General features: G+C 69.0%; 52 protein-coding genes, 5 pseudogenes and 1 riboswitch. Of the genes and pseudogenes, 31 read left to right on the forward strand and 26 right to left on the reverse strand.

The genetic code is table 11. From position 1 onward, the window contains the following. Together DEU38_RS29915 and DEU38_RS26025 are read right to left on the reverse strand one after the other, a co-directional pair. Window positions 1-121: pseudogene (locus tag DEU38_RS29915) on the reverse strand (hypothetical protein); the annotation flags it as partial. Beyond that, complete coding sequence (locus DEU38_RS26025) at window positions 118-711, reverse strand: TetR/AcrR family transcriptional regulator (protein WP_114724270.1); 594 nt, start codon at window positions 709-711, stop codon at window positions 118-120. The gene DEU38_RS26025 and the pseudogene DEU38_RS29915, both read right to left, overlap by 4 nt. 372 nt (window positions 712-1,083) lie before the next feature. On the opposite strand from DEU38_RS26025, the gene DEU38_RS26030 reads away from it, so the two are divergent. The 5 genes from DEU38_RS26030 to DEU38_RS26050 all read left to right on the forward strand — a co-directional run bounded on the left by DEU38_RS26030 (window position 1,084) and on the right by DEU38_RS26050 (window position 7,716). Beyond that, window positions 1,084-2,307, forward strand: coding sequence for a DegT/DnrJ/EryC1/StrS aminotransferase family protein (locus tag DEU38_RS26030; protein WP_114724271.1), 1,224 nt, complete (start codon window positions 1,084-1,086; stop codon window positions 2,305-2,307). Window positions 2,308-2,546: 239 nt separating this feature from the next. After that, the gene (locus tag DEU38_RS26035; RefSeq protein WP_114724312.1) at window positions 2,547-3,782 is read left to right on the forward strand and encodes an amidohydrolase family protein; all 1,236 of its coding nucleotides are present in this window, start codon (window positions 2,547-2,549) and stop codon (window positions 3,780-3,782) included. Then, a complete protein-coding gene (locus tag DEU38_RS26040; protein ID WP_114724272.1) occupies window positions 3,779-4,645 on the forward strand; it encodes an SDR family NAD(P)-dependent oxidoreductase in 867 nt (288 codons plus the stop codon). The genes DEU38_RS26035 and DEU38_RS26040 overlap by 4 nt, the downstream gene beginning before the upstream one ends. Next, window positions 4,642-5,508 (forward strand): amidohydrolase family protein, encoded by an 867-nt coding sequence (locus DEU38_RS26045; RefSeq protein WP_114724273.1) that lies wholly within the window; start codon window positions 4,642-4,644, stop codon window positions 5,506-5,508. The genes DEU38_RS26040 and DEU38_RS26045 overlap by 4 nt, the downstream gene beginning before the upstream one ends. A gap of 6 nt (window positions 5,509-5,514) precedes the next feature. Then, window positions 5,515-7,716, forward strand: a complete 2,202-nt coding sequence (locus DEU38_RS26050; RefSeq protein ID WP_114724274.1) for an acyl-CoA dehydrogenase — start codon at window positions 5,515-5,517, stop codon at window positions 7,714-7,716. 554 nt (window positions 7,717-8,270) lie between these two features. Here the strand turns inward: DEU38_RS26050 and DEU38_RS26060 are convergent. Further along, window positions 8,271-8,636 carry an excalibur calcium-binding domain-containing protein gene (locus DEU38_RS26060; RefSeq protein WP_114724313.1) on the reverse strand — a complete coding sequence of 122 codons (366 nt, stop codon included), beginning with the start codon at window positions 8,634-8,636 and terminating at the stop codon, window positions 8,271-8,273. 494 nt (window positions 8,637-9,130) lie between these two features. Between DEU38_RS26060 and DEU38_RS29540 the strand changes: the two genes are divergently transcribed. Continuing rightward, complete coding sequence (locus DEU38_RS29540) at window positions 9,131-9,487, forward strand: hypothetical protein (protein WP_258558170.1); 357 nt, start codon at window positions 9,131-9,133, stop codon at window positions 9,485-9,487. Between the two features lie 25 nt (window positions 9,488-9,512). On the opposite strand, the gene DEU38_RS26070 is transcribed toward DEU38_RS29540, so the two are convergent. Next, the gene (locus DEU38_RS26070) at window positions 9,513-10,637 is read right to left on the reverse strand and encodes a T3SS (YopN, CesT) and YbjN peptide-binding chaperone 1 (protein WP_114724275.1); all 1,125 of its coding nucleotides are present in this window, start codon (window positions 10,635-10,637) and stop codon (window positions 9,513-9,515) included. 200 nt (window positions 10,638-10,837) lie between these two features. Between DEU38_RS26070 and DEU38_RS26075 the strand changes: the two genes are divergently transcribed. After that, window positions 10,838-12,010: an alpha/beta hydrolase family protein gene (locus DEU38_RS26075; protein WP_114724276.1), complete on the forward strand. Its 1,173-nt coding sequence runs from the start codon at window positions 10,838-10,840 to the stop codon at window positions 12,008-12,010. On the opposite strand, the gene DEU38_RS26080 is transcribed toward DEU38_RS26075, so the two are convergent. Next, complete coding sequence (locus DEU38_RS26080; protein ID WP_114724277.1) at window positions 11,992-12,633, reverse strand: DUF4232 domain-containing protein; 642 nt, start codon at window positions 12,631-12,633, stop codon at window positions 11,992-11,994. The genes DEU38_RS26075 and DEU38_RS26080 overlap by 19 nt on opposite strands. Before the next feature lie 225 nt (window positions 12,634-12,858). On the opposite strand from DEU38_RS26080, the gene atzF reads away from it, so the two are divergent. Together atzF and DEU38_RS26090 are read left to right on the forward strand one after the other, a co-directional pair. Then, on the forward strand, window positions 12,859-14,589 hold the full coding sequence (gene atzF / locus DEU38_RS26085; protein ID WP_114724278.1) for an allophanate hydrolase: 1,731 nt from the start codon (window positions 12,859-12,861) through the stop codon (window positions 14,587-14,589). A gap of 254 nt (window positions 14,590-14,843) precedes the next feature. Further along, on the forward strand, window positions 14,844-15,542 hold the full coding sequence (locus tag DEU38_RS26090) for a GntR family transcriptional regulator (protein ID WP_114724279.1): 699 nt from the start codon (window positions 14,844-14,846) through the stop codon (window positions 15,540-15,542). Between the two features lie 98 nt (window positions 15,543-15,640). Here the strand turns inward: DEU38_RS26090 and DEU38_RS26095 are convergent, their stop codons facing one another. Then, window positions 15,641-15,910, reverse strand: a complete 270-nt coding sequence (locus DEU38_RS26095; RefSeq protein ID WP_114724280.1) for a chorismate mutase — start codon at window positions 15,908-15,910, stop codon at window positions 15,641-15,643. A 131-nt stretch (window positions 15,911-16,041) separates the two neighbouring features. Between DEU38_RS26095 and DEU38_RS26100 the strand changes: the two genes are divergently transcribed. Both DEU38_RS26100 and DEU38_RS26105 read left to right on the forward strand, forming a co-directional pair. Next, window positions 16,042-16,587, forward strand: coding sequence for a MarR family winged helix-turn-helix transcriptional regulator (locus tag DEU38_RS26100; RefSeq protein ID WP_114724281.1), 546 nt, complete (start codon window positions 16,042-16,044; stop codon window positions 16,585-16,587). Continuing rightward, window positions 16,580-18,373 carry a long-chain fatty acid--CoA ligase gene (locus DEU38_RS26105; RefSeq protein WP_114724315.1) on the forward strand — a complete coding sequence of 598 codons (1,794 nt, stop codon included), beginning with the start codon at window positions 16,580-16,582 and terminating at the stop codon, window positions 18,371-18,373. The genes DEU38_RS26100 and DEU38_RS26105 overlap by 8 nt, the downstream gene beginning before the upstream one ends. Window positions 18,374-18,378: 5 nt before the next feature. Here DEU38_RS26105 and DEU38_RS26110 read toward each other — a convergent pair whose 3' ends face one another. Continuing rightward, window positions 18,379-19,152, reverse strand: a complete 774-nt coding sequence (locus tag DEU38_RS26110; RefSeq protein WP_114724282.1) for an NAD-dependent deacylase — start codon at window positions 19,150-19,152, stop codon at window positions 18,379-18,381. 98 nt (window positions 19,153-19,250) lie between these two features. Here DEU38_RS26110 and DEU38_RS26115 point away from each other — a divergent pair, with 98 nt between their 5' ends. From DEU38_RS26115 to DEU38_RS26125, 3 genes are all read left to right on the forward strand, one after another. Then, the gene (locus DEU38_RS26115; RefSeq protein WP_114724316.1) at window positions 19,251-20,123 is read left to right on the forward strand and encodes a uracil-DNA glycosylase; all 873 of its coding nucleotides are present in this window, start codon (window positions 19,251-19,253) and stop codon (window positions 20,121-20,123) included. Between the two features lie 109 nt (window positions 20,124-20,232). Then, complete coding sequence (locus DEU38_RS26120) at window positions 20,233-20,751, forward strand: VOC family protein (protein WP_258558171.1); 519 nt, start codon at window positions 20,233-20,235, stop codon at window positions 20,749-20,751. A 61-nt stretch (window positions 20,752-20,812) separates the two neighbouring features. Further along, a complete protein-coding gene (locus DEU38_RS26125) occupies window positions 20,813-22,351 on the forward strand; it encodes an FAD-binding protein (RefSeq protein ID WP_114724284.1) in 1,539 nt (512 codons plus the stop codon). A 71-nt stretch (window positions 22,352-22,422) separates the two neighbouring features. Here DEU38_RS26125 and DEU38_RS26130 read toward each other — a convergent pair whose 3' ends face one another. The 5 genes from DEU38_RS26130 to DEU38_RS26150 all read right to left on the reverse strand — a co-directional run bounded on the left by DEU38_RS26130 (window position 22,423) and on the right by DEU38_RS26150 (window position 26,778). Beyond that, window positions 22,423-23,118 carry a hypothetical protein gene (locus DEU38_RS26130; RefSeq protein ID WP_114724317.1) on the reverse strand — a complete coding sequence of 232 codons (696 nt, stop codon included), beginning with the start codon at window positions 23,116-23,118 and terminating at the stop codon, window positions 22,423-22,425. A gap of 320 nt (window positions 23,119-23,438) precedes the next feature. After that, entirely contained in the window at window positions 23,439-24,200 is a 762-nt protein-coding gene (locus DEU38_RS26135; protein WP_114724285.1) for an ABC transporter ATP-binding protein, read from the reverse strand. Further along, a complete protein-coding gene (locus tag DEU38_RS26140) occupies window positions 24,193-24,975 on the reverse strand; it encodes an ABC transporter permease (RefSeq protein WP_114724286.1) in 783 nt (260 codons plus the stop codon). Before DEU38_RS26140 ends, DEU38_RS26135 begins: the two co-directional genes overlap by 8 nt. Before the next feature lie 40 nt (window positions 24,976-25,015). Continuing rightward, a complete protein-coding gene (locus tag DEU38_RS26145) occupies window positions 25,016-26,041 on the reverse strand; it encodes an ABC transporter substrate-binding protein (RefSeq protein ID WP_114724287.1) in 1,026 nt (341 codons plus the stop codon). Further along, on the reverse strand, window positions 26,038-26,778 hold the full coding sequence (locus DEU38_RS26150) for a TenA family protein (RefSeq protein WP_114724318.1): 741 nt from the start codon (window positions 26,776-26,778) through the stop codon (window positions 26,038-26,040). The genes DEU38_RS26145 and DEU38_RS26150 overlap by 4 nt, the downstream gene beginning before the upstream one ends. After that, window positions 26,772-26,868: riboswitch (TPP riboswitch) on the reverse strand. It overlaps the preceding gene by 7 nt. Before the next feature lie 90 nt (window positions 26,869-26,958). On the opposite strand from DEU38_RS26150, the gene DEU38_RS26155 reads away from it, so the two are divergent. Next, entirely contained in the window at window positions 26,959-28,527 is a 1,569-nt protein-coding gene (locus DEU38_RS26155) for a carboxylesterase/lipase family protein (RefSeq protein WP_114724288.1), read from the forward strand. Window positions 28,528-28,537: 10 nt separating this feature from the next. On the opposite strand, the gene DEU38_RS26160 is transcribed toward DEU38_RS26155, so the two are convergent. The 5 genes from DEU38_RS26160 to DEU38_RS26180 all read right to left on the reverse strand — a co-directional run bounded on the left by DEU38_RS26160 (window position 28,538) and on the right by DEU38_RS26180 (window position 34,250). Continuing rightward, the gene (locus tag DEU38_RS26160) at window positions 28,538-28,888 is read right to left on the reverse strand and encodes a zinc ribbon domain-containing protein YjdM (protein ID WP_114724289.1); all 351 of its coding nucleotides are present in this window, start codon (window positions 28,886-28,888) and stop codon (window positions 28,538-28,540) included. A 412-nt stretch (window positions 28,889-29,300) separates the two neighbouring features. Next, window positions 29,301-29,597: a DUF2470 domain-containing protein gene (locus tag DEU38_RS26165; protein WP_114724290.1), complete on the reverse strand. Its 297-nt coding sequence runs from the start codon at window positions 29,595-29,597 to the stop codon at window positions 29,301-29,303. Then, window positions 29,594-30,859: an MFS transporter gene (locus DEU38_RS26170; RefSeq protein ID WP_114724291.1), complete on the reverse strand. Its 1,266-nt coding sequence runs from the start codon at window positions 30,857-30,859 to the stop codon at window positions 29,594-29,596. Before DEU38_RS26170 ends, DEU38_RS26165 begins: the two co-directional genes overlap by 4 nt. 107 nt (window positions 30,860-30,966) lie before the next feature. Next, window positions 30,967-33,477, reverse strand: a complete 2,511-nt coding sequence (locus DEU38_RS26175) for an ABC transporter permease (protein WP_114724319.1) — start codon at window positions 33,475-33,477, stop codon at window positions 30,967-30,969. A gap of 2 nt (window positions 33,478-33,479) precedes the next feature. Continuing rightward, on the reverse strand, window positions 33,480-34,250 hold the full coding sequence (locus tag DEU38_RS26180) for an ABC transporter ATP-binding protein (protein WP_114724292.1): 771 nt from the start codon (window positions 34,248-34,250) through the stop codon (window positions 33,480-33,482). A 109-nt stretch (window positions 34,251-34,359) separates the two neighbouring features. Here DEU38_RS26180 and DEU38_RS26185 point away from each other — a divergent pair, with 109 nt between their 5' ends. Continuing rightward, the gene (locus DEU38_RS26185) at window positions 34,360-35,610 is read left to right on the forward strand and encodes a sensor histidine kinase (protein ID WP_114724293.1); all 1,251 of its coding nucleotides are present in this window, start codon (window positions 34,360-34,362) and stop codon (window positions 35,608-35,610) included. Further along, window positions 35,598-36,242, forward strand: a complete 645-nt coding sequence (locus DEU38_RS26190) for a response regulator transcription factor (protein ID WP_114724294.1) — start codon at window positions 35,598-35,600, stop codon at window positions 36,240-36,242. Before DEU38_RS26185 ends, DEU38_RS26190 begins: the two co-directional genes overlap by 13 nt. Here DEU38_RS26190 and DEU38_RS26195 read toward each other — a convergent pair whose 3' ends face one another. Continuing rightward, window positions 36,243-36,527 carry a hypothetical protein gene (locus DEU38_RS26195; RefSeq protein ID WP_114724295.1) on the reverse strand — a complete coding sequence of 95 codons (285 nt, stop codon included), beginning with the start codon at window positions 36,525-36,527 and terminating at the stop codon, window positions 36,243-36,245. Between the two features lie 63 nt (window positions 36,528-36,590). Between DEU38_RS26195 and DEU38_RS29920 the strand changes: the two genes are divergently transcribed. Then, complete coding sequence (locus DEU38_RS29920) at window positions 36,591-36,746, forward strand: Rv1535 domain-containing protein (RefSeq protein WP_368077048.1); 156 nt, start codon at window positions 36,591-36,593, stop codon at window positions 36,744-36,746. Between the two features lie 65 nt (window positions 36,747-36,811). On the opposite strand, the pseudogene DEU38_RS26200 reads toward DEU38_RS29920, so the two are convergent. Further along, window positions 36,812-39,622: pseudogene (locus tag DEU38_RS26200) on the reverse strand (cation-translocating P-type ATPase); the annotation flags it as partial. A 1,148-nt stretch (window positions 39,623-40,770) separates the two neighbouring features. Further along, window positions 40,771-41,274: a hypothetical protein gene (locus DEU38_RS26205; protein WP_397484760.1), complete on the reverse strand. Its 504-nt coding sequence runs from the start codon at window positions 41,272-41,274 to the stop codon at window positions 40,771-40,773. Between the two features lie 285 nt (window positions 41,275-41,559). On the opposite strand from DEU38_RS26205, the gene DEU38_RS26210 reads away from it, so the two are divergent. The 6 genes and pseudogenes from DEU38_RS26210 (at window position 41,560) to DEU38_RS26240 (ending at window position 45,866) form a co-directional block, all read left to right on the forward strand. Then, window positions 41,560-42,594, forward strand: a complete 1,035-nt coding sequence (locus DEU38_RS26210) for an NrtA/SsuA/CpmA family ABC transporter substrate-binding protein (protein WP_114724297.1) — start codon at window positions 41,560-41,562, stop codon at window positions 42,592-42,594. A gap of 121 nt (window positions 42,595-42,715) precedes the next feature. Then, window positions 42,716-43,189 (forward strand): annotated as a pseudogene (locus DEU38_RS26220) (class II aldolase/adducin family protein); the annotation flags it as partial. Window positions 43,190-43,255: 66 nt separating this feature from the next. Beyond that, window positions 43,256-44,164: an ABC transporter substrate-binding protein gene (locus tag DEU38_RS26225; RefSeq protein ID WP_258558173.1), complete on the forward strand. Its 909-nt coding sequence runs from the start codon at window positions 43,256-43,258 to the stop codon at window positions 44,162-44,164. 80 nt (window positions 44,165-44,244) lie between these two features. After that, window positions 44,245-45,117: a spermidine synthase gene (locus tag DEU38_RS26230; RefSeq protein ID WP_181818955.1), complete on the forward strand. Its 873-nt coding sequence runs from the start codon at window positions 44,245-44,247 to the stop codon at window positions 45,115-45,117. 45 nt (window positions 45,118-45,162) lie between these two features. Then, entirely contained in the window at window positions 45,163-45,378 is a 216-nt protein-coding gene (locus DEU38_RS26235; protein ID WP_114724299.1) for a helix-turn-helix transcriptional regulator, read from the forward strand. 2 nt (window positions 45,379-45,380) lie between these two features. Then, window positions 45,381-45,866, forward strand: coding sequence for a hypothetical protein (locus tag DEU38_RS26240; protein WP_114724300.1), 486 nt, complete (start codon window positions 45,381-45,383; stop codon window positions 45,864-45,866). Window positions 45,867-46,122: 256 nt separating this feature from the next. Here DEU38_RS26240 and DEU38_RS26250 read toward each other — a convergent pair whose 3' ends face one another. Further along, window positions 46,123-46,866: a hypothetical protein gene (locus tag DEU38_RS26250; RefSeq protein ID WP_114724302.1), complete on the reverse strand. Its 744-nt coding sequence runs from the start codon at window positions 46,864-46,866 to the stop codon at window positions 46,123-46,125. A gap of 324 nt (window positions 46,867-47,190) precedes the next feature. Between DEU38_RS26250 and DEU38_RS26255 the strand changes: the two genes are divergently transcribed. The 4 genes and pseudogenes from DEU38_RS26255 (at window position 47,191) to DEU38_RS29550 (ending at window position 49,488) form a co-directional block, all read left to right on the forward strand. Beyond that, window positions 47,191-48,606, forward strand: a complete 1,416-nt coding sequence (locus DEU38_RS26255; RefSeq protein ID WP_114724303.1) for an MFS transporter — start codon at window positions 47,191-47,193, stop codon at window positions 48,604-48,606. A gap of 37 nt (window positions 48,607-48,643) precedes the next feature. Then, the gene (locus DEU38_RS26260) at window positions 48,644-48,856 is read left to right on the forward strand and encodes a heavy-metal-associated domain-containing protein (RefSeq protein WP_114724304.1); all 213 of its coding nucleotides are present in this window, start codon (window positions 48,644-48,646) and stop codon (window positions 48,854-48,856) included. A gap of 268 nt (window positions 48,857-49,124) precedes the next feature. After that, a pseudogene (locus DEU38_RS29925) lies at window positions 49,125-49,214 on the forward strand (alkylhydroperoxidase); the annotation flags it as partial. A 139-nt stretch (window positions 49,215-49,353) separates the two neighbouring features. Continuing rightward, window positions 49,354-49,488, forward strand: a complete 135-nt coding sequence (locus DEU38_RS29550; protein ID WP_258558174.1) for a hypothetical protein — start codon at window positions 49,354-49,356, stop codon at window positions 49,486-49,488. On the opposite strand, the gene DEU38_RS26270 is transcribed toward DEU38_RS29550, so the two are convergent. Both DEU38_RS26270 and DEU38_RS26275 read right to left on the reverse strand, forming a co-directional pair. Next, a complete protein-coding gene (locus DEU38_RS26270) occupies window positions 49,485-49,862 on the reverse strand; it encodes an SdpI family protein (RefSeq protein ID WP_114724305.1) in 378 nt (125 codons plus the stop codon). The genes DEU38_RS29550 and DEU38_RS26270 overlap by 4 nt on opposite strands. A gap of 34 nt (window positions 49,863-49,896) precedes the next feature. Then, window positions 49,897-50,682, reverse strand: coding sequence for an enoyl-CoA hydratase/isomerase family protein (locus DEU38_RS26275; protein ID WP_114724306.1), 786 nt, complete (start codon window positions 50,680-50,682; stop codon window positions 49,897-49,899). A 158-nt stretch (window positions 50,683-50,840) separates the two neighbouring features. Here DEU38_RS26275 and DEU38_RS26280 point away from each other — a divergent pair, with 158 nt between their 5' ends. Together DEU38_RS26280 and DEU38_RS26285 are read left to right on the forward strand one after the other, a co-directional pair. Next, window positions 50,841-51,767, forward strand: a complete 927-nt coding sequence (locus tag DEU38_RS26280) for an SPFH domain-containing protein (RefSeq protein WP_114724321.1) — start codon at window positions 50,841-50,843, stop codon at window positions 51,765-51,767. Between the two features lie 11 nt (window positions 51,768-51,778). Continuing rightward, complete coding sequence (locus DEU38_RS26285) at window positions 51,779-51,979, forward strand: hypothetical protein (protein WP_114724307.1); 201 nt, start codon at window positions 51,779-51,781, stop codon at window positions 51,977-51,979. A 48-nt stretch (window positions 51,980-52,027) separates the two neighbouring features. On the opposite strand, the gene DEU38_RS26290 is transcribed toward DEU38_RS26285, so the two are convergent. The 3 genes from DEU38_RS26290 to DEU38_RS26305 form a co-directional block, all read right to left on the reverse strand. Then, a complete protein-coding gene (locus DEU38_RS26290) occupies window positions 52,028-53,026 on the reverse strand; it encodes an MBL fold metallo-hydrolase (protein ID WP_114724308.1) in 999 nt (332 codons plus the stop codon). Between the two features lie 108 nt (window positions 53,027-53,134). Next, window positions 53,135-53,413, reverse strand: coding sequence for a GNAT family N-acetyltransferase (locus DEU38_RS26295; RefSeq protein WP_114724309.1), 279 nt, complete (start codon window positions 53,411-53,413; stop codon window positions 53,135-53,137). 225 nt (window positions 53,414-53,638) lie between these two features. After that, window positions 53,639-54,109, reverse strand: a complete 471-nt coding sequence (locus tag DEU38_RS26305; protein ID WP_114724322.1) for a hypothetical protein — start codon at window positions 54,107-54,109, stop codon at window positions 53,639-53,641. A gap of 185 nt (window positions 54,110-54,294) precedes the next feature. Here DEU38_RS26305 and DEU38_RS29560 point away from each other — a divergent pair. Next, window positions 54,295-55,189 (forward strand): annotated as a pseudogene (locus tag DEU38_RS29560) (IS3 family transposase); the annotation flags it as partial.

Below are 55,189 nucleotides of genomic sequence, written 5' to 3' on the forward strand. Positions count from 1 at the left end.
CGGCGGGCACACGCTCGAGCGCCATGACCGCGACAGCGCCGGCGTCCTCGGCGATCTTGGCCTGCTCGGCGGTGACCACGTCCATGATGACGCCGATTGGTGGAGTGGGAAAAACGTTCAGCGCTCGGGGCGCGCAGCCATGCCGTCGAGGAATACGGACATGCAGTCGCCGGAGAGCTCGCCGAGAGTGTAGGGGTCGTCCGGCCGGCGCCAGTAGACGGTGAACCACACCGAATCTCGAAGGAACCGGTGGAACACCCTGGAGGGGACGTCCTTTCGGAGAACGCCTGCGTCCTTGCCTGCCTCGATGGCGTCGAGCCAGATCGTCTGGATCTCGTCGGCGAGCGCGTTGGCTTCGGTGAAGTCGCGCAGCTTGCGCAGGTTGGGGAACTCGGCGTGATAGACCTTCGTCGCGTCGGGGCGGGCGGCGCCCATCGTCAGGGAGACGTCGACGATCGCCTTCAGTCGGGCGCGCGGCTCGAGCTGCTCGAGGCCGGTCGCCCGATAGTTCGCGAGGAGGTCCGAGAGGAACACTGTGACCAGTTCGTTGACGATGGCGCCCTTCGACCGGAAGTAGTGGTAGAGCGCGCCCGCATTGATGCCGACCTCGTCACCGATCTCGCGCATCGAGGTTCCGGGGATCCCGCGCGCGGCGAAGAGGACGGCGGCGGCGTCGAGTATTTCGGACCTCCTGTCGGGGGCTTCGGGCACGCGTGTTCCTTTCGTATTGAACAATCATTCAAACCATAGTGCTGCCCGGTGCGGCCGGTCAAAAGGAGGGGGCCGCGAGTGCCGTTACCGGCGCCTCCGCTCCTCCTCGGCTCAATTGCGTTCGTTCTTGACTGGTTCGGGCAGCCGTTCTATATTCGGCCTGAATGAACGTTCAATGAGCGCCATTCGGATATCAAGGTGGTCTTCGTGAGCCCGGGTCTGCTGCCGGAGCCGTCACCTCAGCCTGTGCGAATGCTGGAGGTGCGCAGGGTCTTCCGCGGCATCGCGCGCTGCGATCGCCACACGAGGGGTGCGAGGTGCCGAAACCTGACACCGCCGGACACCTTTCGAGAAATCAAACGAGGAGATCCCATGACCAGGGTTGTCTACGCCCGAAGTGTTCACGATGACGCCGAGATCAATGCGTGTCTCGAGGTTCTGCGGGGAGGCCCGTTCGCTCTCAAGATCGGCAAGAACGTTGCCGAGATGGAGCGCAGGGTCGCCGACCTCTACGGCAAGAAGCTCGGCCTGATGTGCAACTCGGGTTCGTCCGCGCTGTACCTGGCGCTCGAACTGCTCGACCTGCCCAAGGGCTCCGAGGTGATCACCTCGCCGCTGACGTTCTCCACCGACGTCTCGCCGATCGTCCGCGGTGGGTGGATTCCGGTGTTCGTCGACGTCGAGCCGGACACCTACAACGTCGATGCGTCCAAGATCGAGGCGTTGATCACCGACAAGACCAAGGCGATCCTGGTCCCGAACCTGGCGGGCAATGCCCCCGACTGGGACGCCATCCGCGAGGTCGCCGACCGTCACGACCTCAGGGTCATCGAGGATTCGTGCGACTGCATCGGAACGACCCTCAACGGCACCAAGACCGGTTCGCGGTCCGACATCACCGTCACCAGCTTCGCGATGTCGCACATCATCACGTGTGCCGGCAACGGTGGCATGGTGTGCCTCGACGACGAGAAGCTGCGCGACAAGGGCCTCATGCTGCGGCGCTGGGGTCGCCGATCCGAGCCACACCTGTTCGGGTCCGAGCAGGCGCGGACCGGACGCGTGTTCCGCGAGAGTCTCGACGGCGTCGCGTACGACAACGACTTCATCTTCGACGTCCTGCCCTGGAACTTCGAGCCGTCCGAGCTGGGCTCCGCGTTCGGCCTGGTCCAGCTGAGCAAGCTCGACGTGAACTACAAGCGCCGCCACGAGATCTTCGACGCGTTCACCGCGGCCTTCGGCGCCTACCCGTCGCTGTTCCGTCTCCCCAAGCCGCTCCAGGGCTTCTATACCGCGTGGCTGTGCTACCCCGTCACGATCCGCGAGGACGCCGGGTTCGAGCGCTCGGACCTGCAGGAGTCGCTCGAGGGTGCGGGTATCGACACCCGAACGGTGTGGAGTGGCAATGTCACTCGCCACCCGATGATGCGCAATGTCGAGTACCGCATTCCCGAGGACGGCCTGCCGTTCGCGGACGAGGTGTTCGAGCGCGGTATGTCCCTCGGGATGAGCCACGGCACGACGGACGAGGAACTCGATCACGTGGTGGCGAGCATCCACGCGTTCGCGGCCAAGTTCGTCGCGCCGCAGACGTAGCGCATATGTAGGCGCCATTGCCGCCTGCGCAGAGTCCGCTCGTACCCGAGCCCCCGACTTCCGAGTCGGGGGCTCGTCGCGTTCTCCGGGGCCCGCGATCCCGGAGATTCCCCGATGTGTAACTGTGTTCTAGATAACCGTGAGACTTCCGCTTGACATTTGCATCTACCTCGCTAATCTCGAAGGCAATCGTATAGAACACGGTTTCACATCGAGTAGTTTCATCAGGAGTGTCCATCGTGACGAATGAAACGCCCTACATCCTCATCTCGGCTGACAGTCATGCCGGTGCCGACCATGCCACCTACCGCTCGTACCTCGAATCGACGTGGCGCGAGGAGTTCGACGCGTGGCGCGGAAAGTACAAGAACCCCTACCGTGACCTCGTCGACGACGGCCGAACCCGTAACTGGGACAACGAGCGTCGACTGCGCGAGACGCAGGGTGACGGCACGGTCGGTGAGGTGCTGTTCCCCAACACGGTGCCCCCGTTCTTCCCGAGTGCCGCCGTGCTGGCGGGTCCGCCGCGGGCCGAGGACTTCGGCAAGCGTCTCGCGGGCGTGCGCGCCCACAACCGCTGGCTGAAGGACTTCTGCAACGACGCTCCCGCCCAGCGTGCCGGCGTTGCGCAGGTGTTCCTCAACGACGTCGACGAGGCGATCAAGGACGTCGAGTGGGTCAAGGAGAACGGACTGCGCGGCGGCATCCTGCTGCCGAACCTGGCGCCCGACATCAAGTGGGTCAAGCCGCTGTACGACCCCGAGTACGACCGGTTGTGGAAGGTCTGCGAGGACCTCGGCGTCCCGGTGAACAGCCATGCCGGCACCGGTCTGCCGGACTACGGCCGCTACAAGACGTCGTCACTGCTCTACATCAACGAGGTCGGCTTCTACTCGATGCGTCCGCTGGTGCAGATGATCCTCTCGGGTGTCTTCGAGCGGTTCCCGAAGCTCAAGTTCGCGGTGTCCGAGCAGGGTTGTGCGTGGGCGCCGGATCTGATGCGTCAGCTCGACACGGTGGACCTGCGGGTCAAGCGCACCGGCCGGATCGGCGAGCTGTTCTACAGCGAGGACGAGCAGCTTCCGTTGCGTCCGAGCGAGTACTTCCGGCGCAATGTGTGGGTCGGTGCGACGATGCCGTCGGCGCAGGACATGGCGTCGCGCGACACGCTCGGCGAGGGCAAGTTCATGTGGGGCAGCGACTACCCGCACAACGAGGGCACGTACCCGTTCACGCGCGAGTGCATCCGTCAGGTGATGCACGACGTCGACGAGACCGAGCTGCGGAAGCTGTTCGCGGCGAACGCTGCCGAGTTGTACGACTTCGACCTGGACGCGCTGGCCCCGCTGGCGGTGAAGTACGGCCCCACGCCGTCCGAGGTCGCCCAGCCGCTCACCGAGCTGCCGGACGAGCCGAACGACGTCCTGCTGCGTGAGTCCTTCGCCAAGCAGCTCGAGGCGGAGCTCGGCGTATGACGGGCCGACTGGGGGGACGGCGGGCGATCGTCACCGGTGCCAGCCGCGGCATCGGTGCGGGCATCGCGCAGCGGCTGGCGGCGGAGGGCGCGGCCGTCGCGATCGTGGCCCGCACGGTCGACGAACCCGATCGCGGGTTCGAGGGCACGCTGGCCGAGACCGCGCAGCTGATCCGCCAGGCCGGTGGCACGGTCGCGATCGTGCCGGCCGCGCTCGAGGATGCGGACTCCCGTGCGCGGATCGTCCCGGAGGCGGAGGCGGAGACGGCGCTGGGCGGACCGATCGACATCCTCGTCAACAACGCGGCGGCGGCGATCTTCCAGCCGCTGCGGGATTACCCGTCCAAGCGCGCGCACCTGACGTTCGAGGTGAACGTCCATGCGCCGCTGGACCTCGCGCAGCGGGTGATCCCCGGCATGCGTGAGCGCGGCGCGGGGTGGATCGTCAACATCACCAGCGGCACCGCGCGGATCCGGCCCGTCGAAGCGCTCCCCGCGGGGGAGACCACCCTGGATGCCGACATCCACGGCACGACGCTCTACGGCATGAGCAAGGCCGCCCAGGATCGGATGACAGCGGGGCTGGCCGCCGAACTGAACGGGACCGGGATCCGTGTCAACGCGGTGCGCCCACGCTCGGCCGTCGCGACGGCGGGGGCGCTGTCGGTGGCGTCGAACATGGTCGGTTCCAAGTGGTTCGTGCCCGAGTCGCTCGAGGAAATGGTCGAGGCGGTGACGTGGTTGTGCGACGCCGCACCGCACTACACCGGAAACGTCGAGGCGAGCCTGGACATCCTCGATCGTGAAAGCATCACGGTCCGTGATCTGAATGGCAGGCCGATCCCGAAGGAGCAGAGCATATGACACCCTACGACGGAATCCCGATCATCGACACCCACATCGGGTTTCGCGAGGCCGGGTACGACGAGTACGCATTCATCACGCGTCAGACCAAGGACCGGGAGAGCCGCGACGAGTTCAGCATGCCCGCCCAGTACATGTTCAAGGGCGTGCCGGACGACCTCGACACCGACGATCCGATCTCGGCGACGCTGCGGGCGATGGACAAGCACGGCATCGAGATCGGCATGGTCAGCATGGCCAAGGAGTCGGGGCAACGCGCAATCAAGTCCTTCCCGGACCGGTTCGTTCCGCAGGGCTCCGCGGTGGACCCCAACGACATCATGGGCACGCTGACGCGGATGACGCGCGAGTACGAGGAGTTCGGCATCGTCTCGGTGAGTTCGTTTGCGGCGGGTACGTTCCCGCAGGTGGCGCTCAACGCGCCGCAGATGTACCCGATCTACGCCAAGTGCGTCGAACTCGACATCCCGATCTTCGCGTGTGCCGGGATCGCCGGACCGCGGGTCAAGTCCGCGGTGCAGCACGTCGAACTGATCGACGACGTGATGTTCGACTTCCCGGACCTGGTGTTCGTCACGCGGCACGGCTGCGAGCCGTGGGAGGACCTGGCGATCAAACTGATGCTCAAGTGGCCCAACCTCTACTACTCGACGTCCGCGTTCGCGCCCAAGCACTACCCGCAGGCGATCGTCGACTACGCCAACACCCGCGGCGCCGACAAGATCATCTATGCCGGGTACTTCCCGGCCGGACTGACGCTGGACCGGATCTTCGGCGACATGCCGAACGTGCCGTTGAACGCCGACGTCTGGCCCAAGTTCCTCCACGAGAACGCCCGCAAGGTGTTGAAACTGAAAGGTTGATCGGACATGCCGATCGGTATCGGAGCCGACCACGACGCGCTTGCCGACTCCCTCGCACGGTTCGCCGCGCGGACCACGCCCGTCGAGCAGACTCGTCTGCAGATCGCGGAACTCGGGAGAGGGGAGCGACCCGCCCACTGGGGCCAGTTGGTGGGGATGGGTATTCCGTCCCTGCACATCGCCGAGGAATTCGGCGGTGCCGGCGCCGGTCTCCTCGAACTGACCGTTGCCCTCGAACAATCGGGGCACGGGCTGATTCCGGGCCCGCTGCTGCCGACGGTCACCGCGAGCGCCGTGATCCAGGCGCACGGCACCGACGCGGCGCGCAAGGCATTGCTGCCGCGCTTCGCAGCGGGCGCGATCGGTGCGTGCGCTCTCGAACCCGGAACCGTGACGCTCGAGGGGGACGGCGACGAAGTGATCGCTTCCGGGACCACGGTTCCGATCCTGGGCGCCGTCGGTGCAGACATCCTGGTGCTGGCGGGCCAGTGCGGTGAGACGCCGGTGTGGTTCGTGCTCCCCGCCGACGCCGCCGGGATCGACCGAACCCCCGCAGAGGGCGTCGATCTCACCCGCGACATCGGACGGATCCATCTGTCGGAGGCCAGGATTCCCGCCGACCACATCCTCGGCGCGTTACCCGAGGAGGTGGAGTCGCTCGCAGCCGTCCTGCAGTGCGCCGAGGCCGTCGGCATCGCCCGATGGGCACAGGAGACGAGCCTGGCGTACGCGAAGATCCGCGAGCAGTTCGGACGACCGATCGGCTCGTTCCAGGCGATCAAACACAAGTGCGCCCAACTGTTCATCCGACTCGAGGTGATGACCAGTTCGGTGTGGGATGCGGCGATGGCCGCGGACGGCGGCGACCCGCAACAGCTGGCACTCGCGGCGGCGCGAACCGCGACGGTGTGTCGGCGCGAGGCCGTCGACATGGTCCTGGACAGCCTGACGCTGCTCGGCGGCATCGGCAACACGTGGGAACACGACATTCACCTGTACTGGAGGCGGGCAGTGAGCCTGCTGGCACTCGGTGGTGCACAGGACGAGTGGGCCCGGCGCGCCGGCGAACTGGCGCTCACGACGGAGCGTCGTGCGGCTCTCGGCATCGAGGATCGTCCGGAATTCCGGGCCGGGGTGGCCGCGACGATCGCGGCGGCGGCCGCGCTGGATCCGCTGTCGGCACGGGTGTTGCTGGCCGACCGTGGTCTGGTGGCGCCGCACTATCCCGCTCCGTACGGGCTGGGTGCGGACACCGCCGGACAGCTCGTCATCGCCGAGGAGTTCGACCGCGCGGGGATGGCCCAGCCCACCACTGTCATCGGCGAGTGGGCGCTACCGTCGATCCTGCAGTACGGAACCGAAGACCAGATGGAGCGGCTCGTCGCGCCGACCCTGCGCGGCGAGATCGTGTGGTGCCAGTTGTTCTCCGAGCCCGGTGCCGGCTCCGACCTGGCGTCGCTCACGACGTTCGCCACCACGGTGGACGGCGGCTGGCGGATCGACGGCCGGAAGGTGTGGAACTCCAAGGCGCACGAGGCACACTGGGGAATCTGCCTGGCCCGCACCGATCGCGACGTGCCCAAGCATCGGGGCATCAGCTTCTTCCTCGTCGACATGTCGGCGCCGGGCGTGGAGGTGCGGCCGTTGCGGGAGGCCAATGGCGACAGCATGTTCAACGAGGTCACGCTCGACGGAGTGTTCGTGCCCGACGCCGACCTCGTCGGCACGCCGGGGGAAGGCTGGAAGGTGGCCCGCACGACGCTCGCGAACGAGCGGGTAGCGATGGGCACCACCCCGGTCGCCGGTGGCCACCGCTTCGATCCGGTCGAGGTTGTCCGTGCTCTCGACCCTGCTGCCCGGTCCGCGGCACTGCCCGCGCTCGGCCGGATCACCTCCGGGACAGGCGCTCTCGATGCCCTCGCGCACCGGAGCATCCTCAAGCGGCTGTCGGGCCTGAATCCGGGGGTCGAGGCCAGCGCACTCAAGGCGGCGTCCGCGCGGCACATCACCGACGCCGCCGCGCAGGTATTCGAGTGGTTCGGGCCTGAGGCCGCCGTCGGCAGCCTGGGTCCCGGTGTGGCGGGTGGAGGACGGGCGGCCAAGGCGTACCTGTCGACGCCGTCGCTGCTCATCGGCGGCGGCACGCTCGAGATCCAGCTCAGCGTCATCGCCGAGCAGATCCTCGGGCTGCCGAGGGAACCTCGATGAGCACACCGCCCCTCGACGGCCGCGTCGCGATCGTCACGACATCCTCGCTACCGGTCTGTCACGGGACCGGCACAAGCTGGGCCTCGCAACGGAATTCGGTGCCGACGTGGTCGTGGACGTCGAGACCGAGGATCTACGGGAGGTCGCCCGGCAGACGACCGGCGTCCGCAGAGTTGACTTCGTGCTCGACACCTCGCCGCACGCCACCGGTCCGCTGCTCGACGCGCTCGAGATCGTCCGTCACGCTCGAGAACATCCGGCTGATCCGGTGCGGCGGGTCGAATGTGCAGGCCTATCAGCAGGCGGCGGGAACTGTCGTGTCCGGCCGATTCCCGCTCAGCCGCATGTGAACCCACGTCCTCGGCTTCGATCGGATCGAGTGCGGGATCGAACTGTTCCGCGGCGACTACCCGGAGGAGTGTCCGATCAACATCGTGATCACCCCGACCGAGAGTGGTGCCTGACGGTCCGGGTTCCGTCCTGCGCGCAAGTTCGTCTGCCGCCCGCGCAATTGTGCGCGCGGGAGGCCGATTCGCGCGCGGGACGGATGCGGACTATTCGCAGGCGATTCCGTCGTTGTCGCGATCCAGGTGTGGCGCATATCCGGCCTGGCCGCGGTAGATCGGAGTGACACCGGCATTGCGCGCCTCGGTGCAGTTCTTGTAGCCGGCTCGCGGCGCGGGAGCCGGCGCGGGTGCCGGAGCCACGCGCGGACTGGCCTGGGGCGCGGGCGCGGGCGCGGGCGCGGGAGCAGGGGAAGGAGCAGGAGCCGGGGCGGGTGGTGCCGGTGCCGGCACGGGAGCGCCGACGACATGACCTGGAACCGGCGGCAGGACAGGGCGGAGCGCATCGGCGGATCCTGTGGGGATCATATTGGCGATCTCCAGCGGCAGAAAGTCGTGGATGGTGCTGGGGCGCATCGGCGTACCGGGGGCCGGGGGCAACAACGGCTGCACGGCGTCGGCGATGAACTGCGGCACCACGGAGGCGACCGGGGCGGGAAGGAAGTCGTGGATCGTTGTTGCCTGCGCCGCCGCGGGTGCGCAGAGTGTGATTGCGGCACAGCCGATCACGGCGAACGTGTACCGGGTCTTCATGGAAAGGTCTCCTCGTCTGGTGGGTGTTTCCCGCCGGGGCGGTCGGGTGATTCTTACAGACACCGCAGCCTCTAGGTGACCGATCGGTCGGTTTTGGGTGGTTTCGGTGCGGCCGGTGATGTACGCTCTCGCGGTTCATACGATGTCCGGCAGGGGGCCGGTTACTGGGGGAGTCTCAAGTGGCTGTCATTTCTTCGAAGAGTGTTCTCGTGCGGTCGACTGCCGTCGGCGTAGGCGCAGTGGTGATCGGTGTACTTGCTGGATGTGGTTCGGGGGAAACGAGTTCCGCGTCTGCAACGTCGACCACGGCCACGACCATGGCCGCCACTACGACGACGTCGGTCGTCGCTCCGGCACCCCGTGTTTCCGCGCCACCCGCCGCGGTCGTGTCGCCGGAGGTCACACTGTCCACTCCCGTGGCGCCTCCGGCCCCAGCGCCGACACGGGTGCTCATGCCGGACGTGATGTGCATGAACCTGCAGGACGCGCAGGATCTCATTCAGGCGAACGGTGTGTTCTTCTCCCGCAGCGCCGACGCGTCCGGCAAGGGCCGCAAGCAGGTACTCGACGCGAACTGGATCGTCGTCGGTCAGCAGCCGTCCGTGGGAGCGCCCGTCGGCGAGGCGGAGGCCGTGCTGTCCGTCGTGAAGATCGGAGAGCCGAGCCCCTGCTGATCCCAGCTCCTGCGGTGCGCCGCTGTTACCGCAGTTCGTCGGGGTCGTCGAACAGCGACGGCTGGACCGGGTCGTCGAACAGTTCCATCTGTTCGGGCGGGCTCCCCGGCTCTGGTTCCGGCACGAATGCCTCGGGAACCGTGTCGGTGCCCGATGTCTCGGGTGCCGTGGCCGGTTCGGCGGGCGGGAAGTGCAGCACGCCGCCGAAATGCGCCGCGAACTCTTCGTCGACGCCTCCGAGGAAGTCCGACAGGTGCTCGACCATGTCGGCGAGGTGCTGCGGGACGAACGGGTCGGCGAGCATGTCGATCATGACGCGCAGCCGATCCTCGAAGAGGGCGAAGCGGAGATACGGCCAGCGCCGATTGAGGTCGGTGATGAGTTCGGATGCTCGTGTGCGGCCACTGATATCGCGGACCAGGGGCGCCCACAGCTGCACCTCGTGTGTGCTCTCGTTCGCGATGACGAGTGCGAGTGCGGAGCCGAAGCGCAGGACCACGTCACCGTCCGCGTCCAGTTCCGGCGCCTGCCCGTAGATGTCGGTCAGGGTGTGCGCGATCACCTCGCGCAGGTGCGCGGTGTCGCGGGGGCGGATCGACACGTGCCGGTCGAGCGGTGTCCGGACGGGGGTGACGGCCGGATCCGCTGCCGGTTCGGGATCGCCCCCGAGATGGTGCAGGGCAAGGAATGCGGGGTGTGGCACGTCCCAGGTGTCCCGCAGGACCGACACCGCCATCGAGGCCAGCTGATCGGCCCAGCGCGCCGCCTTCTCGACGACGAGCGCGGGTACGTCGCCCATGTCGAGTTCGGGATCCCCGTCGGGCGCGTCGGTGGACGCGGGATGCGTCCATCCCTGAGCCAGCAGTCGGGATTCGTCGGCAGCGGTCAATCGGCGCCGCGGCGGCAGGTGGACATCGGCGGGAAGTTCGCACCGGACGGCCGGGCCGTCGGGTCCGTCGACCGCGTTGAACTGCAGGAACGGCACACGGCCGTCGGCCTCGTCGGTGTCGCAGACCGTCTCGAGGATCACCTGGTCGTCGGACGAGATCGCAGCGATCCGATCGGCGAGTGACGAACGGAACGCAGCCCACGCCCCGGTGACTTCTCGGTCGAAATCACCGGTGGCGAACCTGTCTGCGGACTCGGACACGGGACCCCCTGCTTCACGTCGTACCACCTGGGCCGGGAGTGTCGGCCGGACCTGTGCGGTACTGATACGGTATCGCGTCCACCGTCGCGGACTGGAACAGGTGACCGGTCCGGAAGGTTCGCGATCGAAACGAATGTTCGGTTTTGTCCGTTCGCGCACTAGCCTCCCCGGCGATACACACACGTCCTGGAGGTTGTGCGATGCGATTCGATCTGGATCGACACGGTGAGAGCCACGATCGGTTCCGGCGACGGTGGGGTCGGCGCGTCGTCGGTCTCGGTGCCGTTGCGGTTTCCATCGTGATCGCCACCGGAACCGCGACCGCGGCGCCGGCGACCAGCAGCCCGGGCAGTATCGGGGCCGGTAGTACAGGCGCCGGGAGTGTGGGCTCAGGATCGTCGATACCGGAGTCGTTCAAGGAGGATCCGGGGCCGGTCCCGCCGACACGGGACGACATCACCACCGCCGCGATCACTGGTGAGAAGCCGCAGTCGGGGCAGGCCGTTCAGTACACCGTCGCCTCGCCCGCGCTACGCCATGAGGTCACGGTCGACGTGCTGCTGCCGAAGGACCGGTCGGTGCTGCGCCCCACCCTCTACATGCTCGACGGCGCGGGTGCGCGCAACAACACCAGCGGGTGGATGAACAAGAGCCTCGGCGACGCGCCCGCGTTCTTCGAGGACGAGAACGTCAACGTCGTGCTGCTCAACGGCGGTCAAGGCAGCCTGTACACCGACTGGGACCAGGTCGATCCCGAGCTCGGACTGAACAAGTGGGAGTCCTTCATCGCCGAGGAGCTGCCGCCACTGATCGACGCGAAGCTGAACACCGACGGCGTCAAGGCGATTGCCGGCAACTCGATGGGCGCACAGTCGGCGATGATGCTGGCCCACCGGTACCCGGACCTCTACAGCGGTGCCGCGGCCTTCAGCGGGTGCTACTCCACGAGTGATCCCCTCGGCCGTCTCGTGGTCCAGACGACCGTCACGTCACGGAGCGGCGATCCGGCCAACATGTGGACCGACCCGTCAGGTCCGGAATGGCTGTCGCACGACACGGTGCGCAACGCGGAGAAGCTGCGGGGCAAGCAGATCTACCTGTCGGTGGCGACGGGCCTGCCCGGGGCCCACGAGGAAGGCTCCGGCGACGTCCGCCGTCTGCTCCTGGGTGGCGTCATCGAGGGTGCCTCCAACGTGTGCACCCGGATTCTCGAGACGCGACTGGACCAGTTGAAGATCCCGGTGACCGTCGACTACGAGGGCACGGGCGTCCACGCCTGGGACTACTGGCGCGACCAGCTGCCCAAGTCGTGGCCGACGCTCCAGCGGGCCCTCGGTCTCGACCGACGGCCGGATCAGCCGGTGACGGCCTGAACCGACAGTTGGTTCAGTCCCTCGCCGGTGCCGGCGCAGCCCTTGGTCGCGTACGGCACGAAGATCGAGCCGGTGTCGTTCGGCGGGTAGACCCGAAGTCCGGCAACGTCGGTGGGTGAGCAGGTGTCGGCCGGGTAGTTCTCCACGTTGACCGCGCGCACCGCTGCGGTCGCCGTCGCGTTCGGCGTGAGCGTCACGGCGCCGGACGATTCTCCGGAACGTGTTGCCGCGGAACCGACCTGGGCGCCGTCGGCGCCGCCCTGGACGTACGAGACGCCGGGGAAGCCGTCGAGGACGCAGTCGCGACCGCCGACGTTCGTGAAGATCAGCGGCAGTTCGGTGGAGCCGGCCGCGCCCTGCGCCTGGCCGAGGGTCAGCTGCAACTCGCTCACGGCACAACCCTCGGGGTGCGCGGTGGGTGTGAACGTCGAACCAGCCGCCTTGACGGTCGTGGTCGCGGTCGCGGCGGCCGCCGCTGCGGTCGTCGTCGCCGACGTGGCAGAGGTGGTGCCCGGCAGCGCCTCCGCCGTACCGTCCTCGTCCTTGCTGCACCCGGCGGTGGCCAGGACCGCCGCGATACCCAGGACCCCGAGGCCGCGGACGAGGGTCGGCTGTCGATTCATGGCTGGTATCTCCTCGAGCGGATCGGCGGCAGGTTCACTGCGAATATTTCACGCGTGGACCTCGCGTGCCGGTCGGCTCGCCGCGGGCCGTGGCGTCACCGAACGCCGGCGATACGTGATCGTCACGTCGGGTAGTGCGGATGTAACAGCAGCTTGCCTAGCGTATTCATCGACGTATACACGGTTGGACCGTCGCTCGCGGTCCACGCGAGAAGGCGGCCGACGATGACGCACCCCTCCATCAGCACCGACAGCAGCACCCCCACCGGCCGCGTGCGCGAGGCCTTCGCGCGCATCCACGAGTGCGGTCGGCAGGAGGTCTGGATCACGCTGCGCTCGGAGTCCGACGCCGTGGCCGACGCGGTCGCCGTGGAGCGCAGGCTCGCGGCGGGTGAGGAACTGCCGTTGGCGGGGACGGTGTTCGCCGTCAAGGACAACATCGACGTCGTCGGCCTGCCGACCACGGCGGCCTGCCCCGAGTTCGCCTACGTTCCGCAGGTGTCGTCGCCCGCCGTGACGCGGCTGCAGGCAGCCGGGGCGGTGGTCCTCGGCAAGACCAACCTGGACCAGTTCGCGACGGGACTCGTCGGAACCCGCAGCCCCTACGGTGTCGTGCGGTCGGCGACCCACCCGGACCGCGTGTCGGGCGGGTCGAGTTCGGGGTCGGGAGCGGCGGTGGGACTGGGGCTCGTCGACTTCGCGCTGGGCACGGACACGGCCGGTTCCGGCCGGGTGCCGGCGGCCTTCAACGGTGTCGTGGGGATCAAGCCGACCCTCGGACTCGTCCCGACCCGCGGTGTCGTGCCGGCCTGCGCGGACTTCGACTGCGTCACCGTGCTGGCGCCCACCGTGGGCCTCGCGGGACGCGCGATGTCGATCATGATCGGGCCGGACGCCGACGACCCGCGCAGCCGCGTCCGGCCGTCGGACGTGCCCCTGTCCGCCCCGACGCGGGCGCGCGTCGGGGTGCCGGTCGACGGGCAGTTGGAGACGCTCTCCGACAGCTACCGGCGCAGCTTCGCGGCGGCCGTCGAGCGCGCCGCGGAAGCCGACATGGAGGTCGTGCGGGTCGACATCGCACCGCTGCTCGACGCCGCGACACTGCTGTACGACGGCGCCCTGGTCGCGGAGCGCTTCGATGCGGTGGGCCGGTTCGTCGTCTCCCATCCCGATGCCGCGCTGGACCCGACGGTCGCCTCGATCGTTCGGGCATCGGAATCGAAGCCGGCCCACGAGTTCGTGCGCGACATGGGCACTCTCGCGGCCGCGAAGCATCATGCCGAGCGGCTGTTCGCGGACCTCGACGTCCTGCTGCTGCCCACCACCACCGAGCACCCCCTGATCGCGGACGTGCTCGCGGAGCCGGTGGAGATCAACAGGCGTCTGGGCACGTTCACGAACTTCTGCAACCTGCTCGACCTGGCGTCCGTCGCCGTGCCCACCCCGGGCGAACCCGGTGAATCGTTCGGGGTGATGACCGTGGCTCCGGCGTTCGGGGATCAGGTGGCGCTGGACGTGGCGGCCCGCATCCAGGGCGTCGAGACGGCGGATCTTGCGCCGGAGGAGGGGATCGGGCTCGCGGTCTTCGGGGCGCACCTGCGTGGTCAGCCGCTGCATCACCAACTGGAGGCGCTGGGGGCGCGGTTCGAACGACCTGTCGCGACCACCGCGGACTATCTGATGGTGCGGCTGGATTCGGTTCCGCCCAAGCCGGGCCTGGTGCACGTGCCCGACGGCTCGGGCCGCTCGCTTCCGGGTGAGCTGTACCGGATCTCGGCGGCCGGGCTCGGTGCCTTCCTCGCGGCCCTGCCCGCCCCGATGGCGCTGACATCGATGACCCTCGCCGGCGGGACCGTCGCGGTCGGCTTCACCTGCACGCCCGCAGCGGCCGCGGCCGGGGTGGACATCACCGAATTCGGTGGCTGGCGTGCGTTTCTCGGTGGCGTTCCAGCGTGACGATGTGCCGGGGCTCCGCAGAGTGACGGTGCCGACGTGACGGACGTGTTACGGGTGCCGCGGCGGGGGCGTTTTCGTTAACACGGCGATCACAGGGGCGACCACCGGGCGTAAACGCGTCGCGAAACAGTGTGGGGGAGCGGATACGGCGCCGTATACCGACTCGGCGCAATACTTTTCGATGTCTCGACCCCCAGGAGATTTCCATGCCCCTGCACGAGCCGATTCACTGACCCGTCGAAGGGAGTAACGAGATGACCACTGCCGACGGACCGTCGGGCACGAGCCTGCGCGAGAAGGTGTACGTGGAGTTGCGGGAGCAGATCATGAGCGGGCAAGTTCCCGCGCATGCTCGGCTGGTGGAGGGACGCCTGTGCGAGTCGCTCGGGGTGTCCCGCACACCGTTGCGGGAGGCGCTGGTCCGGTTGCATTCGGACGGTATCGTCACCCGCCGCGAGGACGGCTACTACCCGACGTTCCCCGATCTCGGCAGCATCCGTGATCTGTACGAGCTGCGGATCACCCTGGAACTGCGGGGGATCGCCCGGCACCTCGAGAATGCCGATCTGGAGTTCGACGTGCCGCTGCTCGAGGCGACACGCGCGCAGTGGCGGGACCTGAAGGCAGACCCGCCGGCACCGTCCCGCGACATCGTCCAGCTGGACCAGCAGTTCCACCTCGATCTGTCGACCGCGGCGGGGAATCCGGCGCTGACCCGGGCGCTGGCAGCGGTCAACAGCCAGATCCGGCTCGTGCGCATGCACGACTACCAAACGCCCGAGCGGGTGGAATCGACGATCACCGAGCACCTGGCGATCGTCGAGCAGGTCCTCGACGGCGAATTGGACGGTGCACTCGCCGCGCTGCATGCGCACGTCGGCGAGTCGTTGGACGTGGTCGAGGAGCGTGCGGTGCATGCCGTCACCGCGCACGCCCTGCACGGCTGGCGCTGACAGCCCGGCACGGCCGGCCCGAGACGACCGAACCGCCTCCGCTACGTGACCGAAGTCACGGGCCGGAGGCGGTTCGGTGTGTGGGCGTGGAGGCGGTGTTACCGCGATCCGGCGGCGCTCAGCCGGGTCAGTGTGCGTCCGAGAACGGGGCCGTCCGAGCCCAGCTCGTCGAACCGGGACTCGGCGTCGGTGAGCGGTCGCTCGACGGGAGTGAGGGCGCGAGCGAGATCTGCGCGGCGACGCACGGCGGCCAGTATCTGCGCATCCAGGTCGACAATCTCCTGCTCGAGGCGGTCGAGCGAGGCCGCGTCGGCGGTCCGGTGCGATCCAACGGCACGGACGGCGATCGAGTCGGTCTGAACGGACAAATCGTCTCCTCGGGTCTCGGTCGGGCAGGCGCCGATGCGGCGCCGTCTCCTGGTTAGTCGCATCTGCGGCTTGAACGTTACTTCCGGTACGCGACCAATGCATGGCGAGACGGGCGGCGTAGAGTTGCACTGTGCAACATGACGGCGAGGTCGATCAGGTGGCGGCGGTGCACGCCGAACTGGTCCAGTTGGCCCGAGAGCTGGTGGCCGGCGGCCGGGACGCGCAGGGCGGTCCGTCGTTCGCTCAGCACTCGGTCCTCTCGTTCGTCGCGCGGAACCCGGGATGTCGCGCCACCGACATCTCCGATGCGTTCGGTGTCAACCGGTCGACCGTTTCGCGGCAGCTCCGGGGGTGTACCGACGGCGGATGGGTTCGGGCCGATTCGGCCCCCGTCCGCTCCGGTCGCCCCCTGTACCTGACTGCCCAGGGCGTCGCGGTGCTCGCGGCCGCCGACCGCCGCCGCTTCGACGACGTCCGCGCGCGCGTGGACGGCTGGTCGCCGGCCGAGATCGCCCAGTTCGCCCTGATCCTGCGGCGGTTCCGTGACGGGCCGCTCGCGGGCTTGGAAGTTCCCGAAGTTCCCGAAGTTCCCGAAGCTTCCGCGATACCTGTGATTCCCGGGGTCCCCGGTGTCCCCGGTGTCCCTGCAACAGCTGGAGATGACGCACATGCGTGAGTACGGCGCCCCTGCCCGCTTCACCATCGCCGACGACGAGTCCATCGTCCGCACGGTGTTCGAGCACGCGAGACGCAGTCCCGATCGCGTGCTGTTCTCCCGTCCGGTCGAGGACCGGTGGGTGGACGTCACCGCACTCGAATTCGCGGATCTGGTCACCGGGGTGGCGAAGGGTCTGGTGGCGGCGGGGGTCGGACCCGGCGACCGGGTGGCGCTGCTGTCCGCGACGCGGTTCGAGTGGACGCTGTTCGACTTCGCGATCTGGGCGGCAGGCGCTGTCTCGGTGCCGATCTACGACTCGTCGTCGCCGGACCAGATCCGGTGGATCGTCGAGGATTCCGGGGCCGTCCTCGCGATCGTCGAGACCGCCACCCACGCGGCCGGATTCGACGGTGTCATGTCCGGCCCGGGTCGTGTGCTGCAGATCGAGGACCGGGCCGTGGAGAAGCTCGTCGCCGAGGGCGTGCGAATCGACGACGCCGTCGTCGGCGACCGGCTGGCCGGGATTCGAGCGGACGACCTTGCGTCGTTGGTCTACACGTCGGGGACCACGGGGCGGCCGAAGGGGTGCATTCTCACGCACCGGAACTTCCTGTCCGAGGTGCGCGGGATCCTGGTTGCGTCCGTCGGTGACGTGGCCAAGCCCGGCAACCGGATGCTGACCTTCCTTCCGTTGGCTCACGTGCTCGCGCGCGCGGTGTCCCTCGCGATGTTCGAGGCCGGCGGCACCCAGGCACACTGGTCGAACTTCGGCACGGTCGCGGGCCAGTTCCACCGCTTCCGGCCACACGTGATCCTCGGTGTTCCACGGGTTTTCGAGAAGGTGCGCGACAGCGCCGCCCATGCCGCCGAGACCGGGGGCCGGATTCCGCGGGCGGTGTTCGCCTTCGCGGAGGCCACCGCGATCGCCTACAGCGAATCCCTCGACACGGGTGGCCCGTCCCGGCTCCTGAAGCTGCGACACGCGATCGCCGATCGGCTGGTGTACGCCAAGCTTCGTGCCGCGCTGGGCGACCAGTGCTGGTGGGCGATCTCCGGCGGCGGGGCGCTCATGCCGCGGCTGGGCCACTTCTTCCGCGGCGTCGGCGTGCCGATCTACGAGGGCTACGGGCTCACGGAGTCCACTGCCGCGCACTGTGTCAACGTGCCCGACGAGCAGAAGATCGGCACGGTGGGCCGCCCGATGAGCGGAAACTCGGTGCGGATCGCGCCGGACGGCGAGATCGAACTCGGCGGCGGCGTCGTGTTCGTCGGGTACTGGCGCAACGACTCCGCCACGGCGGACACCTTCCACGACGGCTGGCTCCGCACCGGGGACCTCGGCGAACTGGACGACGACGGGTACCTGACGCTCACCGGGCGGAAGAAGGACCTGCTGGTCACCGCCGGAGGAAAGAACGTCTCGCCGGGCCCACTCGAGGATCGCCTGCGTTCGAACGTGCTTGTCTCACAGGCTGTTGTCGTGGGTGACGGTCGACCGTTCATCGGTGTGTTGTTGACCCTCGACCCCGAGCCCTTCGGGAACTGGAAGTCGGCGAACGGAAAGCCGGCATCGGCGACGGTCGCCGATCTCGCCACGGACACCGATCTCCGCGCCGCGCTCCAGGCCGTCATCGACGACGCGAATTCGACGGTCTCCCACGCGGAGGCGATCAAGAGGTTCGAGATCCTGCCGCACGACCTCAGCGAGGAGTCCGGGGAACTGACCGCCACGCTGAAGATCAAGCGGCAGGTGGTGTCCGAGCGTTTCGCCGAGCAGATCGAGTCGATCTACCGGGGGCACTGAGCTCGTCAGCGGCGGCCTCCGGCGTCACCGGCGGCCGCGACCAACGCCGGCAGGCCCACGGCCGCGGTCGTGCGCCACGAGTAGTGCACGTGGTCGCTCAATCCGGTTGCCTCGGGATTGATCTCGACGACCGTCGCGCCGGATCGTGCGGCCCGCAGCGGCAGTTCCGCGGCCGGATACACCACCGCGGACGTGCCCACGACGACCATGAGGTCGCAGTCCTCGACCGCGTCGACCGCGCGTTGCCACGCGTCCTCGGGCAGTGCCTCGCCGAACCACACGACGCCGGGGCGCACCGCCCCGCCGCAGTTTTCGCATGTCGGCGGCGCGAGCGGACCGGTGGGTTCGGCCTCGACGCCGCCGTCGCCGGGGAACGACGAGCCACAGTCGCTGCATCGTGGTGAGAACAGGCTGCCGTGCAGGTGCGCGGCGACCGGACTGCCCGCCCGCTCGTGGAGGTCGTCGACGTTCTGGGTGATCACCGTCATCCCGGTGCGCCCGGCCCACTGGGCGATCGCGCGGTGACCGGCGTGCGGTTGCACACGCCGCGCGAGTCCGGTCCGCCACTGGTACCACGCCCACACCAGGCCGCTGTCGCGGTGCCACGCCTCGGGGGTGGCCAGTTCGGCCGGCTCGAATCGTTCCCACAACCCGGTCTGTGCGTCCCGGAAGGTCGGCACGCCGCTCTCGGCCGACATTCCGGCGCCGCTGAACACCACGACACGACGGGCGGCGCGGGCGGCGCCGACGAGGGCGGGATCTGGCTCGGGTTCGGTCATATCGTCGATTGTGCAGGTCGGTGGACCGCGTGCCGAACCGGACTGGGCGCACCCGGGTGCATCGGGTTGAATTGACCCATGTCTACCTGCGTGCTGCGATGACCGCGCAGTTCCTGCCGCACCCCGGCACCGGCGAACTGTTCACCTCCCCCGTTGCTGCGGGCAGCGGCTGGCCGGGCGATCGGGCGACCCCGGACACCCCGATCGCGCACTCGTGCGCCGACGTCGTCGCCGAGGCCGCCGCCGCAAAGAATCTCGCGGAGTTGGGCGCCCGAATCAGTGTGTGCCGGGCGTGCCCTCGGCTGGTCGACTGGCGTGAGCAGGCCGCCGAGGTCAAGCGCCGCTCGTTCGCGGACCAGCCCTACTGGGGGCGCCCACTGGTCGGTTTCGGTGACGACTTCCCCAAGCTGCTGATCATGGGACTGGCACCGGCCGCCAACGGCGGCAATCGCACCGGGCGGATGTTCACCGGCGATCAGGCGGGGGATTGGTTGTTCCGGGCCCTGCACCGCGCCGGGATCGCGAGCAAGGGCGAGGTCGAGTACGCGGGCGACGGGCAGAAGCTGTTCGGCGCGCGGATGATCTCGGCGGTGCGCTGCGCACCGCCCGACAACAAGCCCAGTGTCGACGAGCGCGACTGCTGCGCGGGCTGGCTCGACGCCGAGCTCGCGCAACTGCTGCCGTGGGTGCGCGCCGTCATCGCGCTCGGCGGTTTCGGCTGGGACGCCACACTGAACGCAGTTCGGCGGGCGGGTGGCACGGTACCGACGCCGAAGCCGAAGTTCGGGCACGGTGAGGTCGCCGTCGTCCACAAGGCGGACGGCAAGCCGCTCAACGTGATCGGCTGTTACCACCCGAGTCAGCAGAACACCTTCACCGGCAAACTCACCGAGAAGATGCTCGACGACGTCGTCGCCCGTGGCCAGGACCTTGCCGGACTCGGCTGGGGGTGCGGCGGCTCCGGCCGCTGACCGCTGCATCCGGAACTCGCGAACGTCCTCTCAGTGGGACGAATGCTTGATCCACCTCCCCTCTGCGTGGCTAGGATCACACCCCGTCCGAATGTCGTTGGAGGTCCGAATGAGTCACGTGGTGGCCGAACCCGCCGTCCAGGTCGGGTACGTGGTCGGGGACCTCGACGCGAGCATCGCGCACTGGGTGGGGTCCGTCGGCGTCGGTCCGTGGACCGTGATTCGCGGCGTGACCCTGCACGGCCGGTACGCGGGTGCGGAGACCGCGGTGACCATGGACGTGGCGATGGGTTACTCGGGCGACATGCAGATCGAGTTGATCCAGCCCACGTCGTCCGGCCCGTCGCCGTACGTCGACGAGTCCGGCTCGCCGTTGGCGGGTCCGCACCACCTCGCGTGGATCACCGAGGACCTGGACGCGTCCCTCGCGGCGGCCCGGGGGAAGGGGCTGGAGGAGCTGTTCGTCGCGGAGGGCGCAGGCACGCGCGTGGCCTATCTGCAGTCGCCCGGGGAGCCGGGCGTCATCTTCGAGTACATCCAGAGTCCCGCGATGCGCCAGATGCTCGCGTACGGGATCGAGCAGGCGCGCACCTGGGACGGCACCGATCCGGTCCGCATTATCGCCTGATCCACGGCACCGGACACACAGAGTGGAAACAGAATCCGGCACGGCCGGGAAAGGCTGAACGATGGTCAACTGGAACGAAGAATGCGATGTCCTGGTGGTCGGCTCGGGTGGCGGCGGCGTCACCGGCGCGTACACCGCGGCCCGTGAGGGCCTCGACGTGATCCTGGTCGAGGCAACCGACAAGTTCGGTGGGACCACGGCGTACTCGGGCGGCGGCGGGGTCTGGTTCCCCTGCAACCCGGTGCTCGCGCGCGCGGGCACCGACGACACGATCGAGGATGCGCTCGAGTACTACCACGCGGTGGTCGGTGATCGCACCCCGCGCGAGCTGCAGGACACCTACGTCCGCGGCGGCGCGCCGCTGATCGCGTATCTCGAGCAGGACGAGATCCTGAAGTTCGAGATGCTGCCGTGGCCCGACTACTTCGGCAAGGCGCCCAAGGCGCGCCTCGACGGCCAGCGCCACACAATGCCGAGCCCGCTGCCGATCTCGGAGGTCGGTGACCTGCACGAGCTGGTGCGCGGCCCGCTGGACTTCGACCGTCTCGGTGCGCCCCTGCCCGAGTACCTGATCGGTGGCCGCGCCCTGATCGGCCGCTTCCTCAAGGCGATGGAGAAGTACCCGAACGCGAAGCTGCACCTGAACACCGCGCTCGTCGAGTTGGTGGTCGAGGACGGCGCCGTGGTCGGCGGCATCGTCGAGCGGGACGGCGAGCGGGTCGCGATCCACGCCCGCAAGGGCGTTCTGCTCGCGGCCGGTGGCTTCGAGGGCAACGACGAGATGCGCCAGAAGTACGGCGTTCCCGGTGAGGCCCGCGACACGATGGGGCCGTGGGGCAACCTCGGTAAGGCACACCAGGCCGGCATCGCGGTCGGCGCGGATACCGACCTGATGGGCGAGGCGTGGTGGTCGCCCGGTATGACGCATCCGGACGGGCGGTCGGCGTTCGCGCTGTGGTTCACCGCCGGCATCTTCGTCAACCAGGACGGCCAGCGGTTCGTCAACGAGTCGGCGGCATACGACCGCATCGGCCGCGACATCATCGCCCAGATGGAGGCCGGTCAGGCCACGCTGCCGTACTGGATGATCTACGACGACAAGGACGGCGAGCGTCCTCCGGTGAACGCCACCAACGTCTCGATGGTCGAGACGGAGAAGTACGTCGACGCCGGTCTGTGGCACACCGCCGACACCCTCGAGGAGCTGGCGGCGAAGATCGGTGTCCCGGCCGAGAACCTGGTCGCGACCGTCGAGCGGTTCAACTCGTTCGTCGGCACCGGCGTCGATCCCGACTTCGGTCGCGGCGACGAGGCCTACGATCGCGCGTTCTCCGGTGGTGAGCCGCCACTCGTCACGATCGAGCAGGGCCCGTTCCACGCGGCCGCGTTCGGCATCTCCGACCTCGGCACCAAGGGCGGCCTGCGCACCGACACCGCGGCGCGGGTGCTCGACACGTCGGGCAAGCCCATCGCGGGCCTGTACGCGGCGGGCAACACGATGGCGGCGCCGAGCGGCACCGTCTACCCCGGCGGCGGCAACCCGATCGGCACCAGCATGCTGTTCAGCCACCTCGCGGCGATGGACATGGCCGGTAAGTAGTCGGTCCAGCTACTACTGCGCCCCCGCTGCCGGTGAACAGGCAGCGGGGGCGCAGTAGTTCTCGCGAAAGGCTAGTTGTTCGTGACCGCGAACCCCTTGCCGACCGGGTTGGACTGCGTGGCGATACCGTCGAGCACCGCGGAGAAGTCCACGAACTCGAACGGCCCCCGGGTCATCCCCACCAGCTGCGTGTCGTTGACGAACGCGGGGCCGCCGGAGTCTCCGCCGTTGGCGGTGACGAACGAGTTGATCCGGGACGCGGCCTGTCTGTAGATCGGTCCACAGGTGACGCCGGTCCGTACTCCGGCCTTGCACAGCTCGCCGTCCGGATTGGACGGCCCGATGCTGTCGATCCGCACCTCTGGTCCGTTCGAGGACAGGACCGCGTCCGGGTTGAGCTCGATCACCACGAAGTCGATGCTCGGATCGCGGTATGCGATGGTTCCGATCGGATCTCCGGTCCCGGTCGACAGGAACCGGTAAACCGTTGCACCGTCCGGAAACTCGGTTGCTCCGCCCGCGACCGCGGAGACGCAGTGCCCCGCGGAGATTGCGATCTTGTTGCCGAGACTGTCGGTGCCGACGACTCCGAGGGTGCAGTACTCCTGGTTCTGCAGCGGGTTCGACGGGCCGGCATCGGGCTTCGCCGTCCAGGCGATGCCGTTGGAGATCGTTCCCGTTGCCGCCGATGCGGCAGGGGCGACGGCCAGTGCCGGCACCAGGGCGGCGAATGCGGCGAGCGTGGCCAGCAGGACTCGTTTCGTCATCTTCTCTTCCTGTCGGATGACCATCCGGAGACGAGGTCGGGTACCGGTGAGGCAGCGAAGAACGCGCCTTCGGTCGGGTGTCGGAGGGCTCGGAGCAGACTCGGAGCAGACTCGGAGCGTCGACCGGCCCGGTATCTCTACGTGGTGGTGGCGCTGGTGCCGAATGGCCTCTCCGGTAGCGCCGTAACAGAAGGATAACGAGGATGTCTCGATCCGTCGAGCGTTATCCGTTGTTCGTCTCTATCGGGTCTCAACCGACCGGTTGGCTTGGGAGGTAGTAACTTTCGGGATCGCGACGTGGAGACTGGTCGGTACTGCGCTCAGTCGGCGGTCTCCTGTTCCGCCAGCGCCCGGCGGGACTCTTCGTGCAGGATCTCGATGAGGTCGTGCTCGATCGCGGCGAACTCGGGCGACGTCATCACCGACAGTTCCCGGGGCCGCGGCAGATCGACGACGACCTCGCGGCGGACCGTCGCGGGCCGGGCCGAGAGCACGATCACCCGGTCGGACAGGAACACCGCCTCGCGGATGTCGTGGGTGATCATCAGCACCGTCCAGCGATAGCGCTGCCAGACGTCCTGTAGCCACGTCTGCATCTCGGTGCGGGTGAGGGAGTCGAGGGCGCCGAACGGCTCGTCGAGGAGCAGCACCTCGCGGTCCTGGACCACGGTCCGCAGCAACGCGGCCCGCTGGCGCATGCCGCCCGACAGTTGGTGCGGGCGCGCATCCTCGAACCCGGCCAGGCCGAACACGGGGAACAGCTCGGCCGCGCGCGCCCGCGCCTGCTTCCGGGGCATCCGCTGGACCTCGAGGCCCAGGGTGGTGTTGTCGATCACCGAGCGCCACGGGAACAGCAGATCCCTCTGCGGCATGTGGGCGCACGTCGGCGCTGCCACGGTCCCGGAGTCCGGGGGCTCGAGGCCCGCGACGATCGAGAACACGGTGCTCTTGCCGCACCCGCTGGGACCGATCACCGACACGAATTCGCCGGGACGGACCGCGAACTCGATGCCGTCGAGGACGCGGCGTGTGCCGAACGACTTGGTGACGTCCGACAGTTCGACGATCGGCCGCTCAGCCACGCTGCGACTCCTGGGACCGGCTCGGCTGTGCGATCCACGGCGCCACGACACGTTCGATCGCGAACGTGCACAGGTACAGCGCGACGCTGATCGCCGCCGTCACCAGGACCGCGGCGAGCACCAGGTCGGTGCGGAACGAGTTCTTCTGGATGCTCATGTAGATGCCCAGACCGGAAGTGGCGCCGACGTATTCGGCGAACACCGCACCCACCACGGCGTAGGTGACGCCGATGCGCAGCGCCGTGAAGAACCGGGGGAGGGCGGACGGTAGCCGCACGTAGCGGAACTGCTGCCACCGGGAGGCGCCCATGCTGCGCAGCAGCGCACCGGCCTCCCGGTCGGTCGAGGCGAACCCCTCGATCAACCCGATCGCCATGGGAAAGAACGTGGCCAGCGCGATCACCAGGATCTTCGGCAGCAGGCCGAACCCGAACCAGATGATCATCAGAGGCGCGATCGCGATGATCGGGAGGGTCTGCGAGATCACGAACAGGGGAACGAAAGCCCTGCGCAGCCACGGCGAGAAGTCGACGACGATCGCGAGCGCCCACGCCACCGCGAGGGACACCGCGAACCCGACGAGCGTCACCTGCAGCGTGGACCACGCGTGGACGGCGATGTCGTCGCGGTGCGCCCAGCCCTGTTCGAGGACCCGCGCCGGTGACGGCAGCACCTGCGGGCGGATCCCGCTCGCCGCGACATAGGCCTGCCATGCCGCGACGAGCGCGATCACCACGACGATCGCCGGCAGTAACCGGCGCACCGCACCGTACATCGTGTGCGCTCCGCGACGGCGCCCATCGAGCGCTCCGCGCTTACGGCGCTGCGAGGTACGCATCGGTGAAGTACGTCGACCAGTCCGGCTCGGTGGTGAGTGGCTTGCCGTCGGGGCCTGCGAGCAGACCGTGCTCGAACAGGAAGCGGGAGTACCCCGACCACTGCTCGAGCGTCTGCGTGCCGACGCGGCCCGATGCGTCCTTCATGTAGTCGGCGGCCAGCATCCGCTGGCTCTCGAACACCAACTCCTCGTCGCTGAACACGCCCGGATTCGCGGCGATCAGTGCCTTGGCGCCACGGTCCGGGTCGTCGGCGGCCACCTGGTAGCCGCGCTGCAGCGCCTGCACGAACTTGCGGGCCTGCTCGGGATGCGTGGCCAGCCACTCCTCGTTCCCGTTCACCACGATCGCGTACGCGTCCGGGAAGCCGTAGTCGGTGTAGTGGAAGTAGCGCATCGGGGTGCCGCGGCGGGCGGCCTCGACGCCCTCCCACGCGAAGTACGACACCGTGAAGTCGGCCTGCCCGCCGTACACCGCCTCGTACGCCGATGTTCCCAGCACGACCGTCTCGAAATCGCCTGTGCCGCCGTCGTTTCGAATGACCTGACGGAGGATCTCGCGTTCGCCGGGGTCGCCGAACCCGGCGTAGGTCTTCCCGTCGAGGTCCTTCGGGCCGGCGAGATCGGCGCGGTCCGCCTTCACGCCGATGCCCGTCGCCCAGTGCTGCAACGGCGCCAGCACGGAGACGGTCTGCGCGCCCGCGGCACGCGAGAACGTCGCAGAATCCTGGAAGCTGGAACCGAATTCGGCGTTGCCCGAGTCGACGAGCGTGTCGGGGGACGTGTTGTTGTACGGCAGCACCTGGACGTCGAGTCCCGCGTCCGCGAAGAACCCCTCCTGCAACGCGACGTACAACCCGGTGTGGTTGGTGTTCGGTGTCCAGTCGAGGGCGAAGCGGATGGTGTCTCCGGAGTCGTCGCTGCCGCACCCGGTGAGGACGCTCAGTGCCGACGCGACGATCGCGGACGTCGCGAGGACCCTGCGCAGCCGGGACATCGACGTCACGACGCGGGCCAGGGCTGCGGGTTCAGGGCGGTGTCCCAGAACATGAACTCGTAGCGCGTGGCGATCACGAACGCGCGCGCCATCGCCTCCCGCTGCGCGGACGTCGTTGCCGCTGCCGCGACGTCGACCAGTCGGCGCGCGGTCTCGACGGACTCCTGGAACTCGGGGGCGTCGTACGTGGTGACCCACTGGGCGTACGGATGCGACGGGTCCGCCGCCAGCACCTCCGCGGCGCTCGCGGCGAGCTTGCGGCCCACCTCGCCGTAGATCCAGAAGCACGGCAACACCGCGGCGGCGGCCACGGCATACGACTCGGTGGCGGCGGTGGCCGTCAGGTACGACACATACCCGAGGCAGGCCTGCGAGTGTTCCGGCGTGGAGTCGCTCGCGGGCAGGACGCCGCCGGCGAGCAGGCTCTCGTGGAGTTCGGTCTCGACCACCGCGGCCGTCGACGCCGATGTGGCCCAGAACGCCGCGGTGTGCGGATCGGGGGACTTGGCGGCGAGCAGTGCGAGTGCCTTCGCGTACTCGGCCAGGTAGAGAGCGTCCTGTTCGACGTACGTGCGGAACACGTCGAGCGGCAGTGTGCCGTCGCCGAGACGACGCAGGAACTCCATGTCGTCGATCGCGCCGCGCAGGACCGCGGTGCGATCCCACAGGTGATCGGTGAAGCGCGCGTCGGCCGGTGCGGCGTCGTCGCTGGTGTGGACAGATTTGTCGTGGACAGGCGTGGTCATCGCCGTGACATCCCTTCGTCAGCATTACCTGATGCAGGTTCCCGGGTGTGATCTCAGCCCCGCCCGTGCGGAGCACCCCGTGTCAGTGAACGAGCCGACCTTAGCACCGCCGGATTGGTACGTTGGCAGTCGGCTGTCAGCCTCGGTCGGCTGGCGGTCGAAGGTGAGGAGGGCCGCGTGATGGAAGCCGTGGAGATCGTCGAGACACAGGCACCCGACACACTCGTGGTGGAGACGCCGCTCGGTCCGATACGCGGATATGCCGATGGCTCGGTTTTCTCGTGGAAGGGGATTCCGTATGCGGCGCCGCCGACCGGTGAGCGCCGCTTCCGGCGCCCGAGTGCGCCGCAGCCGTGGACCGAGATCCGCGACGGCAGGGTGTTCGGTCCCATGGCGCCGCAGGGCCACGACACGTCGGTGCCGATCGACCCGGACCTGCGGATCGACGAGGACTGCCTGACCGTCAACGTGTGGGCGCCGCGGCCGGACGGGACGCCGCGGCCGGTGATGGTGTGGATCCACGGCGGCGCGTACTGCCTGGGGTCGTCGGCCCAGCCCATCTACGACGGCCGCCTGCTCGCCGAGCGTGGCGACGTCGTCCTGGTGACCTTCAACTACCGGTTGGGCACTCTCGGCTTCCTGGATCTGTCGTCGTTCACCACTCCCGAGCGGACGTTCGAGTCGAACCTGGGTCTCCGCGACCAGATTGCTGCCCTCGAGTGGGTGCGCGACAACATCCAGGCCTTCGGGGGTGACCCCGGTGAGGTGACGTTGTTCGGCGAGTCCTCCGGTGGCGGTTCGATCACGACACTGATGACGGTGCCCCGCGCGGAAGGCCTGTTCCACCGCGCGATCGCGCAGAGCCCGCCGTCGACGTCGGTGTACGGCGCGGAGCGGGCCGCTTCCGTCGCGGCACGGTTCCTCGAGATCCTCGATCTGCCGGCGGAACGGGTCGCCGAGCTCTGCGACATCCCGTTCGAACGCTTGGTGAAGGCGGGCGACCTCCTCGTCGACGAGGTGCCGACGAAGGTGCCGGGCACGCTGGCGATGGCGCCGGTCGTGGACCGCGACCTCGTCCCGCACTACCCGGTCGCCGCCTTCCAGAAGGGGTACTCGCACCGGATCCCGCTCATCATCGGCTCCAACAAGGACGAGGCGTCGATCTTCAAGTTCATGCGCTCACCGCTGCTGCCGGTCAGCGCCGAGGCGGTCCAGCAGATGTTCGCCGGACTCGCGCAGGACAATCCGGGGCTGTCGGCGCTGCGGCTCGCCGAGATCGTCGCCGCCTACCCGGACGGCGCGAAACCGCGGGGCGCCCTGGCAATCTCACGGGACGCGGCGTTCCGGATGCCCGCGCTGTGGGTCGCCGACGCGCACAGCCGCCACTCGCCCACGTGGGTCTACCGGTTCGATCACGCCGCTCCGATGCTCAAGGCGGCCCGCGTGGGCGCCGGGCACGCCACCGAATTGCCCTACGTGTTCGGCAATTTCGGGACACTCAACCCGGACCCGACCTTCTGGCTCGGCGGCCGCAAGACGGCGCTCGAGGTGGCGGGGCGGGTGCAGCGACGCTGGTTGGCCTTCGCGCGCCACGCGGTGCCGGCGGCCCTCGACGGTTCCAAGCACTGGGCGCCGTACACCGAGGAGACCCGATCCACCCTGCTGATCGACAGCCACGACAGCCTGGTGGCGGATCCCGACCACGCGATGCGCATCGCGTGGGGTGACGAGGTGATGGGGTTCAGCTAGTCGGGCTGGGTCACGCCTTCTTGACGACGCTCGACTTGAGCTGCATGGGGCCGATCCCGTCGACCTTGCAGTCGATGTCGTGGTCGCCGACGCCCTGGACCAGTCGTATGTTGCGGACCTTCGTGCCGGCCTTGATGCCGGTGGGGCTGCCCTTGACCTTGAGGCTCTTGATCACCGTGACGGTGTCACCGTCGGCGAGGACGTTGCCGACGGAGTCCCGGACAACCCCGTCCGCGACGTCGTCCGATCCACCGTCGGAGGGGGTCCATTCGTGTGCGCACTCCGGGCAGACCAGGAGGGCGCCCATCTCGTAGGTGTACTCACACGAGCAGTTGGGGCAGGGCGGCAGGGGAGTGTCCACGTCGCGATCGTAGTGGGTGGGAGCGGATCAGCGGCGGTCTGGTTCGACGTCCGACAAGACGCAGGCCGGGGTCGCCCGGGCTTTACCGGAAGTGCCAACGACAGCAGACCGACGTCGGCGAGCGAGGCCCACACCCGCGGGTCGTAGCCGAGCTGCGGATCCAGGTCGACTCGGCTCAGAGGGCTGGTCTTCTCCAGCACCTCGTTCGTCAGCTCGGCTATATCTCGATGAACGTCGTTCGGGGTGAAATCCACGCCAGCTCCTCGGTGGGAATTGCACCTGACCCCGTTCTACTTCCGCATCGGCCGGCGTCTGGCGATCTGGCAGGAAGATGCCAGTTTCCGACGCTCTCCTTTGAGCGACTGCAGATTACGAACGCAGGAATCACCGTCACGAATTGCCGTGCTATCGATCAGTGAGAATCCGGTTCGACGCCCAGCTTCTCGCACGCAGCCTGGTACAGCGCGACCACCTCGGTGCGGATCGAGGCGCGGTCGGTGACCGTGCCGACCCAGGGCACCCGCACGGTGCGCTCGGTGCCGTCGACGTCGGCGGACCATTCGCCGGCCTCGGTGTCCAGCCCGGTCATGCGGGCACCGGTGGCGGCGGGTTCCGCGAACGCGCGGACGATCATCAGGTTGTCGGCGGCGTGATCGCCGTTCATGTGGCCGGTCACGGCGGCGACGACGGCGGCGTCGAAGGAGGTCATGGGCGCGATCCTAGCTCCACCGTCGGAGGCTGCCGGTCGGCGTCCAACTCACGCAGGACCGGCAGCGTGAAGCACGCGAGCGCCACCGCGAGCACCGGTACCGCCAGGACGAAGAACGTGGTCTGGACGCCGACCTGATCGATCAGCGGGCCGGCCAACAGGAAGCCGAGCGGCCCGGCGGCGTACGCGGTGGAGGTCATCACTCCGACGACGCGGCCACGCATGTGCTCGGGACTGCGGGTCTGCATGGCCCAGTTGGCGATCGGACCCACCGGCCCGTACACCAGGCCGATCACGACGGACAGGCCGAGCAGCACCCACAGCGGTGGCAGGAACGCCATGCCGAGCATCGACAATCCGAGGCCGCTGACCGCGATCAGCATCAGGTTCCGGCGTTTCAGGTACGGCGCGAGCGCCCCGTAGGCGAGGGCGCCGACCAGTCCGCCGATGCTCATCGCCATCAACACCCAGCCCAATTGGGCGGGCTGGCCCTGATCGGTGAAGTACTTGGGGAACAACACCGACTCGATCGGCAGATACAGCGCCACGATCACCATGTCGACCAGTGCGAGCGTGCGCAGCAGGCGGTCGTTCCACACGAACCGCAGCCCCTCGAGCGTGCCCGTCCACATCGACGCAGGCCGGGTGGCGTGGTCGGGGCGGCCGGCGTGCTCGAGGCGCAGGAACGCGATCGTCACGATCGACAGGACGAAGCAGACCGCGGTGACCCACAGGGTGCTCTCCGGGCCGACCAGCGCGATCAGGACACCGCCGATGCCGGGACCGACGAGGTAGGCGACGTTGTAGTTGGCCTCGTACAGGCTGTTGACGCGGTCGAGTTTCCATCCCGCCGCCCTCGTCGCGGCCGGCAGCATCGATTCGCGTGCCGAGATCCCGGCCGGGTCGAACGTCGCACCGAGCGCGGCCAGCAGCGCGAGCACCGGCACCGACAGACCGATGGTGCCCGCGACGACCGGGATCGCGGCCACCGACAGCGCGGAGAGTGCGTCCGACACCAGCGACGTGGGGCGGCGGCCGAACCGGTCGACGACGGTGCCCGAGAACAGGCTCGCCAGCAGCAGCGGAACGGTTGCCGCGCCCGCCACGATCGCGGCGTCGGTGGCCCGGCCGGTCTGCTCGAGCACCAGCCACGGCAGCGCGACGATGACGATGCCGTTGCCGGTCGCCGACAGCAGCGTTGCGATGTTGAGCAGAATCAACGGCCCGAATCGTCGGGTGGTGGTCACGTTCGGGGCGGTCACGTCGGCAGGCCTCTGCTTGCGGGGGCGGGGTGGTTCGAAGCTAACAGTGCGGCCGGGGACCGCGCGAACGGTTTTCAAGCGGCACCAGCCCCGGCCGCACCACGTCGCTACTCGCGGGTGCCGATGGCCTCGACCGGGTCCTGGCGCAGCGCGGTCCGCGTCGGAAGCGCGATCGCGCACAGCCCCAGCAGGACGGTGACCGCGATGATGCCGCCGTAGACGACGGGGGAGACGCTCGGGATCGGCGTACCCGATACGGCCGCCGCGATGCCGGCGAGCGGGGGGATCGCGATGAGCGTGCCGACCACCGCGGCGACCGACACCACGATCACCGACTCCGTCCGCATCATCCGGTGCACCTGCCGCTTGCTCGCGCCGACCAGGCGCAGCAGCGCGAACTCCCGGCCGCGTTCGGCGGTCGCCAGCACGAGCGTGTTGACGACGGCGACCGCGAGGTAGCCGAGCAGGACCGCCAGGGCCACGATGCTCACCCACGACTGGGTGCGCCGCTGGTCCTGACCGGCGGCGGCGAATTCGGCGCGGTCCGCGACGGCGATCCCGGGCGTCATCTGCAGCGCCTGACGAAGTTCGTCGACCCGACCGGGCTCCGCGGTGACCAGGACGACGTCGGCGGTGCCCGCGGTGGTGTGCTCCCGAACCTGCGCGGCCGGCAGCGTGACATCACCGAATCCGAGACCGCGGCCGTACGTCGCCACGACGGTCGGGGTGATCAGCGTCCCGTCGCCGAGTCGCAGCGGCACCACCTCGCCCACGCCGGCGCCCATGTCGAAGGCGGCGTCGAGACTGAGCGCGACGGTGCCGTCCCGCAGCTGTCCCAGATCACCTTCGCGCACATCGAGATCGAGCGTCGACGACGTGGCGGCGGGATCGATGCCCTGCACCGCGTGGGGCTCGGTGGTGGGGGCCTCGCTGTCGGCGCTGGTGAACAGTGCCTGACTGCGGGTGATCGGATTTGCCGCGCGCACAGCCGGTTCGGCGGCGATGGCGTCGACCAGTCCCGGCGCCAGCCCCGCGGCACCGCTCACGACGAGGTCGGCGGTGATGCCGCTGCGGGACTGGTCGTCGGCCGCCGCGGAGATGGTGCTCTGGGTGAACAGCTGCACCGACCCGATCGCGATGGCCAGGGCCAGCGGGGTGATCGCCGCGGCCAGCCGCCGCGCCCGCGCTCCGGTGTTGGCGGCCGCGAGGACGAGGGCCGGTGACGAACTGCGTCGCATCGGTCCGCCGAAGCGGGCGATCGCGGTCGATACCAGGGCGGGGCCGAGGAGTGCCGCCGAGATCACCAGCAGCACAGCCGAACTCCCCGCGCCGGCGAGAGCGGCCTGACCCGGCAGGACGGCGGGCAGCAGCGACGTCGCCAGACCGCCGGCGGCGAACACGAGTCCGGTCACGAGCCGGCCGCGCCCGATGGTGGCGGGTTCGACCGCGGACTCGCGCAGCGCCTCGGTGGGATCGAGCCGGGCCGGACGGCGGGCGGCGATCGCGGCCGCGATCCGCGCGGTGCCGACGGCCAGTAGCACGCCCACCACGGCCGGCAGCGGTCCGTACGCCAGCGCGAAGTCCGACGGGAGCACCCCGGCCTCGGTGAACTGCGCCCGCAGCATGCCGGCGACGGCGAACCCCGGCCACACGCCGAGCACCGCGGCGAGCCCGGCCACCAGCAGTACCTCGCTGCCGACCAGGCGGTGGATCTGGCCGGGGGTCGCGCCCATCGCGCGCAGCAACGCGAACTCGCGGCGGCGCTGCTGGATCGACAGCGACAGCGTGCTCGCGACCACGAACATCGCGATCAGGATCGCCAGGCCGGCGAACGACCCGCACAGCATGATCAGTTCGCTGCGGGCCGCGCCCGCGTCCAGGTACTCGACGTCGCCGCGGGCGTCGCCGGTGTAGGTGCGCACATCGCCGTCGGCGAGCGCGCCGCGGGCGCGGGCGGCCAGTGACGATGCGTCGAACCCCTGCTCGGCGAGCAGCCCCACCGTCGCGACGCGATCGGCGTGCGGCCACAGTTCCTGCGCCCGGGCGTCGGAGAGGAACACCGCCGCCGGGCGTTCGGTCGGTTCGGACGTCGGCGCGGCCGCCACGCCCACGACGGTGTAGGTGTCACCGATGCCGCCGTGCCGCAACGTGATCCGATCGCCCGGGGCCGCGCCACCGGTGACGACCGCCTCCGTCGCGGACGCGGGGGCGCGTCCGGCGGTGAGGGAATACGGCGCGAGGACGGCCGATCCCCAGCCGTGACCGTCGAGCAGCGTGCCGTCGTCGGTGGTCAGTGGCACGCTCACATCGCCCACCGCGGTACGCACGCCCGGGAGCGCGGCCAACTCGTCGACGGCCGCGGCCGGCAACAGTGCACGCTCGGCGAACGGCTGGTCGATGTCCTCCTTCACCTCGAGTGCCTGGGGCGCACCGACGACGACGTCGGCCCCGGCGTACCGGTGCGGGGTGACTCCGCCGCGGATCCCGGACTCGAACAGCACCCCGAGCGCGCACGTGAGCAGTGCCGCGCAGAACACCGCGACGAACATCGCCGCGAAGCCGCCGCGTTGTGCGCGGATGTTGGCGCGGGCGAGGGCCCGCAATCTCGACCTGTGCATCGTCACCACTCCCCGAGGTGCGTCATGTGGTCGGCGACCGCGGCGGCGGTGGGGGACTCCATCCGGCCGACGAGGCGTCCGTCGGCGAGGAACAACACCCGGTCGGCGTGCGCGGCAGCGACCGGATCGTGGGTCACCATGACGATGGTCTGCCCCAGTTCGGTGGTGGTGCGGCGCAACAGGTCGAGCACCTGGCGGCCGGTGCGGCTGTCAAGTGCTCCGGTGGGCTCGTCCGCGAACACTGCGTGGGGCTGCGTGATGAGCGCGCGGGCGATCGCGACGCGCTGCTGTTGGCCGCCCGACATCTCGGCCGGGCGACGGTCGCGCTTGCCGTCGAGCCCGACCGCGTTCAGGACGTAGTCGAGGTGCGCCCGGTCGGCGACGCGGCCGGCCAGCAGCAGCGGCAGCGTCACGTTCTGCTCCACCGTCAGCGCCGACATGAGGTTGTAGGCCTGGAACACGAAACCGATGTGGTCGCGCCGGAACACCGTGCGGGCCTTGGGCTTGAGTGAGCTGAGCTCGGTGTCGCCCAGCCATACCGAACCCCGAGTCGGCTGATCCAGCCCGGCGGCGCAGTGCAGGAATGTGCTCTTGCCCGAGCCGGACGGCCCCATGACGGCGGTGAAGCTGCCGGGCGCGAGTGTGAGGCTGACGTTGTCGAGCGCGGTGACCTCGGCCCGGCCGGAGCCGTACGACTTGGTGACGGCGTCGAGTCGGACGGCGGCCCGAGGCGGGCTCTCGATGAGCGGGGGCGTTGCGGTGAAGGAGGACATGCCCGAAACGCTATGGACGGTGGCGTGCGCGAACCATCCCGTGCGGTACCCGATCGATGGTGTAGCGGGCTATACCGACAGCGGCCCGGTCGTGCGGCATGCTGGAGCAGTGCAGTGGACCGAACGCCTGAACGAGCGGTGGCGCGCCGTCCGCTTCCTCGTGGTCGAGGCCGGCGCCGCCGTCGTCTCGCTCTGCTTCCTCGTGGTCGGGCTGATGATCGGGGCGATGCTGATCCTGATCGTCGGCTGGCTCGCGGTGCCCGCGTACGTGCGTGCGCTGCGGTGGTGGGCGGGCGGGGCGCGGGTGCGGGCCGGGCGGTACACGGGGACCGTGGTGGGCGAGCGGTATCCACAGATCACGGACCATCCGGGCTTCGACGATCTACGGCGGCTGCTGACCGCACAGTCCACGCGACGCGACTTTGCGTGGGTCGCCGTGCACTCGATCGCGGCGCTCACGGCGGGTCTGCTGGCGATAGGACTGCCGGTGGCGGCGCTGAATTCGCTGGCGATCCCGTTCTACTGGTGGGCGCTGCCGCCCGACGAGCCGGTGAGCAGCATCTATCCGGTCACGTCGTGGTGGGGTGCGGCGCCGATGCCGCTCGTCGCCGTCGGCTACGTGCTGCTGGGGTGGTGGATGATCCCCGCGATGGCCCGGGGCATCAGCGGGCTCGCGTCCCGGCTGCTCGCGCCGCGGCGGGAAACCGAACTGTCCGAACGGGTCTCGGCCCTGACCGCGAGCCGTGCCGCCGCCCTCGACGCGCACGCCGCGGAGTTGCGGCGGATCGAACGGGACCTGCACGACGGTGCCCAGAATCGGTTGGTCGCGGTGGTGATGATGCTCGGTCTCGCCGAACGCTCGCTGCGGGTGGACCCGGATCAGGCTCTGCCGCAGCTGCTTCGGGCGCAGGACGCCGCGTCGGACGCGCTGTCGGAGCTGCGGACGCTGGTCCACGACATCTATCCGCCGATCCTCGACGAGCTGGGGCTGGGCGGTGCCGTGTCGGCGCTGGCGGGACGCTGCACGGTGCCGTGCGTGCTCGACGTCGACGGCCTGCGCCGGGCGCCCGCCGCGGTGGAGGCGGCCGCGTACTTCGTCGTCGCCGAGGCCCTCACCAACGTCGTCAAGCACAGCGGTGCCGAGCGCGTGCAGCTCACGATCGGCACCCGCGACGCCGCGGCGGGGGCGACCATGGTGATCGACGTCCTCGACGACGGGCACGGCGGTGCGGTGGAGACCGCGGGCAGCGGATTGGCCGGGATCCGGCGCCGCGTGGCAGCGTTCGAGGGAACTATGACCGTGCAGAGCCCGCTCGGCGGGCCGACGAGACTCGAGGTGACACTGCCGTGCGGATTCTGATCGCCGAGGACGACGCCCTGCTCCGGGAGGGGCTCGCGCTCCTGCTGCGCAGCGTCGGGATCGAGGTGACGGCTGCGGTCGACGACGCCGAGAAGTTCCTCGCGGCGTTCGAGGCGGATCCGCCGGACGGTGCCGTGCTGGACGTGCGCATGCCGCCGACGTTCACCAACGAGGGCCTGAAGGCGGCGATCGAGGCGCGGCGGCGTCGGCCCGGATTCCCGGTCCTGGTGCTCTCGGCGTACGTCGAGGACCGGTACGCGGGGGAGCTGCTGTCCGGTGGCGCGTCCGGCGTCGGCTACCTGCTCAAGGAGCGGGTCGGCAAGGTCGAGGAGTTCGTCGACGCGCTGCGCCGGGTGGTCGACGGCGGGACGGTGATGGATCCCGAGGTGATCTCGCAGCTCATGAGCCGGCGCCGCGCCGACGATCCCATCCGCACCCTCACCCCGCGCGAATCGGAGGTGTTGGGACTGATGGCCGAGGGGCTCGGCAACGCGGACATCGCCCGCAAACTCGTGGTCAGCGACACCGCGGTGAGCAAGCACATCGGCAACATCTTCGCGAAGCTCGGACTGTCAGCGTCGGATACCGGACACCGGCGGGTGCTCGCGGTGCTCGCCCACCTGCGCTCCTGATCAGGCGCTCTCGAGCGCCTCGCCGACCTCCTGCAGCGCGCGGTGGTGCTGATCGGCGGCCAGCGCGTGCCCGGCGGCGATCGCGAGAGCCACGGGCCAGTCGATCAGCTCGAACGCCGCGAGCAGCCCGAGGGCGGCGAAATATGCCAGCTGTTCGGGCCGGGGCACCCCGATGTCCCCGACGAGCGGGAGCCGGATCGCGAAGCGCGAGCCCTGGTCGATCTGTTCGAGCGCGGCCTGGTGCGAATCGAGTCGGTGCTGCAGGTCCATGGTTGTTTCGGTCATCGTTCGCCCTGCCCATCCTCGTCGTTCACCTGCCGGACACCTACGGCCGCCATCGTGGGAGCCGTGATCGTTTCGTTACCTGCACTGTCTGCGTTCGCATCGGCTCTCGCTCCCTCGCGGACCGATCCGTTGACCGGTGCCGTCGCCGCAGTTCTGACCCCGCCGCTGCGCCACACGTACGCCGTGCTGCTGCGCGCCGGAGTGCTGATCGTCGACTGATCCGGCGCGGTGCTGCGGGCCTGCCACCACGTGAGTACCCGGGGTGCCACCGCGGCGGCCGCGGTGGCACCGGCGGCGGACCCGAGGGCCTGAGTCCATCCGACGGGGCCGATTGGGGTGCAACCGAGGAACTGGCTGACCCCGGGCGTGGTGACCACCGCGCCGAGCACCGCCAGCGAGCCCACGGCCGTCGCCACGACCAGCGGGCTGCGGGAATCGATCAGCGTCTGCCCCAGCTGGGCCCCGACGAGCGCGACGAGTCCCACCGTCGACGCCCTGCGCGGGCGCCCGGTGACCGAGGCCAGACCCCACGCGACGCCCGCACCGGCGGCGGTCGCCGCGCCCCGCACGGCGACCGTCCGCCACAGTGCGGCCGTGTCCGGCCCGCGGCCGTCGTAGGCGCGGTCCGGGTTGGGTGGGCTCACCGCGAGCGCCGCCGCCGGTAGCGCGTCGGTGAGCAGATTGACCAGCAGCAGTTGTCTCGCGTTGAGGGGGGCACGCCCGCTGATCGCGCTCCCGATCAGTGCGAACGCAACCTCGCCGGCGTTGCCGCCGAGCAGCACCGACACCGCCGACTGCACCCGCTGCCACAGCTGCCGGCCCTCGTCGATCGCGTCCAGGATCGCGTCGACGTGGCCGTCGAGCAGCAGGATGTCGGCCGCGCTGCGGGCCGGGTGGCTGCCGTGCGACGCGACGCCGATCCCGATGCTCGCGGCCCGGATCGCGGCGGCGTCGTTGGCGCCGTCCCCGACCATCGCGCAGACGTGCCCGGTGCGTTCGAGGGTCTGCACGATCTGTACCTTCTGCTCCGGCGACATCCGCGCGAACACCTGGCGCTCGCGCACCGCGGTCTCCTGCCGCCGGTGCGACAGCGCCTCCCATTCGGTGCCGGTCAGCACGTCGCCCGCGTCGAGTTCGAGGCCCAGGTCCCGGGCGATCGCGGCGGCGGTGACGGGGTGATCGCCGGTGATCAGCCGCACCGAGACGTCCCGCTCCTCGAGGGCGGGGAGCAGCCCGGCGGCCTCGGGTCGGGCGGTGTCGGACAGCCCCAGCAGGCCGAGCGGCTCCAGCCCCCGGCGGCACAGGGATTCGATCGCGTCGGGATCGTCCGCGGCCCGCGCCGCCTGGTCCGCAGTGAGGGTGCGGCGGGCCACCGCGATCACGCGCAGGCCCTGCTCGGCCATCGTCTGCACCTCGTCGACGATCGTCTCGAGCGGTGCGGGTGAGGTGCCGGTGCAGGCGGCCAGCATCACCTCGGGTGCGCCCTTGACCACCAGGTCGGTGCCGGTGATCGCGGCGGCGTACGGGCGGCCGGACCGGAACGGAAGCAGCACGTCGGCGGTGTGGACGCTGCCCGACCTCGCCCTGGCCTCCACCACGGCGCGGTCGGTGGCGTGCGCGGCCGCCTTCCCGTCCGCGGTGATCGATGTGCGGGCTGCGGCGTCGACGACGTCGTCGTGGTCGTGCGAGCCGAGGGGCCGGACCGCGGTGACCTGCAGGCGGTCCTCGCTGAGCGTGCCCGTCTTGTCGAAGCACACGACGTCGACCCGGCCGAGTGCCTCGACCGAACGGGGCGCGCGCACCAGCGCCGACGAATGCGTGAGCCGGCGCGCAGCCGCTTGCTGGGCGAGGGTCGCGACGAGGGGCAGGCCCTCGGGCACGGCCGCCACCGCCACGGCGACGCCGCTCGTGATCGCGGCCTGGAGTCCACCGCCGCGCAGCATCGAGGTGAGGGTGACCAGCGCACCACCGCCGACGCTGACCGGCAGAACCCGCCGGGTCAACTCGCCCAGCTGGGCCTGCAGCCCTGTCCGGCCGACCGGTGTCGGCGACAGCGCGGATGCGCGGCCCGTCTCGGTGGCGGCGCCGACGGCGGTCACCACGGCGGTCGCCGTGCCGGTCAGGACGGTGGTGCCCGAGTAGAGCATGCAACTGCGTTCGGCGAGGGGGACACCCGGCGTCGCATCGGTCTGCTTGTCGACCGGCAGGGATTCCCCGGTCAGGGAGGACTCGTCCACCTCGACGCCGTCCGCCTCGATCAGGCGGCCGTCGGCAGGCACCACCTCACCCGGCCGCACCTCGATCACCTCGCCCGCGCGGAGCAGTCCGGCGGCCACGGCCTCGTGTCCGCCCTGTCCGCCGCCGACCACGCGAGCCGGGGTGTCCTGCACCGCGAGGAGCCGCCGCAGCAGCCGCTCCGCGTGCAGGCGCTGGACGGCGGACAGTGCGGCGTTGCCGACGAGGACGGATCCGACGAGGATCGCGTCGACGGGGGAGCCGAGCACGGCACTCGCGGCCGAGCCCGTGGCGAGGATCGGCGTCAGCGGGTCGGACAGCTCGGTCCGCAGCGAGCGCCCGAAATCCCAGGTGGCCTCCACGGGGCGCCGCATCCAGGTCGCCGTCGCGATCAGGCGGCCCGCCCCGGCCGTCTCCGACCGCGGTCCGGGCGTGCCGAGCATGGCGCGGACGCGGTCGACGGGCATCGAATGCCAGTCGTGCTGTGGATCCGGCAGGGGTTTCGCGGCGCGCAGAACCTGTCGAGCCAGCCGGTGGCCGGTCCACAGTGCGGCGCCGGCCCCGGCGCTGACGGGCCCCGGGCCGCGGCCGTGCGTCCCGGGTAGCATCAGGAGCGATCCGAGAAGTGAAGCGCCGGTGGCAATCTCGATACCGCGGCGACTGGCGGTCCGGGCCGCCGGGACGGCGCGCACCACCCGCCATGCGGCCGCCAGGTCGGGGACGAGGAGGTCGCCGTCGGTGGGCGGCGGGGCGCCGCTGCGCACGAGCCCGATCCCGACGTCCGCGGTCGCGAGTGCCCGCGGACAGTCCGCGGCGAGAACCGCCACCGACGCGCCACCGTCCCGCAGGTTCAGTGCCATCTCCAGGAGGTCGGAATCGACTGCGCCGGTGGGCTTCCGGAGCTCGTCGAACGCCGACCGCAGGGTTCCGAGGGCATCGTCGTCGATCGAGTGGACGGTGATGGCGGACCGTCGAATCTGTTCGAGCAGGCCACCGGCCAGGGGATCGCGAACGGGCGCGACCAGCACCGCGGCGTCGGGGTCGTCGGCGAGGTCCGACACCTCCGACAGTTCCGCGAGTCGATGCCAGCCCTGCCCGAGCACTCCGTCGTCGACGGCGGTGCGGGCCACGTCCCAGACGCGCGCCCGACGGTCCTCGGCAACGCCCCGGATCCGGCTCACCCGCAGATCGGTGGTCAACAGCGCACGCGGGTCGACGACCAGCGCGGTCACGCAGTCGATCCGACGCAGCACGTCGGGGCCGCGGCACAGCACGCGGTGATCGGTGACCAGTCCGCGACCGAGCGCGCTCGCGAAGGACTCACGTGCGGTGCGGGCCGCCTTCGGGGCCGTCACCAGAGCCGTCGTCCCGGCCGTGCGGAGACTGCCGGTGGCGGCACCGACGGCCACCGAGCCCGCGAGCTGCACCCACGCGGCCCGCTCGAGATGGCGATCGACCGCGCCGCTGGGGGGAGCGGTGTCGGCGGGCGTGCTCCGGGGGAGGGGACTGCGCTGCCACGCGCACCGGTTGGCGACCACCTCGCCCACCACCGACGCCCGCAGCAGCGCCTCGACCGCGAGAGGGGCCGGCGCCTGCGCGGCCGCGAAGCCGGCGGCCGTCGCGGTCGAGAGGACCAGGTCGGTGCCGACGCGACCGAGCCCGGCCTCCAGGAGCCGGCGCAGCCGCGGTTGGTAGTCGAGGACCGTCACCGGCGCGGCCAGCGCGAGGGGAAGCCGCGGCAACGTCAGGATCCGTCCCGCCGTCGCGAATCCGAACCCGACGGAGTGGGCGGCGAGCGCGGCCACACGGGCGCGGAGCACGGCATCGTCCCAGGCCGGCGGCGGTGGACGATCGGTGCCGGGGGAGTCGGCCTGTCGAGGCGCGAGCAGCGCGGTCAGCACACCCGCGGTCGCGGCGGTGCCGACGACCGCCGTCGTCAGTGCCGTGTCCAGGCTCCGGCGGGGCAGTGCGCGTGCCTGCCCCAGTAGTGCCCCGACCCCCGCGATCCTCACCGAGTGGTACGCCCCCGTGGCCGGGAGGTCGTGCTCTTCTTCGTCGTCTTCTTCGCAGTTGCCTTCTTGGTGTTCGCGGTGCGGTCGGGACCCGCTCGGGTGGGCTTGGCGGGCGCGCTCGCGGGGGCGGCGGCCATCGCAGCCTCCGGGTGCGCGCCGCGCTCGTGGAGTTGCCTCAACACGAGCGCGGCGCCCCCGACGGTCAGGACCACCGGCCATTCGACGAGCCCCACCGCGCCCGCGGCGGCCATGGTCAGTACGGCGGCCGGTGTGGAGTGGCTCCCGGTTTCGACGCCTCTGCGCATCCCGTCGGCCATTCCGCCGACCGCGCCCCGGACGCCCCCGACGACGGTCCCGACAGCCGCGCCGCCGACCGCGCCGATCGAGGCGGTGGTCACCTCCGCGATCCCGGAGACGGTCCGCACGGCACCGTCGGCGAACGACATTCGGCCGTTGCCGGATCTGTGACCGTTGTGCGAGGTGTTCCCTGTCTGTTCCATCGAACGCCCATCGTCGGATTCGCAGTCGCAGTGGGGCTGCAGTCGTCGGGGATCGGGTTACCACTCGCAGCCGAGTCTAAACCCGACCACCTGCCTTGTGAACCTTTCGGACGTTCGATCGGCACGAATCACCCGGTGTGTCAAGCGTTGTATTCAGCCAAACGGCAACCCGTGGCATTGCGACCGTCCGGTCCTAACGTTGTTCTCTGTCACCCCATCTCGTTGCGCCCCCGATCCGAGTGCGGCGCACGGATTTTCCGTCCCATTGCAACCCAGGAGTCCTCGATGTTCCGTATGCGCCGTCTGCCCCGAGCTGCTCTCGCGCTCGCGCTCGTTCCCCTGGCAGGGCTGGCGGTTGCATGTGGCGGTTCGGACGCCGCGGCGTCCGACGCCGCGACCGATCAGTTCACCCTCAAGGTCTACGACCCGGGCAACTCCGGAGCGATTGCGGTCGGGAAGCGTGACGGTGACTTCGAGCGAGCGCTCGCACCGCTCGGAGCGAAGATCGAATGGGTCAAGACCACACCGGGATTCAGTTCCAACCTCAAACTGTTCAACACCGGGGAACTGGATATCCAGACCGGCGCCTACAGCCCCGTCGTGGGCGCGCTGTCGAAGGACGTCGGCGTCCGGATCTTCGCGACGTCCGACCCGTACAACAAGGATCAGAGCGGCATCATCGCCACACCCGGGTCGGGCATCGAGAAGCTCGAGGACCTCGAGGGCAAGCGGGTCGCCGTCAATCCGGCGGCCAAGGGCGAGTACATCGTGCTCAAGGCGCTGACCGCGGCGCACATCCCTATCGATTCGGTGGAGCGGGTACCGCTGCAGCAGACCGATGCGGCGTCCGCGTTCTCCACCGGGCAGGTGGATGCGTGGGCCTCCTTCCTTGCTCCTTACCAGGAGGCGAAAGTGAAGGGCGCCAAGGAGATCGCCACCGAGGGCAGCATCGACTCGGTCGATAACACGATCATCGCCGGCCGCACCGCGGTGCTGCAGGAACATCCCGAGGCGGTGCAGAAGTTCCTCGAGGTCACCCAGGACCTCACTCGCCGGCAGCGGGAGAATCCGGCCGCGTTCGAGAACGTCTTCGAACAGGCCGGTCCGCGGGCGCTGACCGGGCAGCGGCTCGACGACGCGATCGCGCTCGGCGGCAAGGTCACCGACTTCCGCTACCCGACCGCCGCCGACGAGGCGGATCTGCAGTCCGTGGCCGACCTGTTCTACGACAACGGCGTCATCCAGCGGCAGATCGCGGCCTCCGACCTCACGTTCGACCTGCAGGGCGCGGTGGCCGACAAGCAGGCGGCACGGCGATGACGGTCACCGCGCAACCTGCCGCCGACACCAGGGTGACGGAGTCCCTGGCGCTCGAGGGGCCCCGCTACCGGAGGACGCGCAGCAGGCCGGCGTGGCTGTCGCTGCCGCTGCGACTGCTCGCGAGGTGCTCTCCGGCACGGGATCTGCCGGCTTCGTCACCGGCTACGCCGAGGTCTTCCGCCGGCACCCCGAGATCACGTCCATCGTGCACGTGCACACGCCGTGGCTCGGTGGCTGGGCGCAGACCCACCGCACGTTGCGGATCAAGTACGCCGCCTCGCAGCGCCTGACGCTGTCCCGGGACATCCCGCCGCACATCGACCGCAGCCAGTCACCGGGCAACTTCATCCTCGATCGCCTGGTCGACGACCCGGACCTCGTCGCGACCTTCGAGGCGAACGGCGGTGTCAACGTCATCGGCCGCGACGGGCTGCTCGAGCTCGCCAAGTTCGTCGTCCTGCTCGAGGAGGGCGCCCAGTACCAGGCGCTCGGTGAACTCGTCGGCGGCACCGTCGACTTCGACAAGACCAACCTCGTCGCCCAGTGGGGCCGCAGCGGCCTGCTCGACGAGGCCCGCCGCCGCGGACTCGTCTGAGCCCGAACCGATTTCAGGAGGACTTCCGTGACCATCCGTGTCGGGTAATTCCCGAACAACAACTCCTTGTTCGCGTTGCGCCACAACGGCCTGCTCGAACTCCGTCTCCCCGACGTCGAGTGGGTCGACCTGCGCGACCTGCCTTCGACGCGACGGGTCGATCCCCGGCACGGGTTGCCGACGCTGCACTCGGACTGGCTGTTCGAGGACGGCGGCTACGACGTCATCGGGACCGGGTTCACCCCGCCGATCACCGCCCTCGGTCAGGGCCGCGACCTGGTCTACGTCGGCATCTCCGGCCCGCGGGTGGAGAACGGCCGGCTGGTGACCCTCGCCGACTCCGGTATCCGCACCGCCGCGGACCTGCGCGGCAAGCGGATCGGGATCGCGCACGGGTCGTGGCAGACCACGCTCGCGCTGCTCGCCCTCGACCGCGAGGGCCTGACGTGGTCGGATGTCGTGCCGGTGGATGTCGATGTGAACGAGGGCGGCGGGGCACTGCTGCGCGGTGACCTCGACGCCTGGGTGGGCGCCTATCCGGGCCTGGCCGACGTGGAGGCTGCCGCCCGGCTGCACACCCTCGTCGACACCGACGGGCTGTTCAGTCATCCGTCACTGTGGTTCGTGCGCCGCGACTTCGCCGAGAACCACCGCGCCGAGCTCGAGGCGGTCATCGCCGCGCTGCAGGAATCCGACGCGTGGATCGTCGCGAATCCGCGTGAAGCGGCACGGTTCTTCGTCGAGGACGCCGAAAGGCGCGGGGGCACCGCAGATCTGAACCGTTGGGAGGAGGCACTGCGCGGCCGGCCCCTCGGGATCGGTCCGGTCACCGAGGAGTTCCTCGACGAGCAGCAGCGCGCCGCGGACCTGCTGTATGCCAACGGTCTGCTGCCGAAGCCGGTGGCGGTGCGCGGCGCGGTCCTGCCGTGGATCGGCGGGGTGGTCGAGGCGACCCGGCCCGGCGCCGCGGTGTGATCGGCCGGCCGGCACCGGCTACCCTGGTCGTCGAGTGTTCGCGTTCGTGGCGGCACACGTGAGCAGCAGGGATGGCGTCGATGGGTAGGCAGCGGGGCGGCCGCAGAACCGAGGGGCGCACTCCTCGCGGTGACGAGGGAGGACCCGTCGCAGGGGCCTACGAGATCGACACCGGGATGTGCGAACTCGAGGAGGATCCGTTCGATCCGCAGAGCTGGATCGTGAAGATCAACGGTGAACCGAGTTCGCACATCGACCTCGCCGATCCGCAGACCCTCGCTTTCGACTACATGCGGTGGATATCCGAACTGTCTCGTTCCCAATGGGATTCGCAGACCAAGCTGCGGGTGCTCCACCTCGGCGGCGGCGCCTGCACTCTGGCCCGCAGCTTCGCATCCGTGTACCCGGAGGCGCGTCAGGTGGTCGTCGAGTTGGACGGCCGCCTCGCCGTGCTGGTCCGCGAGTGGTTCGACCTGCCGCGGGCGCCGCTACTGCGGGTTCGGGTGGGGGAGGCGCGCGCGGTCACCGAGACGCTCACCGACGACAGCCGGGACCTGATCATCCGGGACGTGTTCGCCGGGCGCAGCACGCCTCGGCCGCTCACCACGCTCGAGTTCACCAGGCAGGCACGCCGCGTGCTGTCCCCGGGCGGCATCTACGTGGTGAACTGCGGCGATACCCCGGATCTGCGCGGCGCGCGCGCCGAGGCGGCGACGATCGGCGCGGTGTTCGAGCACACCGCGATCATCGCGGACCCCGCCATGCTCAAGGGCAAGCGTGACGGCAACATCGTCATCGCCGGCAGCGATGTCCCGATCGGAACGTCCCCGACACTCGCCAGTCGCGTCCTCGGCGGCGGCACCCCGGCCCACGTGTGGCAGGACGCCCAGGTCCGGCGGTTCGCCGAGTCGGCGAAGGTACTGCGCGACGAGGGCACGCCGACCGAGGGGTGACAAGGATGCTTGACATCTGGGTGTCAAGCATCTTTTACTCTTCCTGTGACCGGTACACCACGCGGCAACCGGGTGCGCGAGCGTCGCAAACAGGCCGGGATAACGCAGGCCGAACTGGCACGTGCGGGCGGTGTGAGCCGTCAGAGCATCGTGTCGGTGGAGGGCGGCGACTACGCGCCGAGCGTCTATCTCGCGCTGCGTCTGGCGCGGGCGTTGGACGCGAGTGTCGAGACGCTGTTCCCGTTGGACGAGGAGGGGTGACGATGAGTGTCTTCGTGAACGCCATGCGGGTCGTGGGAGACCTGGACGACGAGTTCTACAGTGACGAGCGACAGCGTGACGTGTGGAACGAGGCCGCGGCCGTCGGGTTTCAGCTGTTCCTGTGGGCGGCGCTGCTCGCCGCGGCAGTGCTGCCGTGGGTGGCCGGTGCCGTCGGCGCATGGGTGGCGCTCGGTCTGCTCGTGGTCTCCATCGCGATCTCGGCCTGCACAATGGAATTCGCGCGCAGGCGGCAGGTCGATCTGCACGAGACGGCAACCATGGCTCGCCCGCGGATGGCAGTCGCCGTCGCGGTCTACGTGATCGGCGCGGCCGGAATTGTCGCCCGCCTGCTGGTGTCGAACAGCGACAGCGCGTCGTCGACGTGGGCGGGCGTGATTGTCGGGGCGGCGATCGGCGGCGCCGCCGCCGTCGTCGGCGTCCGGATCAAGCGGCGGCGCCGGGCGCGGTTCGAGGCGGCCGACGACTAGGGCGTGGCGCGCCACTGTCAACCGGTGGCGTCACAGCAGTTCCCGGTTCCGGTTCGGTGCGCGGATGCCCTTCGGCTTCCGTTGTCCTGCAGGGCGATCAATGCGCACATCGCCGCGCAATGTGCTGCTGCGCGAACAGTAGGGTGCATGGCTATCGCCCATGCTCGTCGGGCTGTCGATGACATCTTGCCTCCCATTTCGTCGGTGGGGTTGTTCGTCTACATCGTTGCTGTGGAACAGATTCGGCGTCGTCGGGTCAGTGGCTGTGGTGACCGGATGCCTGCTCGGGTACCGGTGTAGTCGCGTTGTCGGCAGTCACGGTGAACTCGGCGGTACGCACCACTCCCTCGTGTCGGAAGTCCAAGAACAAGCGGTAGGCCCCGACGCTCGGCATGCCGGCGTAGAAGTTGATTGCGGGCCCAGCCGGCGTGACGCCGTCACCGGGATGGCCGTCCGGGTGGACGTGGAGATACGTGAGGTCGGAGGCGTGTAACGCGACCAGATGGCTGTACGCGCCCAGATAGGGCTGCAGGTCCGTTACGGGTTGCCCGTCGCGGCTGACCGAGAGCGTGAGCTTCGATGTCCGGCCTGCGTGGGCCGTGCCGTCGAGGGAGACGGTGTAACTGTCGACCGTCGCAGTGGCGGTCGCGATGGGCAATGGCCGCGGCTCGTAGGTGCCTGCGACGTGCACGTCCGCCCCCAGCGTGATTCCGTCGCCGCCGTCCGGGGTGAAGTCGGCGAAGATTCGATAGTCGCCGGCGTGATCGAAATCGACTGGCACATGCCAGGTTCCGGACGAATCCAGTTCGGGGTGCACGTGCTGAAATCCGGTCAGGTCGTGGCCGACCACGATCAGATGCAGTTGCTTCTCGTGGGCGTCGGTGTACCGGGTCAGTGGGATTCCGGTCGAATCGACGATCCGGAACTGCAGGGGTACCCGGCTCCCGACGGTCGTCTCCGACGCTGCCAGTTCCAGTGTGTAGCCGCTCTCGCTGAACATCAGTCCTCCAAGTGGTGGGGCGGTGGCAGCTTCCGTATCGGAAGGGCTGCGGTTGTCGTGCGTCTCGGGGTTGCGTACTGCGATGCCGCAGGCCGCATTGCAATTTGTACTATACCCCCCTAGGGTATCGATCGGTGAGACAATCACCGACGGGAGATCTGATGTGCCCCTGCGGTGGGCGCCGATCGAGGATGTTCGAGTATTGCCTGTTTGTCGGGCATTTCGCGTCCGTGCGGGCCAGTGTTCGCCGTGGCTTGATCGTCCAGATCGCCCTTGATCTTCCGTTTCATCGCCCATACCCCGTACAGGTAAGGAAGGGGCAGTATGTCCACGCAAGCACAATCCACCCGAAAGTGGTGGGCGTTGGCGTTGATAGCCGCCGCGCAGTTCATGGTCATCATGGACACCTCCATCATCGGTGTCGCTCTTCCCCAGATACAGAGTGATCTGGGCTTCTCCCAGGAGGGCCTGACGTGGGTGTTCAACGCCTACGTCATCGCATTCGGTGGGCTGCTCCTACTCGGTGGGCGCCTCTCGGATCTGTTCGGTGCCCGCCGAGTGTTCACCGCCGGCTGGCTGATCCTGCTGGCCGGTTCCGTCGTCGCCGGTGCCGCCGGCAACGTCGCCGTCGAGCTCACGGGCCGCGCAGTCCAGGGCGCCGGTGCGGCACTCATCGCGCCGTCGGCCCTCACCCTGTTGATGATGCTGTTCGGCAGCACGCAGAAGGAGATGACCAAGGCGCTGTCCATCTACGGTGCTGCGGCCCCGGCCGGCGGTACCGCGGGAGTGTTCCTCGGCGGCGTCATCACCGAATACGCCAGCTGGCCGTGGGTCTTCTATCTCAACATCCCCATCGCCGTCATCGCACTGATCGCCACGCCCTTCCTGATGCCGAACGCCGCCGCGCGCACCGGATCGATCGATCTTCTCGGCGCACTCGCCGTCACGGCAGGCCTCGCTGTCGGAGTCTTCGGCATCGTCAGGGCACCCGACGTCGGCTGGGGATCGGGGCAGACGTGGCTTGCGCTCGCGGTATCGGCCGCATTGTTGGGCGCCTTCGTGATGATCCAGTCCAAGCGCCGCGAACCATTGGTACGACTCGGAATCTTCAAGGCACCCAACCTCGCCGCCGCCAACATCGCTCAGCTGGTCCTCGGTGCGGCGTGGATACCGATGTGGTTCTTCCTGAACCTGTACCTGCAGCAAGTGCTCGGTTACAGCGCCTTCCCGGCCGGTGCGGCTCTGCTGCCGATGACAATGCTCGTCATGCTCGGCATGATCGTTGTCGCTCCCAGGGCCATGCAGCGGTTCGGAGCCAAGACGATGATCGTGGCAGGGTTGCTGGTTCTCGGAATCGGGCTGGGGTGGATGTCGTTGGTGCGGCCCACCGGCAACTTCTGGGTCGATGTGCTGCCGGCGTCGCTGGTGGCAGCGGCAGGCATGACGCTGGCGTTCATTCCCTCACTGGGGACGGCGATTTCGGCCGCACGCCCCGAGGAGGGCGGATTGGCGTCCGGCATCGTCAATGTCAGTTACCAGGTCGGCTCTGCTGTCGGGCTGGCCGTGATGACGGCAATCGCAACCGTGTTCGGTGCTGACCAGCTCGGTGACCTGACGGAGCTGACGAACGGGTTCTCCGCAGTCTTCATCGGTGCGGCAGTCATTGCGCTGGTGGGCGCGGGTATCACCGCGGTAGCGATGCGATCGACCAAGGTTGCCCCGGAGCCTGTGAACGCCTGACCCGCAAAGCCTCGAATCGAACAGGAAGGCTCAACCCATGCCCACCGATCGCACCTACCTCGTCGCCGGAATGACCTGCGGAAGCTGCGCACGAAAGGTAGCCGGCCACGTCGAGCGGATTCCCGGAATCATCGGCGTCGACATCGACCTCGCCAGCGGCGGAATCACCCTCACCAGCGAGGGCCCGGTCAGCGATGCCGATGTCCGGCAGGCCGTCGAGAACGCCGGGTACAAGCTCACCACCAACTGAGCAACCGCACACACACAGGTCGACTTCGCCGCCCGTCCCGGCCACCCCCACCGGCGGTAAGCCGGGACGGGCGGGGAGCCGACCGCTCACGAAACCACAGAGGACTGCTATGCCTCGTTTCACACCTCTCACCCCGGATACCGCTGTCGGTGCATCGCGGGATCTTCTCTCCGAACTGGTCTCCCGTCATGGGCAGGTCGGCGGGATGGTCTCCACGATGGCGCACTCGCCCGCCGTGCTGGGCGGCTATCTGCAGCTCAGCCGGGCTATGAGGCGAACGAAACTGAACCGCAGGATCGGCGAGCGAATCTCGATCGCGGTCCAGGCCCGGCAGGGTTGCGCCGCCTGCCTCGAAGCCCGCATCGCCGCCGCGCACGCCCACGGTGTCGAGACCGACGAGATCGACCATGCCCGCTCGGGCACCTCGGCCGGTCCCGCCATCGCGGCGATGATCGACCTCGGCCTTCGCGTCTACCAGGAACCGACCTCGATCACCGATGAACACGTCGCGGGCCTTCGCGGGGCACGGCTACAGCGACCGCGAGATCGCCGATGTCGTCGGCATCGTCGCCCTCAACCTCCTGACCGGCGCCTTCAATGTCCTCGCGGGAGTGAAGACTACCGACGGCTAGGCCGGTTCGGGTTCGGAGTCCAGCGGGACCTCCCGTGCGGCGCGGATGCCGATCCAGGCGCCGATGAGGGTGAAGCCCAGCAGGCAGCCGGCCCCCACACTGCCGAGCACCGTCAGCCAGGTCTCCGACAGCGGGGCGAGGGCGCCGAATCCGGTGAGGATCGAGCAGTAGCCACCGATCTGCATCGTGCGGCTCCCGGCTCGGTGGGCGGTGGTCCACGCCTCGTCGCTCACCATCGTCGACGGTGTCCGAATGCCGGCGTACGGGTTTCGCTTCAGACGGCCGCTGGCCGCGGCCCGCGACGCCCACACGACCGCGACCCCCGCGATGGTGAAAGTCAGCCACAGCAGCACCCGCAACCCGATCGACTCCATGGGACTCACGCTAGATCATGAGCACGACACACACTCATGCTCCGGCGGGCAACGTGCTGAAGTCGGCCGGTCGGCCCTCCGCGAAGGCGGCCAGCGCCTCCCTGTTCGCGGGCCCGCCCAGCATCTCGCGGAAGCACGCGTTCTCCCGTTCGCGCGCGGCGGCGATCTCGGCGCGCAGCGGCTCGGTCATCGTCCGTTTGACAGCGATCAGGCTCGAGATCGGCTTGGCTGCCAGGGTTTCGGCGTGGGCACGGGCAACGTTCATGAGCTCGTCCGGCGCGCACACCCGCCACACCAGGCCCATCTCCTGGGCTTGGTCCGCGTCGATCCACTCCGAACTCATCAGCACCCATGCCGCGTTCTGCCGGCCGATCAGCTTCGGCATCAGGTAGCTCGACGCGGCCTCCGGTGCCACGCCGAGATCGGTGAACGGGCACTTGAGCCGCGCCTGGCTGGACATGAACGTTAGATCCGCGAACCCGAGGATGGTGGCACCGGCACCCAGCCCGAGTCCGTTCACCGCGCAGATCAGCGGCTTGGGAAAGTTCACGAGTGCGTCGATCAGGCCATTGAAGCCATGCTTGCCGCGCTGGTAGTTCGGATCGGTTGTGAGCGCCTGCATCTCGCGCAGATCGGTACCCGCGCTGAACGCGCGTCCGTTGCCGGTGAGCAGCACCACCGCGACTTCCGGGTCGTCGGCGGCGGCCAGCAGCGCCTCGGTGGTGGCGTCGTACAGCGCCTCGCTGAACGCGTTGAGTGCGTCGGGCCGATCGAGCGTCAGTGTCCGTACGCGGGCGCGGTCGTCGATGAGAATGCTCATGCCAGCACAGTAGAACGTGTTGCAGCTTCAGGGGTGCGTATCCCGTTCAGGAGGACGCAGGGTGCCGCCGATTCACCGTTTGCTTAAAAACTGATATCACTTTAATATCTGTTTTGATGGTGCGCGACGGACTGCGCCACGCTGACGAGAGGGCACCCATGACTGCCGGGACATCCGCAATCGAATCCGTTCCGATCGAGGCCACGGGGGTGGAGGAGCGTCCCGGCTGGTCCGCGAACGGCTGGCCCTTCGCGATCGGCGGGCTGCTGGCGATCGTCGCCGGCGCTGGTCTGATCGCCGCCGGGATCCTGCTCGGGTCGGGGATCAACATTCCGCTCGTCGTCGCCGGGGGAGTGTTCCTCTTCGGCGCGCTCGACGCCCTGGTGGGGCTCGTGCTCGTCGAGCCGGGGCAGGCGCGGGTGCTTCAGCTGCTGCAGGGCTCCTACTCGGGGACGCTGCGGCAGGACGGACTGCGCTGGGTCAACCCGCTGAACACACGCCGGGCCATCTCCACCAGGATTCGCAACCACGACACCGGGAAGGCAAAGGTCAACGACGCGGACGGCAATCCGATCGAGATCTCCGCCGTGATCGTCTGGCAGGTCCGCGACACCGCTCGCGCCATGTTCGACGTCGACGATTTCGAGGAGTTCGTGGCGGTCCAGACCGAGGCCGCAGTGCGGCACATCGCCGGCAGCTACCCCTACGACGGCGGCGGGGAGTCGATCTCTTTGCGGCAGAACGCGGACGAGATCACCTCGAAGCTGTCCGACGAGGTGGGTGAGCGTGTTCGGTCCGCGGGCGTGCAGGTGATCGAGTCGCGCATCAATCAGCTCGCGTACGCCCCGGAGATCGCGCAGGCGATGCTGCGGCGCCAGCAGGCCGGTGCCGTCATTGCGGCGCGCGAGCAGATCGTGCAGGGTGCGGTCGGCATGGTCGCCTCCGCGCTGGACCGGCTCGAGCGCGAGCACACCGTCGAACTCGACGAGGAGCGCAAGGCGGCGATGGTCTCGAATCTGCTGGTGGTGCTCTGTGGCGACCAGGGCGCCCAGCCGGTCGTCAACACCGGAACCCTCTACCAGTAGGCTGCGCCGTCATGGTCGAACGCAAGAAGGTGCTGTTGCGCCTCGACCCGGCCGTGCACGACGCGCTCGCGCGATGGGCCGCCGACGACCTGCGCAGTACCAACGCGCAGATCGAGTTCCTGCTGCGACGTGCGCTGGACGACGCGGGACGGGCGCCCTCGAACGCCGAGAAGATGCGGCGACCGGGACGCCCGCGCAAGGACGACGAGTGATGCGGCGCGGGCCGGGTGGATCTCCACCCGGCCCGCGCCGCATGTAGCTCAGTTCCGGGCGAACCGCGCCGGCTCGGTGTTCGGCACCTGCGAGACCTGCCCGCGCGCCACCAGGTGGCGCAGGTGCGCGGCGGCCTCGGACAGCGCCATCCCCTTGGCCATCGGGTGGAACTTCTCCCACGGCCGGTACCACTTCATCCGCTCGGCCACCTGCCACACGGTGATCTCGTCGGTGCCGAACGCCTCGTACAGGTGGTCGAGGCGTTCCTCGTGGTGATCGATCAACTCACCGGCACGGCCCGCCACATCGACGATCGGAAGACCGTGCGCGCCGAGCCCGCGGGTGACGTCCATCTTCTGCACGCGGCGCAGCGACTCCATGAACTCGGCGAGCGCGTCACGCTCCTCGAGCGGGTACACGAAGTTGCCGATGTGCGGGGTGGTCTTCTGCAGCACGTGGTCGCCGGTGAACATGACGTCGGCATCCTCGAGATAGAAGCACACGTGGCCGGGGGTGTGACCCGGAGTGAACACCGCCCGCAGGTTCCGTCCGCTCAGTCCGATCAGCTCGTCGTCGACCAGGACGCGGTCGGGTGCCGATTCCGGACCCACCGGGGGATCGCCCTGCGCTGCCTTCTCGAACGCCTCCCGGTCGGTCAACGACGCGCCGGCGCGCTCGAGGTTGGACAGCTGGAAGTCCATCCACTCCTCGTTGCGGCCCGACGACATCTTCTCGAACATGTCGTGGTCGGCCTCGTGCATCGCGATCCACGCGCCTGACGCCTCACGCACCCGGCCGCACAGGCCCGTGTGGTCGGGGTGGAAGTGCGTGAGCACGACGCCCTCGACCTCGGACACCGAATGCCCGATCGACTCGAGGCCCGACGTCAATCCCTCCCAGCCCTCGTCGCCGTCCCAGCCGGCGTCGACGAGGATCACCCCGCCCGGCGACTCCATCGCGTAGACGAGGGTGCTGCCCAGCGGATTGTGGGACATGGGAACAGAAATCTGGAAGATGCCATCACCGATGGCAGAAGCACCTGACATTTGCGCAACCTCGTTGGCTAGATGAAGAACCCGCTCTACCTATGCCTTCATAGTTACTCTTCGGGTTTCGGGGCGGCGTGACCGGTCCCACTTAGCGGAAAATGGCGGCTATGCAACCAGGTCTGCGTACTCGGGGTGCGACGCGACGTACTTCTCGACGTACGAGCACGACGGCACGATCTTGAAGCCCTGTTCGCGGGAGGTGTCGAGGGCGGCCTTGACCACCTGGCCGGCCAGGCCCTGGCCGCGGAAGTCCGGGTTGGTGACGGTATGTCCGAAGTCGCGGACGCCGTTCGTCTCGATGTAGTCGGCATAGCCGGCGAGGGCGTCGTCGACGTAGATCTCGAAGCGGTTCTCTCCCGCGTTGTGCTCGATCCTGTTCGCCACGGCCGGGCTCCTTTCGTTTGCTTACGAACGCACGTTACCCGGGTACAGCGCCGGATCGAGGGCGTGTATTCCGTGCCGGTCTGGATCCGGAGCGGTTCCCGGACGACAGCGAGCCGACGACCGCGTTCGGCCGCGGCGCCGTCTACACCCGCACCTGCGCTGGTTCGCGGCTGCGTGCCGAGCCGTACCCGCACGCCGGCGTCCCGTGGGGTGGTGAACACGCGGCTAGCGATTTCCTTGCTGCTTGATCTCTTCAAATCTCGCTCTGAGCAACGGAATGAAGGCAACGGCATCAAAGTCTTGGAAGCGGTCCCTGTACCTCATGAGGACTTGCTCGAGATGGCTCACGATATCGGCGCAAAGCTGTGTCCTCGTCTCCCCTTCCGATAGGTCCTCATACTCGTCTACGACGAGCATCTGATCGACTAGGAGCTTGTCGTCCTTCTTGATATACCGAACAAGCGACCTCAGGTTGCCCTTCTCGACATTGGTCTTGTGATAGAACCGCAGGATCAGGCCGAGCGCAATGTGGCTGAACTGGGCATCAAGGTTCCGCAATTGGGAAGCAATTCGATCCTGCCAGGCGTAGTCATTCAGGCTATTGAGAACGTCGTCCAGGATGTCCTGGTTTGTAGTGGCCTTTTCCGCCGTTTTCCCTCCTTGTGAATCATAAGTGATCTTCAAGAAGATACCCATAATCAAGACGCCCTTCTTCTTCTTCTTCTTCGCGGCCTACTACGAACCGCGCGCAGAAACGCGGTGAACCCTGTCGACCACTCCAGCACCTCTGACTGCGCAGAGAATCAAATACCACAACAGTCGTCACAAACTGAATCGCCCCGGTAAGTCCGGAGACTTCATCTCTTGTGAAGGATGGAGTCATGTCAGGTTCGAGGAAGTACCCAGCCGAGCTGCGTGAGCGGGCGGTGCGAATGGTCGCCGAGGTGCGCGGCGAGTACTCGTCGGAGTGGGCAGCGATCGAGTCGGTCGCCGCCAAGTTGGGCATCGGTTCGGCACAGACCTTGCTGAACTGGGTTCGTCGCGATCAGGTCGACACAGGGAAGCGCCCCGGAGTGACCAGCGACATGGCCGAGGAACTCCGCAAGCTCCGGGCTGAGAATCGAGAACTTAAGCGCGCCAACGATATCCTGAAGTCTGCATCGACTTTCTTCGCGGCGGAGCTCGACCGCCGCAATCGGTGATCGTCGACTACATCGACACACACACAAGCAGGAGTACGGCACCCCGCCGATCTGCCGCGTGCTGACCGCACACGGCTGCAAGATCGCGCCGTCCACCTACTACGATGCCTGCGCCCGCCGGCGGCTGCCGTGCAAGCGGCAGATCCGCGACGAGGAACTCAAGACCGAGATCGCGTGAGTTCACCGCGAGAACTACTCGGTCTACGGCGCCCGCAAGGTGTGGCTGCAATGCCACCGGGAAGGCATCGAAGTGGCTCGCTGCACGGTCGAACGCCTGATGGGCGGCCTCGCACTCGAGGGCGCCCGCCGCGGCAAGACCAAACGCACCACCATCGCTGATCCACAAGCGAGGCGGCCGGACGATCTGGTGCAACGTCAGTTCTGCCCGGAAGCGCCAAATGTGTTGTGGGTAGCGGACTTCACGTACGTGTCGACATGGTCCGGGTGGGTGTATGTGGCGTTCGTGATCGATGCGTACGCCGCCGAATCGTCGGGTGGCGCACCGCGACCACCATGACCTCGCAGCTGGTGCTCGACGCGATCGAACACGCGATCTGGACCCGGCATCGCGAGG

Origin of the sequence: Rhodococcus sp. AG1013, from assembly GCF_003350365.1 — a bacterium.
Lineage (GTDB): Bacteria > Actinomycetota > Actinomycetes > Mycobacteriales > Mycobacteriaceae > Prescottella.

Coding starts and splice junctions, on each gene's coding strand:
- DEU38_RS26290 (WP_114724308.1), bottom strand. CDS start 53,026: ATGTCAGGTGCTTCTGCCATCGGTGATGGCATCTTCCAGATTTCTGTT.
- DEU38_RS26210 (WP_114724297.1), top strand. CDS start 41,560: ATGTTCCGTATGCGCCGTCTGCCCCGAGCTGCTCTCGCGCTCGCGCTC.
- DEU38_RS26280 (WP_114724321.1), top strand. CDS start 50,841: ATGACTGCCGGGACATCCGCAATCGAATCCGTTCCGATCGAGGCCACG.
- DEU38_RS26180 (WP_114724292.1), bottom strand. CDS start 34,250: ATGTCCTCCTTCACCGCAACGCCCCCGCTCATCGAGAGCCCGCCTCGG.
- DEU38_RS29540 (WP_258558170.1), top strand. CDS start 9,131: ATGGCCGCCACTACGACGACGTCGGTCGTCGCTCCGGCACCCCGTGTT.
- DEU38_RS26285 (WP_114724307.1), top strand. CDS start 51,779: ATGGTCGAACGCAAGAAGGTGCTGTTGCGCCTCGACCCGGCCGTGCAC.
- DEU38_RS26075 (WP_114724276.1), top strand. CDS start 10,838: ATGCGATTCGATCTGGATCGACACGGTGAGAGCCACGATCGGTTCCGG.
- DEU38_RS26090 (WP_114724279.1), top strand. CDS start 14,844: ATGACCACTGCCGACGGACCGTCGGGCACGAGCCTGCGCGAGAAGGTG.
- DEU38_RS26165 (WP_114724290.1), bottom strand. CDS start 29,597: ATGACCTCCTTCGACGCCGCCGTCGTCGCCGCCGTGACCGGCCACATG.
- DEU38_RS26305 (WP_114724322.1), bottom strand. CDS start 54,109: ATGGGTATCTTCTTGAAGATCACTTATGATTCACAAGGAGGGAAAACG.
- DEU38_RS26230 (WP_181818955.1), top strand. CDS start 44,245: ATGGGTAGGCAGCGGGGCGGCCGCAGAACCGAGGGGCGCACTCCTCGC.
- DEU38_RS26130 (WP_114724317.1), bottom strand. CDS start 23,118: ATGACGAAACGAGTCCTGCTGGCCACGCTCGCCGCATTCGCCGCCCTG.
- DEU38_RS26040 (WP_114724272.1), top strand. CDS start 3,779: ATGACGGGCCGACTGGGGGGACGGCGGGCGATCGTCACCGGTGCCAGC.
- DEU38_RS26155 (WP_114724288.1), top strand. CDS start 26,959: ATGGAAGCCGTGGAGATCGTCGAGACACAGGCACCCGACACACTCGTG.
- DEU38_RS26105 (WP_114724315.1), top strand. CDS start 16,580: ATGCGTGAGTACGGCGCCCCTGCCCGCTTCACCATCGCCGACGACGAG.
- DEU38_RS26050 (WP_114724274.1), top strand. CDS start 5,515: ATGCCGATCGGTATCGGAGCCGACCACGACGCGCTTGCCGACTCCCTC.
- DEU38_RS26175 (WP_114724319.1), bottom strand. CDS start 33,477: ATGCACAGGTCGAGATTGCGGGCCCTCGCCCGCGCCAACATCCGCGCA.
- DEU38_RS26115 (WP_114724316.1), top strand. CDS start 19,251: ATGACCGCGCAGTTCCTGCCGCACCCCGGCACCGGCGAACTGTTCACC.
- DEU38_RS26275 (WP_114724306.1), bottom strand. CDS start 50,682: ATGAGCATTCTCATCGACGACCGCGCCCGCGTACGGACACTGACGCTC.
- DEU38_RS26240 (WP_114724300.1), top strand. CDS start 45,381: ATGAGTGTCTTCGTGAACGCCATGCGGGTCGTGGGAGACCTGGACGAC.
- DEU38_RS26255 (WP_114724303.1), top strand. CDS start 47,191: ATGTCCACGCAAGCACAATCCACCCGAAAGTGGTGGGCGTTGGCGTTG.
- DEU38_RS26045 (WP_114724273.1), top strand. CDS start 4,642: ATGACACCCTACGACGGAATCCCGATCATCGACACCCACATCGGGTTT.
- DEU38_RS26125 (WP_114724284.1), top strand. CDS start 20,813: ATGGTCAACTGGAACGAAGAATGCGATGTCCTGGTGGTCGGCTCGGGT.
- DEU38_RS26120 (WP_258558171.1), top strand. CDS start 20,233: ATGAGTCACGTGGTGGCCGAACCCGCCGTCCAGGTCGGGTACGTGGTC.
- DEU38_RS29550 (WP_258558174.1), top strand. CDS start 49,354: ATGAACACGTCGCGGGCCTTCGCGGGGCACGGCTACAGCGACCGCGAG.
- DEU38_RS26205 (WP_397484760.1), bottom strand. CDS start 41,274: ATGGAACAGACAGGGAACACCTCGCACAACGGTCACAGATCCGGCAAC.
- DEU38_RS26140 (WP_114724286.1), bottom strand. CDS start 24,975: ATGTACGGTGCGGTGCGCCGGTTACTGCCGGCGATCGTCGTGGTGATC.
- DEU38_RS26270 (WP_114724305.1), bottom strand. CDS start 49,862: ATGGAGTCGATCGGGTTGCGGGTGCTGCTGTGGCTGACTTTCACCATC.
- DEU38_RS26250 (WP_114724302.1), bottom strand. CDS start 46,866: ATGTTCAGCGAGAGCGGCTACACACTGGAACTGGCAGCGTCGGAGACG.
- DEU38_RS26110 (WP_114724282.1), bottom strand. CDS start 19,152: ATGACCGAACCCGAGCCAGATCCCGCCCTCGTCGGCGCCGCCCGCGCC.
- DEU38_RS26260 (WP_114724304.1), top strand. CDS start 48,644: ATGCCCACCGATCGCACCTACCTCGTCGCCGGAATGACCTGCGGAAGC.
- DEU38_RS26080 (WP_114724277.1), bottom strand. CDS start 12,633: ATGAATCGACAGCCGACCCTCGTCCGCGGCCTCGGGGTCCTGGGTATC.
- atzF (WP_114724278.1), top strand. CDS start 12,859: ATGACGCACCCCTCCATCAGCACCGACAGCAGCACCCCCACCGGCCGC.
- DEU38_RS26060 (WP_114724313.1), bottom strand. CDS start 8,636: ATGCGCCCCAGCACCATCCACGACTTTCTGCCGCTGGAGATCGCCAAT.
- DEU38_RS26030 (WP_114724271.1), top strand. CDS start 1,084: ATGACCAGGGTTGTCTACGCCCGAAGTGTTCACGATGACGCCGAGATC.
- DEU38_RS26150 (WP_114724318.1), bottom strand. CDS start 26,778: ATGACCACGCCTGTCCACGACAAATCTGTCCACACCAGCGACGACGCC.
- DEU38_RS26195 (WP_114724295.1), bottom strand. CDS start 36,527: ATGACCGAAACAACCATGGACCTGCAGCACCGACTCGATTCGCACCAG.